We start from the raw sequence: 55,620 nt of genomic DNA, 5'->3' as shown, positions 1-55,620 counted from the left end.
TCGGCGACCCCGACGTGCTGGTCAACAACGCCGGCATCGTCCGCGGCAACCGCTACTTCTGGGAGAACCACGCGGGCGACGACGTGCGCCCCACCATGCTCGTCAATGCGCTCGCGCCCATGTACGTCGCGCGCGAGTTCCTCCCCGCGATGATCGCGTCGGGACGCCCGTCGCGCGTGGTGAACATCGGCAGCGCGGCGGGCACGCTCGCGAACCCGCGCATGGCGGTCTACGCGGCGTCCAAGGCAGCCCTCAACGGCTGGAGCGACTCGCTGCGACTCGAGCTCCAGCAGGCCGGGCACGCGCACGTGAAGGTCACGACCGTCACGCCGTCCTACATCTCGACCGGCATGTTCCACGGCGCCCGTGGTCCGTTGCTCGCGCCGATCCTCGAACCCGAGGTCGTCGTCGACCGCGTGTGGCGAGCGATGCTCGACGGCCGGCCGCTCGTCGAATTGCCCGCATCGGTGCGACTGTCGCGGGCGCTGCGCGCCCTGCTGCCGACGCGGGTGTTCGACCGGGTCGTCGGCGACGCCTTCGGCGTGTATCGCTCGATGGACGGGTTCCGCGGGCGCGACTGACGGGCGTCAGTCCTTCTCCTTGCCCTTGCCCTTGTCCTCGCCCTTGCCGGTGTTGGCGTTGTCGCCGCTGTTGCCGGGCCCTGACGAGTCGTCGTCGTCGTCGTCGTCGTCGTCTCCGTCGTCGGCCGTCTCGGTCGGCACGGGCTCGGGTGCCGTGGCCGCCGCGATCGCGGCATCGAGGTCGGCGCGCACGAGCGCGATGGCCTCGCGGATCCGCTGCTCACGGTCGCCGGTGAGCGTGCCGTCGGCCGCGGCTGCGTCGATCTCGGCCTGCAGCGCGTCGAGCGCGGCGATCGCGGCGGCGTAGTCTCCGGCCGCCGACGACTCGGCGATGGCGACGACCTGCGCGCGGTACGCCTGCGACTGCTCCGCGGCGAGGTCGGGCTCGGCCGCGCAGCCGGCGAGGCCGCCGACGAGGGCGAGGGTCACGGATGCCGCGGCGATCGCGCGGCGGAATCGGCTCGTCATTGCGTCACCGCCTCCTCCAGCTGCTCCAGGTGCACGCCGAGGTCGCCGGGAACGGCGGGCAGCGTCGGCGTCGGGGTGGGCGTCGGGTCCGGCGCCGCGGCGCCGCCGACCGCGCCCGCGAGGCTCGGGATCAGCACGGCCGCGGCGAGCAGCGTGACGACCGCGGCGATCGCGAGCACCGCCCACTGCGGGATCCGCCGACGCGCGCCGGTTCCGGATGGCGCGCCGACCGCGCCGCCTCGATCGTCGGGCACGACGACGCCGGTGAGCACGCGCGTGGCGGCCGTGGCGTCGTCGTCGTCCGTCGTCGTCCCCGTCGCCGTCGGTGACGGCGACGTGTGCGGGGCTGCGGCGATGATCCGCGTGTCGTCCTCCGCCTCGGCTGCAGGCGCGTGGGTGATCGGCGTGGTCGGGGCGACGGAGGCCGTCGGGGCCGGCGAGCCGGCCGCCGTGGTCGTCGCCGAGACGTCGAGCGACTGGGCGGCCAGCGCCACGTCGAGTGCGCTCGGCCGACGGGCCGGGTCGCGTGCGGTCATCGCGGTGAGCAGCTCGACCCAGTCGGACCCGAGCCCGGCCGGCACGACCGGGTCGCGGACCAGCCGTGCGCTCGCCGACTCGAGCGCCGGGCCGGGGAACGGCTGCTCGCCCGTCAATGCCTCGAGCATGAGCAGGCCGAGCGAGTACACGTCGGCCGAGCTGCCGACGGACTCGCCCCGCACCTGCTCGGGGCTGAGGTAGCCCGGCGTGCCGATGATGCGGCCCGTCGCGGTCAGGCGCGACTCGTCGAGCAGGCGCGCGATGCCGAAGTCGGCGAGCTTGGCGTTCCAGCGGCGGGTGGGCAGGTGGGCGGGCGCGAGCAGCACGTTCGCGGGCTTGACGTCGCGGTGGACGATGCCGCGCGAGTGGATCACGTGCAGGCCCTCCGCGAGGTCGGCCAGCAGGCGAGTCGCGTCGGGCCGGGACACGGGCCCGTCGGTGAGGATCTCGCGCAGGTCAGGGCCCTCGACGAGCTCCATCACGAGGAACTCGCGGTTGGTCTCCGGGTCCTTCGCGGCGTCGAACAACGTGACGAGGGCAGGGTGCGTGAGGCTTGCGAGCAGGGCGGTCTCCGACCGGCGGCGGTCGGCGTCGTCGATGCCCTCGGTCGACGGCGTGAAGATCTTCACGGCCACGCGCCGCCCGAGCGCGAGGTCGCCGGCACGGTACACCGCGGCCATGCCGCCGCGGCCGATGAGGCCGTCGATCCGGTACCGGCCGTCGAGCGTCGCACCGACCAGCGGGTCGATCGCGGTCGCCGGGACCTGTTCGGTGGGGGAGTCCATCAGAGGAAGGGTAGCCGCTCCGTCTGGACATGCACCCGGGGTTGCGTTCCGGCCGGATGGCGCGCAGGCGCGCCATCCGGGTCAGCCGAAGATCATCGGCAGGTCGTCGTCGTCGCGGCTCAGCTCGAGGTCGACGAGCACGGGGACGTGGTCGCTCGGGGCGTCGCCCTTGCGCTCGTTGCGGTGGATCGTGGCCGCGGTCACCGCCTCGGCGAACGGCGCCGAACCCAGGATGAAGTCGATGCGCAGGCCCTCGTTGCGCACGAACTTCAGCTGCTTGTAGTCCCAGTACGTGAACCCGGTGGGCACCAGCGGGCGGACGACGTCGGTGACGCCGGCGTCCTCCAGCGTGAAGAACGCCTGACGTTCGGCCGGCGACACGTGCGTGGTGAGCCCCTCGACCACGGCGGGGTCGCCGTTGTCCTCGTCGAGCGGGGCGATGTTGAAGTCGCCCATGAGGGCGAAGGGCACCTCGGGGTGCGCGGTGGTCTCGGCGCGCGTGTGGTCGGCCAGCGCCGCGAGCCAGTCGAGCTTGTAGGTGTAGTGGGGGTCGCCCAGTGAGCGCCCGTTCGGCACGTAGAGGCTCCAGACCCGCACGCCGTCGACGGTCGCCCCGATCGCGCGCGCCTCCTTCGGCAGGTCGGGACCCTCCTGCCCCTTGAGGAAGCCGGGCATGCCGGGGAACTCCGTGACGACGTCGGCGATCGGCGTGCGGCTCGCGATCGCGACGCCGTTCCACTGGTTCAGGCCGTGGATGGCGAGCTCGTACCCGGCCGCCTCGAACGCCTCGTGCGGGAACTGCTCGGCGGTGCACTTGATCTCCTGCATCGCGAGCACGTCGACGTCTTCGCGCACCAGGAAGTCGACGACGCGGCCGAAGCGGGTGCGGATCGAGTTGACGTTCCAAGTGGCGATGCGCATGGCGTCCAGCCTATTCGGGGCGGTGACGCCGGAACGCGAGCGGGCGCGCACCCGGGTGGGTGCGAGCCCGCGATCAGCGCGCGCCGCGCTCGCGAGGCTCGCGCTTCCCGATTCGGGGCACGACGATCCAGAACAGCAGCAGCAGCACGATCGCGATCGCGCCGGCCAGCCAGCCCGCCTCGCGGTTGACCGTGACGTCGAAGATGAGCATCGCGACGCCCGACGCGACGAGGGACACCACGACGAGCAGGGTCAGCAGCAGCCCGTTGGCGATCCGCACGACGCGTTCCTTCTGCTTCTGCCCGCTCAGCTGGCGGTGCAGGATGACCGGCGCGAGGCCGAGCATCGTCGAGGTGGTCGCGAGCACGACGAGCACGAGGTACAGGACCACCTCGTACTGCTCGAGCTCGGCGAACTTCGGCTGGAACGCCACCGCCAGCAGGAAGCCCGTGATGAGCTGCGTGCCCGTCATGACGACCCGCAGTTCCTGCAGGATGTCGTTCCACTTGCGATCGAGGCGCTCGCCGGGCGTCTCGTTGCGGACCTCCTCGGGGTTGCCCTCGTCGGACAGGGTCTCGGATGCGGGGTCGTACGCCATGCGTGGATGGTACTGCCGTGCCATCCGGTGTCGCAGGCCCTTGTGCCCGGACCCGGCGATGGTGCAGGCGGCCCGTTCAGGCGTTCGGCTGCACGCCGCTCGTCGCGATCGCCGCGCCGAGCACGAACGCCCCGACCATGAGCAGCATCCCGACGATCGGGATCCAGAACGCGATGCGCTTGAGCACGAGCACGACGATCGCCGCGATGAGCGCCAGCACGCCCACGCCGATCGGCAGGATCATCGCCACGAGCATGCCGGTCGCGATCAGGTCGGTGTCGCAGGTCGCCGACGCCCCGCACGAGTCGCTCGCGAACGCGAGGAAGAACGAGAAGAAGAACAGCACGAGGCCGAGCGCCGCCATCAGCAGGAGCAGCACGATGGTGACGACGAGGTCCCACACGATCACCGGGCGCTTCGCGGGCGCGACGGACGCGGTCATCTTCCCTCCCCCGGGCGGCGCGGATGCGCCTCACCGAAGTCTGTCAGCGCGCGGGTGGTGCTGCCAAGATGTCGGAAGGGGCCGGAGTGGAGGGGTGCAACGTGCGGTACAGCATCGAAGGCGTCGAGGGCCTGCCCGAGATCGTCGCGGGCGCCGACCTCGCGGCGATCATCGTGGCCGCCCTGCCCGAGCCGCTCGAGGACGGCGACATCCTCGTCGTCACCTCGAAGATCGTCTCGAAGGCCGAGGGCCGCCTCGTGCGCGCCGACGACCGCGAGCAGGCGATCACCGACGAGACCGTGCGCGTCGTCGCGACGCGCGACAATCCCGGCGGCGTGCCCACGCGCATCGTCGAGAACCGGCTGGGCATCATCGGCGCGGCGGCGGGCGTCGACGCCTCCAACGCGCCCGAGGGCACGGTGCTGCTGCTGCCGGTCGACCCCGACGCCTCCGCGCGGGCGGTCGCGACCGGCATCCGCTCGCTCACCGGGGCGCAGGTCGGCGTGCTCGTCTCCGACACGCTCGGCCGGCCGTGGCGCGAGGGCCAGACCGACATCGCGATCGGCGCGGCCGGAGTTCGCGTGTTCGACGACCTGCGGGGGCAGACGGATGCCTCGGGCAAGCCGCTCGCGGTGACCATGCCGTGCGTGGCCGACGAGCTCGCCGCCGCCGCCGAGCTCGTGAAGGGCAAGGCCGCGGGGGTGCCGGTCGCGCTCGTGCGGGGGCTCGGGCATCTCGTCGGCGACCTCGACCTGCCGGGCGCGCGTTCGATCGTGCGTCCCGCCGATCGCGACATGTTCCGCCAGGGCGCCGACGAGGCGTACGACGAGGGATACCGCGCGGGATTCGACGAGGCGCAGTCCGAGGGCGTGCTGCGCGACGCCTGACGCCGCGGATTCTCGAATTCTGGATCCAGAACGTGGGTTCGTCGTGATCTTTCCGATACATTCGGGATCCATGACCGTACCCGACACACGCGGATCCGTCGACGACGCCGGTCCGGGCCCCGCCGCCGATCCCGAGCAGGCGCTCGCACGGTTGGCCAGCCGTCACGCCGCCGGGTACCGCTCGGTTGGCACGATGGCGTACGACATCCTCCGTGACGCCATCCTCGACGGCAGCCTGCCGCCCGGGCACAAGCTGCGCCAGGAGACGCTGGCCGAGCTGATCGGCGTCTCGCGGCTTCCCGTCCGGTCGGCGCTCATCCAGCTCGAGGCCGACGGGCTCGTGGAGTTCCACGACCGTCGGGGTGCGGTCGTGAAGGCGCTGTCGGTCGAGCAGGCGCGGGAGGTCTACCAACTCCGGATCCTGCTCGAGACCGATGCGCTCCGCCTCTCGATGGCCGAGATGACCGACGCCCGCCTCGAGCGGCTGCGCGAACTCGGACGCACCGCCGACGAGGAGGAGGAGGGTGCGGACTTCGTGGATGCGCGGACCGCCTTCTACGCGGAGCTCTACGACGCCGCGCGGCACCCGATCCAGTGGGAGCTCATCGAGCAGCTCCGGCTCAAGGTCGGCCGGTACGTGCTCGGCTGGCGGCTCGTCGGCAACGACGGTCACCATCATTCGCACGGCGAGCTGACGGATGCGGTCGCGGCGGGCGACGTCGAGCCCGCGGTCGAGCTGCTCCGGCACCACCTCGAGGTGGTCCGCGACGGCGTGCTCGAGATGCTCGCGGCCGAGTCGCCCGCGGCCGCCGCGGCGACGAAGCGTCGTCGTCGATCCTGAGCGCGGTCGCCCTCGGGGCGGACCGCGGTCTCACGCTTGCATTTTGGATCCAGAATCCGAAATAATGATCCCGCGGGAGGTGGACCCGCCGTTCGGGCCGATCGGCTCCGAATGACACCATTGCGACGACGCGTCAGGATGGAGGGGTGTCAGTGCACATCGGCTACGCCGCGATGCTCGAGCAGTTCCCTCCATCCGACGCGGTCGCGTATGCGGAACTCGCCGAGCAGCACGGGTTCACCGGGGTCATGGCGACCGACCACTTCCAGCCGTGGCTGCCGCAGCAGGGCCAGTCCGGGCACGTCTGGAGCGTGCTCGGCGCGATCGGCGCCCGCACGCGCGGCGACTTCGGCCCCGGAGTGACGACGCCCACGTTCCGCACCCACCCCGCCGTCGTCGCCCAGGCGAGCGCGACGCTCGCCTCGATGTACCCGGGCCGGCACTGGCTCGGCATCGGCTCGGGCGAGGCGCTCAACGAGCACGTCGTCGGCGAGTACTGGCCCGAGGCCCACGAGCGCATCGCCCGCATGTTCGAGGCGGTCGAGGTCATCCGCAAGCTCTTCACCGCGTCGATCGCCGGCCGCGAGGTGCGCCACCACGGACCGCACTTCCGGCTCGAGACCACGCGGCTCTGGACCATGCCGAAGGTCGCGCCGAAGATCCTCGTCGCGACGGCGGGACCGGTCACGGCCCGCCGCGCCGGAAAGGTCGCCGACGGGCTCATCACGACCGGGGCGCCGTACGACCGCCTCGCCGCCCTCGTCGCCCGGTTCGCGGAGGGCGCCCGGGAGTCCGGCCGCGACGCCTCGACGATGCCCCGGGTCCTCCAGCTGCACCTCTCCTGGGCGGCGACCGACGAGGAGGCCATGCGCAACGCGCTCACCGAGTGGCCGATCGGCGGCATGCGGTTCTCGCGCAGCGACATCCGCTCGCCGTTCGAGTTCGAGCAGCTCGCCCGGACCGTCCGCCCGGCCGACTTCGAGGACCGCATGCTCGTCTCGGCCGACCCCGACCTCCATCGCGCCCACATCCAGCGGCACCTCGACCTCGGCTTCGACCGCATCTACCTGCACAACGTCGGTCGCAACCAGGCCGAGTTCCTCGAGGTCTTCGGTCGTGACGTGCTCCCGGGGCTTCGCGCATGAGCGCCCTGCAGCGCGGCGTCGGCGTCCGGGTGCTCGAGGGGATCGGCGAGATCCGCCCCGGCGACGACCTCGTCGACCTCATCGCGAGCGCGGCGTCGGGCACGCTCGTCGACGGCGACATCCTCGTCGTCACCTCGAAGATCGTCTCCAAGGCCGAGGGGCGGCTCGTGCGGGCGCGCCACCGCGAGCAGGCCATCACCGACGAGACGGTGCGGGTCGTGGCGACACGCTCGCACCCGGGCGGCATCACCCGGATCGTGGAGAACCGCCTCGGCATGGTCGCGGCCGCCGCGGGCGTCGACGCGAGCAACACGGAGGCGGGCACCGTGCTGCTCCTCCCGGTCGATCCCGACGCCTCCGCGCGCGACCTCGCCGCGGGACTCCGCGAGCGCGCCGGCCGCATGATCGGCGTCATCGTCAGCGACACGCTGGGGCGTCCCTGGCGCGAGGGTCAGACCGACGTGGCGATCGGCGCGGCCGGCGTGCACGTGATCGACGACCTGCGCGGCACGACGGATGCCGCGGGCGCGACCCTCTCGGTCACGATGCCGTGCGTGGCCGACGAACTCGCCGCGGCGGGCGACCTCGTCAAGGGCAAGACGAGCGGATGCCCCGTGGCCGTCGTCTCCGGGCTCGGGCGCCTCGTCGGCGCCCTCGACCTCCCCGGCGCCCGCTCCATCGTGCGCCCGTCCGACCGCGACCTCTTCCGGCTGGGCACCGACGAGGCGATCGAGCACGGGATGGCCGCCGGACGATCCGCCGGGTACGCCGCCGGACGCGCGATCGGCTACGCCGAGGGGTTCGCGGCCGCGCTGGCCGCCGTCGACCGCGAGCGGGTGGCGTCGTGAGCGGCTGGACCGTCGTCGTGCCCGTCAAGTCGCTGAGCGCGGCGAAGTCGCGGCTCGCGCCCGAGCACTCGCCCGCCGAGCGTGCCGCACTCGCGCGCGCGTTCGCGCTCGACACCGTCGACGCGGCGCGCACCGCTCGCGCGGTCGACCGCGTGGTCGTCGTCTCCGACGAGCCCGTGATCGAGCGCGCGCTGCGCGCCGCGGCCGGGGTCGAGGTCGTGCCCGAGGTCGGTCCGCGCGGCCTCGCCGCCGCGATCGCGCGCGGCATCGCGGTCGCGTCTGCCGACGTCGCACACGCCCCCCTCGAGATCGAGACGTCGCAGATGCACGGTGGAACCCGCGATCCGCGACGTCTCGATTCCCCCTCGTCGCCCGGTGATGACCCCGAGCAGTACGAGAAGTCGCAGCTGCACGGTGAGACTCGCCATCCGGGACATCTCGATTCCGGCGTGGCGGGCGCGGGTGCGGGTGCGGCGGATGTCGCGGTCGCGGTGCTGCTCGGCGACGTGCCGGCGCTGCGCGCCGGCGACCTCGACCGGGCGCTCGACGTGGCGGCGCGCCATCCGCTCGCCTTCGTGCCCGACGCCGAGGGCACCGGCACGACCCTCGCGACCGCGCGCGCCGGCGTGGCGTTGATCGCGCACTTCGGGGCGGACTCGGCGGCGCGTCACGCCGCCGCCGGGTTCGCCGACCTCGCCGCCGCGCATCCGGAGGCGATCGCGCCCGGGCTCCGGCGCGACGTCGACACCGCCGCCGAACTCCGCGACGCCGTCGCGCTCGGCGTCGGCGCCCGCACCTCCGCGGTGCTGCGCACGCTCCCCGACCTCGCCGAGGGGCCCGCCCCGCGGCATCCGCTCGACCGCTCGACGTCGACAACGACCGCGCCGGCCGGCGCAGACAGGAAGGCCGCATCATGACCCTCACCCTCGGATACAAGGCCAGCGCAGAGCAGTTCGACCCTCGCGAGCTCGTCGAGATCGCCGTCGCGGCCGAGGCGCACGGCATGGAGTCCGTCTGGACGAGCGACCACTTCCAGCCGTGGCGGCACACGGGCGGGCACGCGCCGTTCTCGCTCACGTGGATGGCCGCGGTCGGCGAGCGCACCTCGACCGTGAAGATCGGCACGAGCGTCATGACGCCGACGTTCCGCTACAACCCGGCCGTGCTCGCGCAGGCGTTCGCGTCGCTCGGCGTGATGTACCCCGACCGCGTCATCGCGGGCTTCGGCACGGGCGAGGCGCTCAACGAGATCGCGACCGGGTTCCAGGGCGCGGGCGAACAGGAGTGGCCCGAGTTCCGGGAGCGCTACGCGCGGCTCCGCGAGGCCGTGCGACTCATGCGCGCGCTGTGGAACGGCGAGCGGGTGAACTTCGAGGGCGAGTACTACTCGACGCACGACGCGTCGATCTACGACCGCCCCGAGGGCGGCGTGCCGATCTACATCGCCGCCGGCGGGCCGCAGGTCGCGAAGTACGCCGGTCGTGCGGGCGACGGGTTCATCTGCACGTCGGGCAAGGGTGCGGAGCTCTACGCCGACCAGCTCATGCCGGCCGTGCGCGAGGGGATCGAGGCCGGAGGCAAGTCCTTCGACACGTACGACCGCATGATCGAGATCAAGCTGTCGTACGAGGAGGACGAGGACGACGCGCTCGACAACTGCCGCTTCTGGTCGCCGCTGTCGCTGTCGAAGCAGCAGAAGCACGACATCACCGACCCCGTCGAGATGGAGCAGGCGGCCGACGCCCTGCCGATCGAGGAGATCGCCGGGCGCTGGATCGTGGGCACCGACCCCGATGCGGTCGTCGCCGAGATCGGGCAGTACGTGGAGTGGGGGTTCAACCACCTCGTGTTCCACGCGCCGGGGCACCACCAGCGCCGGTTCCTGGAGCTCTTCGAGCGCGACCTCGCGCCGCGCCTCCGCGCGTTGCCGACGGCGTGACGCCGGTGGTCGAGGAGGCGCCGTGCGCCGTCCTCGACCACCGGCCCGGGGTCACTCCGCCGGGTCGAGCACCAGTCCGGTGCCGCCGCCGCGCCGTACCGGCTCGGCCGCGGCGGTCATGAGCCCGTCGGCGTCGACCTCGATCGCGGCGACCGCCCCGATCTCGGCCGAGGTGCTGAACAGGTGGCCGTACGTCGCGAGCTCAGCCTCGTAGGCTGCGCGGAACGCCGGTTCGGCGAAGACGCTCGCCGTGTTGCGCTGCGACGCCCGCGGTGCGGCCACCGCCTCGGGCAGCGTCATGCCGAGGTCGATGCGGTTCAGCAGCACCTGCGTCACGGTCGTGATGATCATCGACCCGCCGGGCGAGCCGACCACGTACCGCACGTCGCCGTCGTCGAGCACGATCGTCGGCGACATCGACGAGCGCGGGCGCTTGCCCGGCTCGACGGTGTTCGGGTCGCCGGGGAACGTGGGCACGAAGTTGAAGTCGGTGAGCTCGTTGTTGAGCAGGAACCCGCGGTCCGGCACCGTCATGCCCGAGCCGCCGGTCTGCTCGATCGTGAGCGTGTACGCGACCGCGTTGCCCCACTGGTCGACGACCGACAGGTGCGTCGTCGAGACGCCCTGGTCGACGGATGCCGCGGCGGCCGCCGCCTCGCACCCGGTCGCGCCGAGGTCGCCCGGCGCGACCGGCTTCACCGACGCCTGGTCGGGGTCGATCTCGCACGCGCGTGAGTCCGCGAACTCCTGGCTGAGCAGCGTCTCGGTCGGCACGTCGACGAACGCGGGGTCACCGACGTACGCGTTGCGGTCGGCGAACGCGTGCGCGGTGGCCTCGAAGTAGAGGTGCAAGGCCTGCCCCGGGTCATCCGCCGACGGCTCGAAGTTCTCGAGGATGTTCAGCGACTCGCCCACGGTCGTGCCGCCCGACGACGACGGGGCCATGCCGTAGACGTCGAGGCCCCGGTACTCGATGTGCGTCGGGTCCTGGAAGATCACCTCGTAGTCGGCGATGTCGTCGGCGGTCATGAAGCCCGGGTAGGCGGGGAGCGCCGTGGCCGGGTCCGTCTGGGGATCCTGCACGATGGCCGCGATCTCGTCGGCGATGGGCCCGTCGTAGAACACGTCAGTGCCCTTCAGCGCGATCTCCCTGAGCGTCGTCGCGAGATCGGGGTTCCGGAACGTCGACCCGACCACCGGGAGCTCGCCGTTCGGCAGGAACAGCTCCGCCGTGGCGGGGAATGCCTCGAACCTCACCCGCGCGCCCGCGGTCTGCTGGACGAACGTCTCATCCACCGTGAACCCGCGCGTGGCGAGCAGGATCGAGGGCTTCAGCATCTCCTTCAGTGACTCGGTGCCGAACTCCTCGAGCGCCGCCTCCCACGTTGCGAGCGTGCCGGGAACGCCGACCGACAGGCCTGAGGGCACCGCATTCGCGAACGTGTACGGTTGGCCGGTCGCCGGGTCGATGAACGCGTCGCTCTCCATGCCGGCCGGCGCGGTCTCGCGCCCGTCGATCGTGGTGACCTCGCCGGTCGCGGCGTCGAAGTACACGAAGTACCCGCCGCCGCCGATGCCGGCGCTGTACGGCTCGGTGACCCCGAGCGCAGCGGCCGTGGCGACCGCCGCGTCGGCGGCGTTGCCGCCCTTGCGGAGCACCTCGAGGCCGATCGCGCTGGCCTCGGCGTCGACGGATGACACGGCGCCGCCGTAGCCCGTCGACGTCGACGGCGCGGGCGGTGCGGGTCGCGCCGTCGCGACGCCGGTCGCGGACGGTGCGGCGGTGGCGGGCGCCGCGAGGGCGACGCCCCCGAGCGTCATCACCGCGGTGAGGGCGAGCGCCGACCCGCGAAGCGCGGGCCGGCGGTGGACGACGTCAGTCATGAGTAGTACCCCCCGAACTGGTTACGTGATCAGGACGCACGATAGACCCGTACGCGGCGCGCGGCAACGGGTTGCGGCATCCTGTGGGTTCGCCTCGGAACAGCCCCTGGCCGCCCGCGCAGGCGTAGCCTGATCGCATGAGCCCACGCGCCGGCGGGGCGAACCGCTTCCGCCCGAGCCTCCTGATCCCGGCGGTCGGCGTGCCCGTCGCGGTCGCCGCGGCGGTGCTCGTGCCGATCCAGGCGACGGCCGCGGTCGACCTGCCCGACAAGACGGTCGAGGAGCTCATCGAGTTCGCCCGGTCGAGCGACGTCGACGCGCTCTCGGGCACGATCGAGCAGCGCTCCGAGCTCGGACTGCCCGATCTCGGTGCCCTCACGGGCGGCACGGGCGGCGGCATGGGGCCGGGCGCGGGCGCCGACGGCGACGCGGACTCGGATGCCGCGACCTCCGCCGATCTGGAGGACCTGATCGCACTCGCCACGGGCAGCTTCGACGCGAACGTCTACCTCGACCAGGACCACGCACGGCTGCAGGTGCTCGACCAGCTCGCCGAGCGGAACGTGTACCTCTCGCCCGATGAGGCGTGGTTCGTGGACTCAGAGACGAAGACCGCGACGCGGCTCACGCTGCCCGAGGGCACCGACCTCGAGCAATTGCAGGCCGACGTCGAGGCCGAGGCCGCTCGCCTCGCCGACGAGGCGAGGGCCCGCGCCGAGGCGGAGCTTCCCGACGGCGAGCAGCTGCCGTCCCCCCAGCAGCTGCTCGACCGCGCGCTCGATCGGCTCGACGAGACCACCGAGGTCGCCGTCGGGACCGACGGGCGCGTCGCCGGCCGCGAGGCGTACGAGCTCGTGCTCACGCCTCGGACCGGCGAGACGCTCGTGGGCGAGGTCCGGATCGCGATCGACGGAGCGAACGGCGCGGCGCTCGCCGCATCGATCACCGCGCGGGGAGCGTCCGATCCCGCGTTCTCCGTCGGCTTCACCGACATCGACTTCAGCGCGCCCGATCCGGCGGTGTTCGCGTTCGAACCGGCCGACGACCTGACCGTGACCGAGGAGGTCGTGCCGATCCCGACCGCCGAGGAGCAGGCCCAGTGGAAGGCCGAGGCCGAGGCCCGCGCCGAGGGCGACGATGGGGTCGCCCCCGACGTGGAGGCCGACGTGCCGGATCCGGTCGTGCACGGCGAGGGCTGGGCGACGGTCGTCGAGGTCGACGCGGCCGCGGTCATGGCCGCGATGGCCGAGCATCGGGGCGAGACCGGCGACGGGTCGGCAGCCGATGACGCGGGCGGAGCGCCCTCCGCGGAGCAGCTCGCCGAGGCATCCGACGCCCTCGAGGCCCTCACGACGCCGGTCGACGGCGGCCGGGCGCTGCAGACCTCGCTGCTGTCGGTGCTCCTCACCGACGACGGTCGCGTGCTCGCCGGGTCGGTGCCCGTCGACACGCTGGTCGAGTACGCCGCCGAGTCGGGTCGCTGACGGGCCGCCGGTGAGCGACCCGGGTGGCCTGGGCGACCTCGCGATCGAGACGCACGGACTCACGAAGCGCTTCGGCGCGCAGGCTGCGGTCGACGGCATCGCGCTCGCCGTGCCGCAGGGCGCCGTGTACGGCTTCCTCGGACCGAACGGCTCGGGCAAGACCACGACCATCCGGATGCTGCTGGGCCTCGTGGGGGCGACGGATGGCACGGCGAGCGTGCTCGGAGCGGAGATGCCGCGGCACCTCGACACGGTGCTGCCGCGCGTGGGCGCGCTCGTCGAGGGGCCCGCGTTCGCGCCGTTCCTGTCGGGCGCCGCGAACCTGCGCCGGTTCGATGCCGCGGACCGGCACGCGCCGACGGCCACCCGCGCCGCTCGCGTGGCGGCGGCCCTCGACCGGGTCGGGCTCTCGCACGCGGCCGGCAAGAAGGCCGGCGCCTACTCGCTCGGCATGAAGCAGCGGCTCGGGCTCGCGAACGCGCTGCTCATGCCGCGCGACCTGCTCGTGCTCGACGAGCCCACGAACGGCCTCGACCCGCAGGGCACGCGCGAGGTGCGCTCGCTGATCCGCTCGTTCGCGGCCGACGGCACGACCGTGTTCGTGTCGAGCCACCTGCTCGCCGAGGTCGAGCAGCTCTGCACGCACGTCGGCGTGATGAGCGCCGGGCGGCTCGTCGCGCAGGGCACGCTCGAGGAGTTCCGCCGATCGGGGGAGACGAGCGTCGAGGTGCTCACGCCCGACGCCGCGCGCGCGCAGGCGGTGCTGACGCGGTTGGGCCTGGTGCCGGATGCCGCGACGCCGGCGGCCGACGCGGGCGCCGACGCGCTCGTCACGGCCCGCATGGGCGAGCGCGCACCCGAGCCCGACGCGATCGTCGCGGCACTCGTCGGCGACGACGTGCGCGTGCGCGGATTCGCGGTGCGTCGCACGAGCCTCGAGCAGCGCTTCGTCGAGCTCACGGGGGAGGGCTTCGATGTCGTCGCCTGAGGCGCCCGGAGGCGTCGAGACGGTCGCTGCGCGACCTCCTCGGCCGGCACGGCGGCCGCGGGCCGCGGCGTGGTTCACCCTCCTCGGCTCCGAGACGCTCACCCTGTTCCGCCGCTGGCGCACGTGGGCGATGCTCGCCGCGCTCGCCCTCATCCCGATCCTCATCGCGATCGCGATCCGCATCGCGGGCGGCTCGTCGCCGGGGCGCGGGCCGGCCTTCCTCGACCAGATCGCGGGCAACGGGCTCTTCGTCGGCGTCACCGCGCTGGTCGTCGCGACGCCGCTGTTCCTGCCGCTCACCGTCGCGGTCGTCGCGGGCGACGCGATCGCCGGCGACGCGAGCCTCGGCACGCTGCGGTACCTGCTGATCGCCCCGGCCGGCCGCATGCGCCTGCTCGTCGTGAAGTACCTCGTCGCGGCCGCGTTCTGCGTGGCTGCGGCGCTCACGGTGGTGGTCGTGGGCACCCTGATCGGCTGGGCGCTCTTCCCGATCGGCCCGGTCACCCTGCTCTCGGGCGCCCAGGTCTCGGTCGGCGAGGGGCTGCTGCGGTTCCTCGCGATCGCCGCGTACGTCACGGTGTCGCTCCTCGGGCTCTCCGCCATCGGGCTCTTCGCGTCGACGCTCACGACCGTGCCCGTCGGCGCGATGGCGGCCACCGCGATCCTCGCCGTCGCCGCGCAGATCGCGGGCGCCATCCCGCAGCTCGAATGGCTGCACCCCTGGCTGTTCACCGATCGCTGGTTCGACCTGGCCGACCTGCTCCGCTCGCCGCCGTCGTGGGGCTCGTTCGTCGACAACGCGCTCGTTCAGGCGGGCTACGTCGCGGTGTTCGGCGGCCTGGCCGCGTGGCGCTTCGCGACCCGCGACATCCTGTCGTAGCGGATGGCGCGGCGCGGTCGCCCGGCACCGCCGGCGGCGATCAGGGTGCGTCGGGCGAGGCCTCGGTCCGCACGGCGAGGATGCCGGACCCGTGCTCGGCCTCGAGGCGCTCGCGCACCGCGAACCACGGCGTCGCTCCGATCGCGGCGGCGACCCCGTCGAGGTGCCCGGCGTCGGCGAGCGGCACCGGCCCGATGCCGTACGCGACGAGCAGTCTCGCGCCGGGGCGGAGCGCCTGGGCGAGCGCCCGGAGCTCCGGCACCGCCGCCGAGGTCCAGAACACGTTGACGTTGACGCTCACCGCCGCATCGAACGGGCCGATCGCGGAGTCGAGGGCGGCGAGGCCGGCCTGCACCACGTCGACCGTGCCGTCGGTGATCGCGTCGGCGAGGCGTTCGCGCATGTGCGCGACGGCTGTGCCGGACCGGTCGATCGCGACGACGCACGGCCGCGCCGCGGCATCCGCTTCGCCCAGCTCGGCGAGCAGCGCCTCCACCGACGCGCCCGTGCCCGACCCGATGTCGAGCACGCGCTCGCCCGGCCGCGGGTCGAGCACCCCGACCGCCCAGCGCACGCGCGCCGGCACCGCCGTCGGGTTCATGCTCCGAGCATGCCAGACCGCTGCTGCGGGCGGGTCGACCGCTCAGCGGTAGATGCGCTCGGCGTACGACGAACCGTAGTACTCGTCGAGCGCCGCGACATCCGCCCCCGGCTGCTCGACCGCCTGCGCGATGAGCGCGCGGCGCCGCACCGCGTCGGGTCGCCAGGTCTCGGGCTCCCACGTGCGTGACCGCAGGAACGCCTTCGAGCAGTGGAAGAAGACCTCGTCGATCTCGACCACGAGCGCGAGCGTCGGCCGGTGCCCGCGCACGATCATGTCGTCGAGGAATGGGGCGTCGCGCACGATGCTCGCGCGGCCGTTCACGCGCAGGGTGTCGCCACGGCCCGGGATCACGAAGACCAGCCCGACGTGCGGGTTGCGGAGGATGTTTCGGAAGCCGTCGGCGCGCCGATTGCCCGCCCGCTCGGGCAGCGCGATCGTGGTGTCGCCGAGCACGCGGGTGAACCCCGCGGGGTCGCCCTTGGGCGAGACGTCGAGCCGCCCGAGCTCGTCGCTGGTCGCGACGAAGACGAGGGATGCCGCGGCGAGCCACTCGCGATCGACCTCGTGCAGGCGGTCGCGGGCCTTCTCCGCGACGCGCGGGATCGGCGTCCCGATGATCGCCTCAAGCTCGTCGACCGTCGTGACGGGGATGCCGCGTTCGCTCATGCCCCCATCCTGCACCCGTGTCGCGCGGACGATTCGGCCGCTTCCCGCTTCCCGGGCGGATTACAGGAGATTCGGCGATGTGCAGGACGCGATCGCGGGCGGATTCGGGCCAGTGCATCGCCGGAACTCCTGTAATCGGGTTGGCAGGTGGCCGGGTCGAGGGCGGCTACAGCAGGTTGCGCGTCGCCGTGGGGAACGTCGTCTCCGCGCGGCGCTCGCCGATGCTGGGCGGGAGCTTGCAGAGGTCGTAGAAGTAGCGGGATGGCGCGGCCTCGTCGGTCACGTCGACGTCGACGTTCACGCCGGCGTGAGGGAGCTCGTCGCCGGCGAGCGTCCAGATCGTGAAGTGCCAGATGCCGCGCACCCGGTCGTTGAGCAGGCGCCGGCCGTCGACGACGAGCACGCTGTCTGCGCCATCCGCGTCGGGCAGGGTGCCGGCCCGGAACGGCTCGATGGTGTCGCCGCGCAGGGTCGCCTCGTCGACGTCGCCGACCGAGCGGCGGACGACATCCTGGTCGCGCTCGCGGAGGATGGCGGCGAGGTCGTCGGCGAATCGGCCCGCGTGGTCGCCGGATGCGCCCTCGACCGCGACGAGACGGCGCCCGCGCCATGAATTGTGCAGGAACTCCTCGGCCACCGACTCGACCAGTGCACGGCGGGTCTCGCTCAGCTCACCCATGTCGACCACGCTACGCCCACTACTCGACCAGCGGGGCGGGCGCCGTCAGGTGCGCGTCGGCGGGCGCGAACGCGATGAGCGGGCGGCCGGTCGCGGGGTGCTCGAGCACGGTCGCGTCGACGCCCCACACGGCGCGGATCAACTCGGCTGTGAGCACCTCGGCGGCCGGCCCGGCCGCGACCACGGCCCCCTCGGCGAGCACGACGACGTGGTCGGCGTACGACGCCGCGAGCGACAGGTCGTGGAGGGCCGCGAGCACGCTGAGGCCGTCGTCGGCGAGACGGCGCAGCAGGGCGAGCGTCGCCAGCTGGGCCCGGATGTCGAGGTGGTTCGTGGGCTCGTCGAGCAGCAGCAGCTCCGGCTCCTGTGCCAGCGCGCGGGCGAGGTTCACCCGCTGGCGCTCGCCGCCGGAGAGCTCGTCGTAGCGGCGTGCGGCGAACTCGGCGGCCCCGGCCGCGAGCAGCGAACGCGCCACGATCTCGCGATCGCGCGCCGAGTCGCCGCCCCAGGCCGACTGGTGCGGCACGCGTCCGAGGCCGACGACGTGGTCGACGCGGAGGCCGTCGGGGGACTGGGCGTCCTGCTCGACGAGCGCGATGCGACGCGCCCGTTCACGGCGGCGGAGCGACACGAGGTCGTCGCCGTCGAGCGTGAGCGCCGCGACATCCGGCTGCTCGACCCCGGCGACGAGGTGGAGCAGCGTGCTCTTGCCCGCGCCGTTGGGGCCGAGAAGCGCGCCCACCGCGCCCCGCGGGACCGTGACGTCGACGCCGTCGACGATGAGCCTCGAACCGCGGGCGAAGCGGACGCGCGATGCCTCGAGGCCGCCGCGCCCGTCTCCCGGAGCGTTGCTCGGCCCGACCGCCGCGTTCACGACGCCCTCCGCCCGCGCAGCATGAGCGCCGCGAACACCGGCCCGCCGACGAGCGCGGTCAGGATGCCGACCGGCAGCTCGCGCGGGTCGAACAGCGTGCGCGCGCCCGTGTCGACCCACACGAGGAAGATCGCGCCCGCGAGCGCCGACAGCGGCAGCAGCGCCCGGTGCCGCGGCCCGACGACGAGCCGCACGGCGTGCGGCAGGATGAGCCCGACGAACCCGATCGCGCCGCTCACCGCGACGAGCGCGCCTGTGAGCAGCGCGGTCGCGACGAGCAGCAGCGCGCGGGTGCGCGGCACGTGCACCCCGAGGGCGGATGCCGCGGTGTCGCCGAACGCGAACGCGTCGAGGGTGCGCCCCGTCGCGAGCAGCGGCACGCCGACGACGAGCAGTGCCGAGCCCGCGAGCGCGACCGCCGGCCAGTCCGCTCCGGAGAGCGACCCGAGCAGCCAGTTGAGGATCTCGCGGTAGCTGTCGTTCGTCGCGCTCCAGAAGATGACGAGGCTCGTGATCGCGCCGAACACGGCCGACACCGCGAGGCCGGCGAGCACGGTGGTGGTCGGGCTGAGCCCGCCCGCGGCGCGCGCGAGGCCCAGCGTCGCCGCGAGCGCCGCGAGCGCCCCCGCGAACGCCGCGACGGGCAGCGCGATCGCCATGCCGAGCACGAGCACGATCACGGCGCCGACCGACGCGCCCGAGGACAGCCCGAGCAGGTACGGGTCGGCGAGCGGGTTGCGCGTGAGCGCCTGCATGACGACGCCGCAGATCGCCAGGCCCGCGCCGACCGCCGCGGCGGTGAGCACGCGCGGCATGCGCAGCTCCCAGACGATGCCGTCGCGGAGCGGCGAGAGCGTCGGCTCGCCGACCCCGAGGTGCGCCGCGATCGAGGCGAGCACGTCGGCGGGGGCGAGCCCGGCCGGCCCGATGGTGACGGCGAGCACGACGGATGCCGCGAGCAGGGCGGTGAGGGCGACGCCGACGCCGAGCCCCACGAGTGCTGGTCGAGGAGGCCGCCCCGCGGCCGTCTCGAGACCTCGCCTGGGCGCCCGCGGCGGTCTCGAGACGCCGACTTCGTCGGCTCCTCGACCCGCAGACGCCTCGCGCACCGTCATCAGAGTGCCCCGAGCTGCTCCACGATCGAGGCCACCGCGTCGACGTTGCGCACGCCGGCCTCGGTCGCGGGGAAGTCGACGATCACGTACCGGCCCTGCTGCACCGCGGGCATCGCCGCGGTCGCGGGGTTCGCCTCGAGCTTGGCGATCTTCGACTCGGCGGTGTTCCAGGCGGCGTCGACGAGCACGAGCACGTCGGGGTTCGCGTCGACGACGGCCTCCCACGACAGCGAGGTCCACGAGTCCTGCACGTCGCCGACGACGTTCTCGAGCCCGGCGGCCTCCATGATCATCTGCGGCGCGCCCGTGCCGGCTCCGACGAACGGCTGGTCGTCGCCCGACGAGTACCAGAGCGCGGTGAGGCCGGTGTCGCTGGGCTCGATCGCGTCGAGGGCGGCGCGCTGGGTCGCGACGAGGTCGGCCGCGGCATCCTCGACCCCGAAGATCGCGCCGGCCTCCTCGAAGCCGGCGAACACGCCGTCGAAGGTGAGCGGGTCGGGCTGGTAGCCCTCGCCCTGGCATGCCGCCGGCGCGACGTAGGTGTGCACGCCGAGCTGTTCGAGCGCGGCGCGGTCGCCCGCGCCCTCGGCGGTGAGGTTCGACTCCCAGCCGGCGAACACGAGATCGGGCTCCACCGCGAGCGTCGCCTCCTGCGAGGGCACCTTGTCGGAGAGGATGTCGATGCCCTCGGCCGCGTCGGCGACCTCGTCGGGCACGGGCCCGTCCGTGAACGCCGCGCCGACGATGCGGTCCTCGAGGCCGAGTGCGAGCAGCAGCTCGAGCGTCGACGACTTGATCGTGACGACGCGTTCGGGCGCCTGCTCGAAGGTGACCTCGGTGCCGCAGTTGTCGATGGTGAGCGGGTAGCCGGATGCCGCGGCATCCGCTTCGGGGGTCGGGTCGCCGCCGGCACGGGCGCCGGGAGCGCAGGCCGCGAGCAGGGCGACGGAGGCCGTGGCGGCGACGATCGCGGCGACGCGACGGCCGCGGGCGAGGGCGTGCTGACGGGCGACGGTGGGCTGGGGCGTGGGCATGGGTCCTCCGGGACGGTGTGCGGGTGCGTGGTCCGACGTGCGTCGGCGACTCGCGGCCCAAATCCCGGGCCGGCCCGACCGATCAAGCCCGACCGGTCGTCTCCGTCATCCTCGCACGCTGGTAAATTCGAATCAATACTGGATTCTGGATCCAAAATAGGTCATGATCTGAACCACGGGCGACGGAATTCGCCCGAACCACGCGTCGCAGCGTTCAACGGAAGGACGTCGCATCCATGCAGACGACACCGGTCGAGTTCTACAGCGAGGGAGACCGCCTCGCGGGGCTCTGGCGCACCCCCGAGGGCCCCGGTCCGTTCCGCGCGATCGTGCAGGGCCCAGGATGGCTCGGGCTGAAGGACGCCAAGCTCTACGTGCGCTACCACGAGGCGCTCGTCGCCGCCGGGTTCGGCGTGCTGGTCTTCGACTACCGCGGCTTCGGCGACTCGGGCGGGGACCGCGGCATCCTCTCGCCGGCACGGCAGCTGCAGGACCTCGTGAACGCGGTCACCTACCTCACGACGCGCGACGACGTCGTCGCCGACGCGATCGGCGTGTTCGGCACGGGCGGCACCGGCGGCGGCAACGCGGTCCTGCTGGCCGACGCCGACCCGCGGGTCACGGCCGCCGTCAGCCAGGTGCCCGTCGCCGACGGCACCGACTGGCTGCATCGCATGCGCCAGGAGCACGAGTGGCTCGCGTTCCTCGCGGGCCTCGAGGAGGATCGTCGGCTCCGCGTCGCGACGGGCGAGGGTCGGCTCGTCCACCCACGCGAGGAGATCATGGTCCCGACGCCGGAGCGCCGCGCGACCACGATCAAGGCCGACGTCGACGACCGGATCCCCAGTGCCATCCCGCTCTCGTGCGCCGAGGAGATCCTCGCCTACAAGCCCATCGACGCGGCATCCCGCCTCACCACTCCGCTGCTCGTCATCGGGGTCGAGGGCGACGCGACCACCCCCACCGACCACGCCGAGCGGCTCTACACCGCCGCGCGCGGCCCGAAGCAGCTCGTCATGCAGCGGCACACCACCCACTACGCCGCGTACGACCGCTACTGGGAGCAGACCACCCCGCTGATCGTCGACTGGCTCGACCGCTACGTGCGCCCGAGCCACGTCGACGTCCGCACCACCCGCTCGCCCGGCCAGGGCGAGTCGATCGACCGCATGGAGGCACCGCAGTGACCATCGACCTGAGAATCGCGGGCGGCATCGTCGTGACGCCCGCCGGCCCGGCGGCCGCCGACCTGCTCGTCGACGACGGGCGCATCGCCGGCATCGTCGCCGCCGACGTGCCCGTCGCCGCCGAGCGCACGATCGACGCGACCGGGCGGCTCGTGCTGCCCGGCATGGTCGACGTCCACGTGCACACCCGCGAGCCCGGTTACGAGCACAAGGACGACATCCTGACGACCACGCGCCAGGCCGCAGCCGGCGGCGTCACGACCATCTTCGGGATGCCGAACCTGAACCCGCCGACCGTCGACGTCGAGACGCTCACCGACGTGTTCGAGCGGTACGCGTCGACCTCGATCGTGGACTGGAACCACAATCCCGCTCCGACGAAGTTCGACGACATCGTGCCCATGGCGAAGATGGGCATCAACGCCTACAAGATCTATATGGTCGTCGACACCGGCCGCACCTATCCGCACCCCGCGGGCACCGGCATCCACGACCACGGCCACCTGCTGCAGATCATGGACCGCATCGCCGGCACCGGCAAGCGGTTCATCGTGCACCCGCACGACCAGGCGCTCATGGACTACATCGAGGGCGAGGTGCTGGCGCGCGGCGAGAACACGCCGCAGGGCTACGCCTCGGCGTACGCCGCGCGCGAGGGCGTCATCTGGGACACCGCGATCGATGTCATCCTGCGGCTCGCCGAGGCATCCGGATGCCCCGTGCACATCGCGCACATCCAGACGCGCCGCTCGATCGAGGCGGTGCGCCGCGCGAAAGCCGCCGGCATCGACGTCACGTGCGAGGTCAACCACTGGGCGCCGTTCCTCTCGACCTGGAACGACGTCGAGACGCTCGGCCCGTACGCGCTGTCGTACTGGGTGCCCGACGACAACCGCGCTGCGATCTGGGAGGGCATGCGCGACGGCACGATCGACATCGCCAGCTCCGACCACGCCCCGCACACGCGCGAGGAGAAGGAGATCGGCTGGACCGAGATGTGGAGCGCCCACACCGGGACGCCCGGTATCCAGTACTACTACGAGCTGATGCTCGACGCCGTGAACCGCGGCGAGCTCACGCTCGAGCGAGCGGTCGACATGGTCGCCCGCATCCCGGCTGAGAAGTTCGGCCTGGCCGGCGTGAAGGGCACCCTCGAGGTCGGTGCGCACGCCGACGTCGTGATCGCCGACATGCAGCACGAGTGGACCATCACGAACGACGACGTGCTGTCCAAGATCGGCTGGACGCCGTACGACGGCCGCACCATCAGCACCCGGATCGAGCGCACCCTCGTGCGCGGCCGGGACGTCTACGCCGACGGCGCCGTCGTCGGCGAACCCGGATTCGGGAAGCTCGCGGCCGCTCCGGCCGAACTCGCGGCCGAGACGGCCGGAACGGAAGGGAACTGACCATGGCGATGAAGTTCGGACTGCTGCTGCCCCACTTCGGCGAGGAAGCCAGCCGCGAGAAGCTGCTCGAGGGCTCCAAGCTCGCCGAGCAGATGGGCTTCGACTCGGTGTGGGTGCGCGATCACCTCGTGTTCGAGCCGCACGGCGAGATGGAGAAGCCGAACCGCACGTTCTACGACGCGATGACGACGCTCACCGCGATCGGTGCGGTCACGGAGCGCATCGAGCTCGGCACCGGGTCGCTCATCCCGTTCCGGCACCCGCTCATCACCGCGCTCATGGCCGGCACCATGACCCAGCTGGTCGGCCCGCGACTCATCCTCGGCTTCGGCGCCGGCACCTTCGACCACGAGTTCGAGGCGGTCGGCTGGGGCGACCTCGATCGCGTCGAACTCGTCCGCTCGAACGCCGAGATCCTCAAGCGCGTCTTCACCGAGAACGACGTCACCTACGACGACGGCGTCTTCTCCTTCGAGGACGTCACGATCGAGCCGAAGCCGGTCGGCGGCCGCATCCCGTTCTGGTACTGCGGCGCGACGCCACGATCGGCGCGCCTCGCGGCCGAGTACGCCGACGGCTGGATGCCGGGACGCATCTCACTGCGGACCATGGAGAAGCGCATCGCGACGATGCGCCAGATGACGGATGCCTCCGGCCGCCCGATGCCGACCATCGCCGTCATCCCGCCCACCTCGATCGAGGAGACCCGCGAGGAGGCGCTGAAGCACGTGAACATCCCGGGCCTGCTCGCCTGGGCGAACAAGGCGAAGTTCGCGGTCATGCCGCCCTCGGGTAGGTTCGAGACCGTCGAGGACCTGGAGGGCCAGCTCATCGTCGGCGACCCCGACGAGGCCGTGCAGGAACTCAAGAAGTTCGAGGCCGTCGGCACCGAGCACCTGGTCTTCGACTTCCGGTTCAAGTTCGACCGCTTCTTCGAGCAGATCGAGCTGCTCGGCACCGAGGTGCTGCCCAAGATGCGGGAGCACGCCGCCGAACCGGCACTGACGTGAGCAACGGGGCTCCCGTGAGCGTGGAAGAGGGGACTGCGATGACGACGACCGAACCGGCCGAGGGTGCCGAAGGCGAGGCATCCGCTGCCCCGCTGATCTCGGTGCGCGACCTGACCGTGAGCTACGACGTGGCCCGCACGGGCACGAAGCTCGTGGCCATCGAGGGCGTCGACCTCGACGTGCGCGAGGGCGAGTTCGTGACCGTGCTCGGCCCGTCGGGCTGCGGCAAGACGACCTTCATGAACGTCATCGCGGGGCTCGTGAAGCCCACCTCGGGGCAGGTGCTCGTGGCCGGTCAGCCGGTCACGGGCCCCGGCCCCGATCGGGCGGTCGTGTTCCAGGACTACGCGCTGCTGCCGTGGCGCACGGTGTTCGACAACGTGAGGTTCGGCCTCGAGATGCAGAAGGCGTTGAAGGGCAGCGGATGGCGCGACCGCGTGCAGGAGGCGATCGAGCTCGTCGGGCTCGCCGGCTTCGAACACTCGTACCCCCGCGAACTCTCGGGCGGCATGCAGCAGCGCGTCGGCTTGGCGCGGGCGATCGTGGCGCAGCCCCGGATCCTGCTGATGGACGAGCCGCTCGGCGCGGTGGACGCGCTCACCCGCGAGGTCATGCGCGAGGAGATCGAGAAGCTCATCGCCGCGACCGGCAAGACGGTGCTCTTCATCACGCACTCGATCGAGGAGGCGATCCTGCTCGGCGACCGGATCGTGGTGTTCAAGAGTCATCCGGGCGCGATCAAGGAGGTCATCGTGACCGGCCTCGAGCGTCCGCGTTCCGAGCGCAGCGTCCAGAGCGACCCGCGCTTCCTCGAGCTGCGCGACCACCTGTGGGACGCGCTGCAGGGCGAGGCGACGGCAGCGGCGGTCTCGAAATGAGCACGTTCCTCGCGGCGGGGCCGAACCTCGGCCGGGGCGGCATCGGAGCGTGGCTCGCCGGGCTGAGCGCGCGCGGCAAGGCGCTGGTCCTCGCCGGCGAGGTCGTCGTGATGCTCGTCGTCTGGGAGCTCGTCGTCGGGGTGTTCGGGTGGATCAACCCGGTGTTCTTCCCTCCGCCGTCGGCGGTCTGGCAGGGGTTCCTCGAACTCCTGCAGAGCGGTGCGCTCGCCGCCAACCTGGCGGTGTCGATCCAGGCGTGGCTCACGGGCTTCGCGATCGCCGTCGTCATCGGGATCCCCGTCGGCCTGCTCATGGGGTCGGTGCTGCCGGTCGACCGGATCGTGGGCCCCATCGCGTGGACCATCTACGCGACGCCGACGATCGCCTACCAGCCGCTCGCGAAGGCGTGGTTCGGGTTCGGCATCGGCCCGGTGATCTTCCTGGTGACCATCAGCGCGCTGTTCCCGATCCTGCTGAACATCGCCGCGGGCATGCGCACCACGAATCCGTCGATCATCCGCGCCGGCCGGGTGTACGGGGCGAGTCGCCTCGAGCTGTACCGCTCGGTGTACCTGCCGTCGACGGTGCCGTTCCTGTTCGCCGGTCTGCGGCAGGCCGTCGTGCTCGCGACCATCGGCATGGTCGTGGCCGAGATGGCCGGCTCGTCGTCGGGCATGGGCGCACTCATCATCCGCTCGGCGAACACGTACCAGACCGACCAGGCGTTCGCGGCGATCGCCGTCGTCGTGGTGTGGAGCATCGGCATGACCCAGGTGGTGACCCTCGTCGAACGCTGGGTCGCCCCGTGGACGAGGAAGGGCCGCCGATGACCGTCACGTCAGCGACCGGCACCAACCGGATCGTGCGCCCGCGGCGCGTGGTGCGTGGCGGCGAGGCCAAGTGGGGGCTGCTGCTGTTCGCGGTGGTGGTCGGCATCCTGCTCGTCTGGGAGGCGGCGGTCAGCTGGCTGCAGCTCGTGCCGGCCGCGTTCCTGCCGCCGCCGTCGGAGATCATCGTCGCGTTCGTCCGCCTGCTCGGCGAACCGGAGTTCTGGGCGGCGTTCGCCTACAGCATGACCAACGTGCTCATCGGCCTCGCGATGGCGATCGTCGTCGGGGTGGTCGTCGGGCTCGCGGTCGGCTGGTCGCCCGTGCTCCGGTTCACGGTCGCGCCGTTCCTGTGGCTGCTGTACTCGACGCCCAAGGTCGCGCTCGCGCCGTTGTTCATCCTGGTCCTCGGGCTCGGCAACGAGTCGAAGATCGCGCTGGTGTTCCTGCTCGCGGTGTTCCCGATCATCCTGAACACGATGGAGGGCGCGGTCACGGTGAGTCCGTCGCTCGTGAACGCGGGGCGCGTGTTCGGCGTGAACGGCATCGCGCTCGGCTGGAAGGTCATCTTCCCGGCCACCCTGCCGTACAGCCTGTCGGGCATCCAGCGCGGTGCCGCACTGGCGTTCACGGGTGAGGTGCTGGGCGAGTTCCTCGGCGGCACCGGGGGGCTGGGGCACCTGCTCGAGTACGCGGCGTACCAGTTCATGATGGCGGAGGCCATCGCGATGGTGATCGTCATGGTGATCATCGCGAACCTCACCCTCTGGCTGATCTCGACGCTGCGTCGCCGACTCGCGCCCTGGTACGACGACCGCAAGATCGTCGGGGCGACGTAGGAGGGCGCGCGTGCACAAGCAGATCGTCGAGCCCGTCGGGGTCTACCCGCCGACGGCGGACTTCAGCCAGGCCATCCGCGTCTCGGGCGGCGACCTCGTCTTCGTGAGCGGCATCGTCGGCATGCGAGCGGATGGCACGATGCCCGACGGTGCGCGCGAGCAGGTCGAGCTCGCCTTCGCGAACCTCGCCGCGGTGCTGGATGCCGCGAGCGCGACGCCGGCCGACGTCGTCAAGGTCAACGTGTTCGTCCGCGACGACTTCCGGCTCGTGCGCGACGACGTGCGCGAGATCCGGGCTCGCTACTTCACGCACGACTTCCCGGTCTCGACGCTCGTGCAGGTCGCGGGCTTCGCCTCGCCCGAGTACCGCTTCGAGATCGAGGCGATCGCGGCGGTGCCCACTCGAGCGGATGCCGCGGCGTCGGCCGCCGCCCCCAGCGGCTGACGCCGCATCCGCTCGCCCGCCCCCAGACCGCCGGCCCCCGTCTCATGCGCGATGACGGGGGCCGGCTGCTCGTGCTCGCGCATGCGCCTCCACTCGCTGCCGACGGCGATCGGGAAGCCTCGCGCGGGTCGCTCATCGAGAAGTCGCGGATGGCACGTGCAGCCAGCCATCTTCGACTTCTCGACCCTCCTCTTCCTGCGCACGCGACGGGCCCCCGCCGTCATGCGCTGCGGCGAGGGCCCGTCGATCGTGCGGGGGGACCGGGTCAGGGGTAGGGGAGCGTCTCCGGTCCGGAGTTGTCGAGGCCGAGGAGCTCCTGCGCCTTCTCGAGGTAGACGAGCTGCGCGGTGTCGAACTCGATCGGGTCGAGTTCCTGCGTCTCGACCGTGGTGTCCCAGGCCTCGGTGTCGAAGTAGAGGTTCTGGCACGCGAGGTGTCCGTCGAGGACCCAGACGCTGTCGGAGCCGCGGAGGCCCGAGACGTCGAAGTCGTTCGCCTCGTAGATGTCGAGGACCTCGTCGACGTTCTCGGGGAACTCGCCCGGCGCCGGGGCGGTCATGAACCCGACCGCCTTGAGCGTCGCCCGCAGGAACCGCACGAGCGTGTTCGGGTTCTCCTCGACGTAGCCGGAGCCGGCGACCATGACGTCGTTCGCCCAGTTGCGCAGGGCCTCGACGGGGAACTCCGCCCCCGCCTCCTCGAGCGCCGGACGGTCGTCGCCGTAGAACGGCTGCAGGGTGATGCGGTCGTTCACGAAGAACTCGGTCCACGACTCCGACCCGGGGCCGGGGTAGACGACCTCGACGTTCACGCCCTCGAGGTCCCAGCCCTCCTCGGCGAGCACGCGGGCCCGCTGGAACTCGGCCGGGTCGCCGGGCGTGCCCGCGAGCACGATCGCGGTGCCCTCGAGGTCTTCGACGGACTCGATCTCGGGCTGCACGGCGAAGTCGAAGTTCTGCCGGCAGTAGTGGCCCGAGACCAGGTCGACCTCGACGCCGCCGCGGATCGCCTCGATGACCGTACCGGTCGACTCGACGCCGATGTCGGCGCTCCCGGATGCCACGGCAGCGGTGACGTTGTCGGCGGTGATGACCTCGACGGTGAGGCCCTCCTCCTCGTAGTAGCCGAGGTCGGTCGCCAGCACGTACATCGAGTACATCGTGATGTCGGGGAAGGGGATGGCCACCGTGATGTCGGTGTCCTCGGGCTCGCCGGGCTCGCCGTCGGCGAGCTCGACGGGTTCGCTGTCGCTGCCTCCGGCGGCGTCGCCCGCGGTGGCGCATCCGGTGAGCAGTGCGAACACTGCCAGTCCGGCGGCCGCTGCGAGGCCGGAGCGGGGGATGGATCTGCGCATGACTCTCCATTCTTGGCGGGTGGACTCGCGGTCGGCGTCCCGCGGAGAGCGGAGCCTCTCGCGAATTGGTGGATACGGTATCCAAAATGTGAGCGACTGTCCATGCTTTTCTGCGAACGGGGTTCGGGGGACGATGAATCTCGAGACCCGGGTCTGGACGTATGGGTGCATTTTTGGATACGGTATCCAAGAAGCGGCACGGATGCCGCGACCGAACGGAATCGAGGCGAACCGTGCGCGCAGCCCTCCTCCAGGCCCATGGCCTCGATGGATTGGACGTCGCACGTGTCGCCGTGCCCGCGCCCGGCGCCGGCGAGGTGCTGATCCGCGTCGAGACGGTCGGCGTCAACCAGCTCGACCTCAACGTCATTGCCGGCCGGGGCCCCGGCGCCGCGGCGAAACTTCCCCGTGTGCTCGGCATCGACCCGGCCGGGGAGATCGTCGACGTGGGCCCAGGGGTCGACCGGGCGCGCATCGGCGAGCGGGTCGTCGTCAAGCCGAACATCCCGTGCGGCCGTTGCGCCGCGTGCCGTGCCGGCCGCGAGTCGGAGTGCCCCGCCCAGTCGGTCGTCGGCGTGCATCGCGATGGCGGGGCTGCCGAGTACGCGGTCGTGCCCGCCGAGGTCGCCTTCGATCGCTCCGACCTGGATGCCGCAACCGCGACCGCGGCGGTGCACAGCCTGCCGATCGTGCTCAACGCGTTCGACGCCGCAGGCGTCCGCGCCGGGGAGCGGCTGCTCGTCACCGGCGCCGGCGGAACGCTCGGGCGTGCCGCCGTCGAGTACGGCGTGCACCTCGGCGCCGACGTGACCGCCGCGACGCGGAATCCGCTCGACGACGCACCCGACGGCGTGCACGTCGTCGCGACCGGTCCCGGCGCCGACCTGGCGGGCGCGCTCGAGCGCGCGGCCGCCGTGAACGGGCTCGACGCCGCACGCTTCGACGCGGTCGTCGACGTGAGCGGCAGCGCCGCACTGCTCGGCCAGGCGGTCGACGCACTCGGCTGGGGCGGCCGTGCGGCGTTCTGCGCGGCATCCGTCGACACGCGGCTCCTGATCGACGCCCGCGACTTCTACCTCTCGCGCAAGCGCCTCGCCGGCGTCGCGAGCGCCGACCTCGACCACGTGCGGCGGGCGCTCGACCTCGTGCGCGACGGTGCCGTGCGACCGCGCATCGGCGTGCGCTATCCGCTCGACGACGTGCGCCGCGCGTACCGCGAGTTCCCGACCACGACCCCAGGCAAGGTGATCATCGATGTCCGCTGAATCCCAGGAACGAGCACCGAGCGGGGCGGACCCGACGAGCTCACGCCCCGCGCCATCCGGTCGCTCAGCGACGCAGGGGGGCGGCGGCCCGCTCGCCGGCATCCGCGTCGTCGAGCTCGGCCAGTACATCTCCGGGCCGTACGCCGCGAAGCTGCTCGCCGACCTCGGCGCCGAGGTCGTCAAGGTCGAGGCTCCGGATGGCGACCCGATGCGGCGCTGGGAGGGCAGCGGCACCATGAGCCCGCAGTTCGCGGCCTACAACCGCGGCAAGCGCGCGGTGCGGCTCGACCTGAAGACCGTCGACGGGCTCGCGGCCCTGCTCGCCCTCGCGCGCGACGCCGACGTGCTCATCGAGAACTTCCGACCGGGCGTCGCCGCCCGGCTCGGCTTCGGGCCCGAGGTGCTGCACGACGTCAACCCGCGGCTCATCACCTGCTCGATCACCGGGTTCGGACCCGCGGGCCCGTACGCGGCGCGACCCGCCTACGACACCGTCATCTCCGCGGTCGGCGCGATGTACAGCCAGGTCGTGCCCGCCGACACGCTGCGCCCGCTCGGGCCGGCGTTCTCCGACCTGCTCTCCGGGATGTCGGCGGCGCAGGCCGTGCTGGCCGCGTTGCACGCGCGCGAGGCGCGCGGCGCGGGCGAGCACGTCGACGTCTCGATGGTCGGCTCGCTCATCGACTTCCTGACCGAGGCCGCCTCGACCTACCTCGAGACCGGGCAGGTCGCCGGGCCCGACTCCCGGCCCCGTCGCGCGCAGGCCTACGCGTGCGTCGGCTCCGACGGGAAGGCGTTCGTCATCCACATGTCGGTGCCCGAGAAGTTCTGGACCGGGCTGCTCGACGTGCTCGAGCGGCCCGACCTCGCCGCCGATGCCCGCTTCGCCACCCGCGAGGCGCGCGTGCGCAACTACGACGAGCTCGACGCCGAGCTCAAGGCGATCACCGCGCGGATGCCGCGGCAGCACTGGCTCGAGCGGCTCGCCGCGCACGACATCCCCCACGGTCCGCTCAACACCGTCGCCGACCTGTTCGACGACCCCCAGGTCGCGTCGATGGGACTCGTCGAGGAGATCCTCGGCCACGACGGAACGCCGCTCCGCGTGCCCGCGCCGAGCACCCGGTTCCACGGCAGCGGGCGACCGGTGCTGCGGGCGGCGCCGCGGCTGGGCGAGGGCGACGCCGACGTGCTCGCCCGCGCCGCGGCATCCGTCACCGCCGTCGCATCCGCCGCCGCCGTCGCATCCGCCACCGCCGAAGGGACCCCCGCATGACCCGCACCGACCTCGTCGCGATCGACGTGCACACGCACCCGCAGACCGAGGAGTTCCTCGCCGCGATGGGCAACCGGCACCAGCAGATGGCGAAGCACTTCGGGCGCGAGCGGCCGGTGGTCTCGTTCGCCGAGCAGGCCGACCAGTACCGCGAACGGCGCATGATGGCCGTGATCGTGAACTCCGACTCCGAGACGACGTCGGGCATCCCCGGCGCGCCGAACGACCTGCTCGGTCGGGCGCAGGCCGACCACCCCGACGTGTTCCTCGCGTTCGCCGGCATCGACCCGTGGAAGGGCGAGGCCGCCATCGCCGAGATCCGGCGCATGCACGCGGAGTACGGCATCCGCGGCGTCGGCGAGCTCAACGCGTCGCGGCAGAAGTTCCTGCCGAACGACCGGCGCTTCTTCCCCATCTGGGAGACGTGCGCCGAGTTGGGGCTCGTGGTCATGTTCCACTCGGGTTTCCCGGGCGCCGGCGCCGGGACGCCGGGCGGCGGCGGCTACCGGCTCGAGAACGCCAGACCGATCCCCTACCTCGACGATGTGGCCGCCGAGTTCCCCGAGCTGAAGATCATCAGTGCGCACCCGGCCTGGCCGTGGCACCTCGAGAACCTCGCGATGGTGTGGCACAAGTCGAACGTGTATCTCGACCTCTCGGGCTGGGCGCCGAAGTACCTGCCGCCCGAGGTCGTGCGCTACGCCGACTCGCTCATCACCGACCGCGTTCTGTTCGGTTCGGACTGGCCCGTGATGACCGCCGACCGCTGGATGGACGAGTTCGCCGAGCTGCCGTTCAAGGACGAGTCGCGGCGGAAGATCCTCCTCGACAACGCCCGCGGGCTGTTCGGGATCTGAGGCGGGGTCGATCATGGCGAAACTCGTGCTCGCGGCCGCGACGCCGCACAACCCGCTCCTCTGGCGTGCCATGCGCGACCCGATGCCCGACGACCTGGTCGCCGTCGCCGGGAACTTCGCGCGCATCCGCGACGCCATCCGCGACCTCGGCGTCGAGGTGCTCGTCGTCGTCGGCACCGACCACATCCGCCAGTTCTTCTTCGACCACGCGCCCGCGTTCGTCGTCGGCAAGGCCGCGCGGTACCACGGCACCTACGAGAACGAGGTGCGCACGTTCGGCATGGAGTACGTCGAACTCGAGGGCCACCCCGAGCTCGCCGAGCGCATCGCCGGGCGCGAACTGCTGCCCGAGGCGATCGACTTCGCGGTGAGTCACGAGTGGCGGCTCGACCACGGGTTCGTGATCCCGCTGCAGTACCTCCGCCCCGAGCTCGACCTGCCGATCGTGCCGATCCACACCAACGCGACCCTGCCGCCGCTGCCCTCGCCGCGCCGGTTCGCCGTGCTCGGCGAGCACCTGCGTGATGCCATCGCGGCCTGGGGCTCCGACGCGCGCGTCGCGCTCATCACCTCGGGCCACATGGCGACGGATGTCGGCGGGCCGAAGCAGTTCGCGGGCTCGCCCGACCCCGCCTTCGACGCCGAGGCTGTGGCCTGGATGCGCGACGGCGACCTCGAGGGCGCGATCGCCGGATGCCGCTTCGACCGCGTCATGGCCGCCGGCAACGTGACCTACCAGTACGTGAACGTCATCACCGCGCTCGCCGCCATGGGCGGCCGCCCCGCCGACCTTGCGGAGGCGACCGAGTCGCGCTTCGCGTCGAGCCCGTTCTTCATGTGGAGGGACCCGTCATGACGAAGTACATGATCGACAAGTTCATGCGCGCGGTCGAGATGAGCGACGCCGACGTCGCCCGGTACATCGCCGACCCGGCTGCGTTCGTCGACGCCTGGCTGGCGGGCGGCGGCGGCCCCGAACGGCCGACCGACGACCGGTCGCTGACCGAGGCCGAGCGGGACGCGTTCGCCACGATCGACCACGAGGCGCTCTACGCGCTGGGTGCGCACCCGTACCTGCTGTGGCACTTCATCGAGGCCGCGCACACGCACGAGTTCGGTGACGGCTTCGGGTGGCGCGACCTCGTCGAGCGCTACCGGGCGGATGTCGCGCCCCACGGGCACGTCGACTACATCCCGTGAGCCGGCGCGCGGCGGCCGGGGTCAGGTGACGGCGCCGCGGCGCGCGAAGCGCGGCTCGCGCCAGATCCCGGTCGAGAGGATGTCCTCGAGCGCGTCGACGGCGTCCCACACGTCGGCGTGCGAGACGTAGAGCGGCGCGAAGCCGAAACGCATGAGATCGGGCGCGCGGAAGTCGCCGATCACCCCGCGCTCGATGAGCGCCTGCATGACCGCGAACCCGTCCTCGACCCGCAGCGCCACCTGGCTTCCACGGCGGGCGGACTGACGCGGGCTGACCACCTCGACCTCCCACGGTTCGAGCCGGGCGTCGACGAGCGAGATGAAGAGCTCGGTGAGCCGCAGGCTCTTCTCCCGCAGCTGCGCGAGGTCGACTTCGCTCCAGATGTCGAGGCTCGCCTCGAGCGCCGACATCGACAGCAGCTGGGGGGTGCCGACGCGGAACCGGGTGATCCCGTCGGCCGGGGCGTAGCCCAGCTCGAAGTCGAACGGGCGCGCGTGGCCGTGCCATCCGGTGAGGGCGGGCCTTGCGGCCGCATGGTGGCGCTCGGCGACCCAGATGAACGACGGCGACCCGGGGCCGCCGTTGAGGTACTTGTACGTGCAGCCGATCGCGAAGTCCGCGCCCGCCGCGTTCAGGTCGACGGGGACGGCGCCCGCGCTGTGGCAGAGGTCCCACAGCATCAGGGCGCCGGCGTCCTGCACCTGCCTGGTGACCTCGGCGAGGTCGCGCATGCGGCCCGTGCGGTAGTCGACGTGGGTCAGGACGACGACGGCGACGTCCTCGTCGAGTACCTCGGCGAGCGTGGGGCCGTCGTCGTGGATGAGGCGACGCTCCAGCGGGTCCGTGCCGCCGAGGAGCTCCTGCACGGCCTCGAGCATGTAGAGGTCGGTCGGGAAGCTGCCCCGCTCCGAGACCACCACGCGACGACCGGGGCGCATCCTCACCGCCGCAACCGCCGCCTGGAAGAGGCTCGCCGACGTCGAGTCGCCGAGCACGACCTCGCCGGCCGCGGCGCCGATGATCGGCGCGATCCGGTCGCCGAGCGCGACGGGCTTCGCGAACCACCCGGCATCGTTCCAGCTTCGGATGAGCCCGGTGCCCCACTCGTCGGCGATCACGCGCTGCACGTGCCCGGCCGTGGCCTTCGGCAGCGCGCCGAGCGAGTTGCCGTCCAGGTAGATCACGCCCTCCGGGAGCGCGAAGCGGTCGCGGAACGATGCCAGCGGGTCGGCGGCGTCCAGTTCGGCGCACATCGCGCGGTCGATCGAGGGGGTGACGGCGGTCTCTGCGGTCATGGTGTGCTGCCTTCGGTGGGGGTCGGGTCTCAGATCGCCAGGAAGCGGCGGGCGTTGCCGTGTCGGATCAGGGCCTTCTCGTCGTCGGTGAGGAAGTCCGCCCGCTCGACGACCGCTCCGACCGGACGCTCGCCGAGCGGATACGGGTAGTCGCTGCCCACCATCACCTGGCCGGCGCCGAGGGAGTCGACGAGGACGCGGAGGGGTGCCGGGTCGAAGACGACCGAGTCGACGCTGAACCGGTCGAGGTATCCCGACGGCGGACGCTCGCTCACGCCGATCAGGTCGGGACGTCGGTGCCAGGCGTTCTCGAACCGGCCGAGCCAGAAGGCGAAGGAGCCTCCGCCGTGGGCGAAGGCGATCCGCAGCGTCGGCGGCACCCGGTCGAAGACGCCGCCGAGGATCATCGCGATGATCGACAGGTGCGTCTCGGCGGGCATGCCGGTGAGCCAGCGCGCCATCCAGCGATCCAGGCGCGGGGAGCCGGCCATGTCCCACGGGTGCACGAACACCGGGATGCCGCGATCGGCGCAGTGCTGCAGGAACGTGACGATGCCCTCGTGGTCGAGGTCGCGGTCGCCGACATGGTTGCCGATCTCGACCCCGACGTGGCCCGACGCGACGGCGCGATCGGCCTCGGCGCAGGCGGCGTCGGGGTCCTGCAGCGGCACCTGCGCGAACGGCAGCAGGCGATCGCGAGCCGGCTCGCAGATCTCCAGGGCGAGGTCGTTGAAGATCCGCGCGACCTTCGCGGCGTCGTCTCCCGACTTGTCGTACGCGAAGAACACCGGCGTGGGGGAGACGACCTGGATGTCGACGCCGTCGGCGTCCATGTCCGCCAGGCGGGCCCCGGCATCCCAGCAGTCGGGGCCGATGCGCCGGAACTCGGTCGCGCCGAGCATGATCATCGCGTCTCGTTCGGAGTCGACCCGCAACGACGGCCAGGTGCCCGGCCCGACGTGCGTGGGCAGGTCGGGCCAGGCGCTCGGCACGTAGTGCGTGTGGACGTCGATCGTGCCCACCCGGGTCAGCCCTTGCCGGGGTGGACCGTGCCGCAGTTCGGGCAGGTGCGACCCTCTTCGCTCTCGTAGAACTCGCGGAACACGGGCGGCAGGTCCTCGACGATGTCGCGGACCTGCAGCTCGACCTCGTGCACCTTGGTGTCGCAGTTCGGGCAGAACCATGCGAACTTCTCGAGCGTGCCCTCCTCGCGGATGCGCTCGATGACGATGCCGATCGAGCCGGCCTCCGGACGCTGGGGGGAGTGGTAGACGTTGCCGGGCAGCAGCCACATCTCGCCCTCGCGGATGTCGATCCGCTGGGGGCCGTCCTCCGTCATGACGTTGACGTGCATGTTGCCCCGGTACTGGTAGAACCACTCCTCGTAGGGGTCGAAGTGGTAGTCGGTGCGCTGGTTCGGGCCGCCGACGACCTGCACGATGAAGTCGCCGATCGGCTGCCAGGCCTGCTTGTTGTTGACCGGCGGCTTCAGCAGGTGCTCGTGCTCCTCGATCCACGCGGCGAAGTCGATGACGGGTGGCATGGTGCTCATTGGTCCTCCTCGGGAGTGGGGGTGATGGTCGGGTCGGCGGTCCGGCCCGGGCGCCTCGCGATCGCCTGGATCTCGATGCGCAGGTGCGGGTGGGGCAGGGCGTGCACCGCCACAGTCGTGCGGGCCGGCCCCTGCTCGTCGAAGTACTCGGCCCAGACCGCGTTGTACCCCGCGAAGTCGTTCATGTCGACGAGGTAGCTCGTCGCCTGCACCAGGTCGTCCAGCCCGCATCCGGCGGCGGCGAGCACCTCGCGGAGGTTCTCGATGACCGCGCGCGTCTGCGCGGCGATGTCGAGCCGCGTCGTGCCGGACTCGTCGACGGCGGCGCCCTCGATCGAGTCGTCGGGCCGGCGACTCGAGGTGCCGGACACGAAGACGAGGTCGCCGGAGGCCTTCGCGTGCGGGAAGCGCCCGCGCGGGGTCGCCGCGCCGGCGACGATGATGCCTCGGCGTTCGGTCATCGGGGGTCCTCCTCATGATCCTCGACGTGCAATGCGATGCTGCCGAGCCCGGAGATCGCCGCCTCGACGAGGCCGGGCCGGTCCAGCGGCACCGCGACCGTCGCCGCTCCCGCGAGCAGCACCATCCCGGCGCGAAGCGCGGAGCCGTGCGCGGTCGCGAGCCGCTGGGCCGCACCCAGAGCGCGCTGCGGGTCGCCCAGGATCGCGGCGGTGGACCCCGTCTGCGCGAGGCGGCCGTCGAGCTCGAGGCGCACGGCGCGGTTGTCGAGCGGCCCGACCTCGGCCGGGCGCCGCCACGGTCCGACCGCGAACGCGGCGGCCGAGGTGTTGTCGGCCACGACGTCGTCGAGGCTGAAGCGGAAGTCGCGGTACCGCGAGTCGATGACCTCGAGCGCCGGGGCCACGGCCGCGACCGCGGACGCGGGGTCGACGTCGCCGTCGAGGTCCGAGCCGAGCAGGAAGGCGACCTCGGGCTCGACCCGGGCGTGGATCGCCGAGCGGCGATCGAACCGCCCCCCGTCGTCGAGGCGCATCGCATCGGTGAGCGTGCCGATGATCACGTCGTCGACGCCCATCTGCTGCGCCTTCGCGCGGCTCGTGAAGCCGAGCTTGAGGCCGACCACGCGCTCGCCGCGTGCGAGCCGGCGCGCGATGAGCGCGTGCTGCGTCGCATAGGCCCGGTCGAGGCCGATCGGTGCCTCGGAGGCGAGCTGGGCGATGGGCGACGCCGTGCGCTGGGCCCGGTCGAGCGCGGCGGCGAACGCCGCGGCGGCGGTCACGCCGCCCCCTCGGCCTGCGCCGCGTCGCGCGCGCCGACGAGGTCGAGCGCCACGTCGACGATCAGGTCCTCCTGGCCGCCGACCATACCGCGGCGACCGAGTTCGACGAGGATGTCGCGGGGATCGAGCCCGTACCGGCCCGCCGCGCGCTCGGCATGGAGGAGGAAGCTCGAGTAGACCCCGGCGTAGCCGAGGGTGAGCGTCTCGCGATCGACCCGGACGGGCCGACGCTGCAGCGGGCGGACGAGCTCCTCCGCGCCATCCTGCAGCGCGAAGAGGTCGCACCCGTGCTGCCAGCCGGACAGGTCGGCGACCGCGACGAACGCCTCGATCGGGCAGTTCCCCGCTCCAGCGCCCTGTCCCGCGAGCGAGGCGTCGACCCGGGTCGCCCCGTGCTCGACCGCGGTGACGCTGTTCGCGACGCTCAGCGAGAGGTTCTCGTGCGCGTGGATGCCGATCTCCGTCGATGGGTCGAGCACCTCGCGGTACGCGTCGACGCGCTCGGCGACGTCGCGCATCGTGAGGCGGCCTCCCGAATCGGTGACGTAGACGCAGTGGGCGCCGTACGACTCCATGAGCCTCGCCTGCTCGGCGAGGCCGCGTGGATCGTTCATGTGGCTCATCATGAGGAACCCCGAGACATCCATGCCGTGCTCTCGCGCCCAGCCGACGTGCTGGGCGGCGACGTCGGCCTCGGTGCAGTGCGTCGCGACCCGCACGCTCCGCACGCCGAGCTCGTGCGCCCTGGCCAGGTCGTCGATGGTGCCGATGCCCGGAAGGATCAGCGTCGTCAGCTTCGCGCGCTCGAGCACCGAGGCGGCCGCCTCGATCCACTCCCAGTCGGTGTGCGCACCGTGGCCGTAGGCGACGCTCGAGCCGCCGAGGCCGTCGCCGTGCGCCACCTCGATGGCGTCGACGCCGGCGGCGTCGAGGGCCCGGGCGATCTCGCGCACGTCGTCGAGCGCGTACCGGTGGGCGACGGCGTGCATGCCGTCGCGCAGGGTGACGTCCTGCACGTACACGCGGGGGGTCGCGGCGGTCATGCGGGAACCTCCGTTCGGACGGAGACCAGCCGTTCGGCGGTGCGAAGGGCGGCCGAGGTCATGATGTCGAGGTTGCCGGCGTACTCCGGAAGGTAGTGCCCCGCGCCCGCGACCTCGAGGAGGATCGTGATCCGGGTGCCGCGGAAGGAGCGGCCCAGCGCGGGGACGAACGTCTCGTCGACCCCGTCGAACTGCATGTCCTGCGTGAGCCGGTAGCCGCCGACGTAGCCCTGCACCTCGGCGATCATCGCGGCGACCGAGTCGCGTACGGCGGTCTCGTCCACGTCGCCCTCCACGAGGCAGAACACGGTGTCGCGCATGATGAGCGGCGGGTCGGCCGGGTTCAGCACGATGATGGCCTTGCCGCGCTCCGCCCCGCCGATCGCCTCGATCGCCCGGGCAGTGGTCCGGGTGAACTCGTCGATGTTCGCCCGCGTGCCCGGCCCCGCCGACCTCGACGCGATCGACGCGACGATCTCGGCGTACGCGACCGGGGTGACGCGCGACACGGCCGCCACCATCGGCACGGTCGCCTGGCCGCCGCAGGTCACCATGTTGACGTTCGTCGCCCCGAGGTGGTCGTCGAGGTTCACGACGGGGACCACGTAGGGCCCGATCGCGGCGGGCGTGAGATCGACCATGAGCCGCCCCCGGTCGCGCACGACGGCGTCGTTGCGGGAGTGCGCGCCGGCGGAGGTCGCGTCGAAGACCAGCTCGACGTCGTCGAACTCGGGCATCGCGACCAGGCCGTCGACGCCCTCGTGCGTCGTCGCGACCCCCAGCCGTCGCGCACGGGCGAGCCCGTCGGAGTGCGGGTCGATCCCGGCCATCGCGGCGACGCGCAGCGTGTCGGAGCGACGTGCGACCTTGATCAGGAGGTCGGTGCCGATGTTGCCCGAGCCGATGATGGCGATGCCGACGGTCATGCCGCAGCTCCTTCCGAAGGGGCGTCGCCTCGGGACGAGGCGGACGCGACGAGATCGGCGCGCACCTCGCCGAGGCCGTCGAGGCGAGCGCGGTACACGCCCGCGCTCGCCGCGACCATCGGGCCGAGGGCGCCTGAGAGGACCACCTCGCCGGCGCGCAGCGGCCGCCCGTGGCGGGCGACCGCGCGGGCCAGCCAGGCGACCGCGACGACCGGGCTGCCGAGGCACGCGGCACCCGACCCGGTCGAGAGGGGGTCGCCGTCGCGCTCGAGGCTCATGCCGACCTCCGCGAGGTCGAGCCCGTCGAGCGTGCGAGGGGTGGTGCCGAGCACGACCGCCCCGCTCGAGGCGTTGTCGGCGATGGTGTCGGTGATGCGGATGTCCCAGTCGGCGATCCTCGAATCGACGATCTCGATCGCCGGCAGCACGAACTCGGTCGCACGCAGCACCTCCGCCACGTGCGTCGACGGGGACGCGAGGTCGCGCCCGAGCACGAAGGCGACCTCGGCCTCGATGCGGGGCTGGATGAACCGCTCGAGCGAGAGCGGCTCGCGGTCCGCGGCGACCATGTCGTCGAAGAGCACGCCGTAGTCGGGCGTGCGGACGCCGAACTGCGCCTGCACCGCGGGCGAGGTCAGGCCGATCTTGCGCCCGACGATGCGCCGGCCGTCGGCGAGGCGCCGGGCGACGCCGAGCGACTGCACGGCGTACGCGGCATCCTCGTCGAGGTCGCCGATGAGGTCGCGCACGGGTGCGCAGGCGGTGCGGGTCTCGGCGGCGAGCCGGAGGCGGGCGTCCGCGTCGCGCGCCGCGCGGTCGACGGGGGTCGTCGCGCTCACAGCTGCACGCACACGTTCGTCGGCTCGGTGTAGAAGGCGAGCGAGTGGTGCCCGCCCTCGCGGCCGATGCCCGAGAGCCCGACCCCGCCGAACGGGCTGCGGAGGTCGCGCAGGTACCAGGTGTTCACCCACGACATGCCGACGCGCATGCGCTGCGCGACGCGGTGGCCGCGGGCGAGGTCGGTGGTCCACGTGACGGCGGCGAGCCCGTAGTCGGTGTCGTTCGCGAGGGCGATCGCCTCCTCCTCGGTGTCGAACGGGATGAGCGCGGCGACCGGCCCGAAGATCTCCTCGCGGACGGTGCGATGCGAGTTGTCGAGGCCCGTCCACAGCGTCGGCTCGATCCACGACCCGCCGTCCAGGCCGTCGCCGAGGTCGGGGACGCTGCCGCCGGCGAGCACGGTGGCCCCCTCCTCGATCGCGAGGTCGAAGTACGAGCGGACCTTCTCGCGGTGCGCCTGGGAGATGAGCGGCCCGGTGGTCGTCGCGGGGTCCTGGGGTCGGCCGAGGCGGAGGCGGCCGGCCCGCTCGGCCAGGCCGGAGGCGACCTCGTCGAACACCCGCCGCTCGACGTAGATGCGCTCGGTGCACAGGCACACCTGACCGGTGTTCAGGTACGTCGAGCGGGCCAGGCCCGCGATCGCCGCGTCGAGGTCGGCGTCGGCGAAGACGACCGCGGCGTTCTTGCCGCCGAGCTCGAAGGAGACCGGCCGCACTCGCGGCGAGGCGGCTCGCATGATGGCCGAGCCGGTCGAGGACGCTCCGGTGAACGTGATCCCGTCGATGCCCGGATGGCTCGTGAGCAGCTCGCCGGCGGAACCGGCGCCGAAGCCGTGCACGACGTTCACCACGCCGGCGGGGACCCCGGCCTCGTCGAGGATCTCGGCGAGCAGCGTCGCCGAGGAGGGCGTCTCCTCCGACGGCTTGACGACCACCGTATTGCCGGCGGCGAGGGCGGGGGCGAGCTTCCACGTGAGCAGCAGCAACGGCAGGTTCCAGGGCACGACCACCGCGACGACCCCGAGGGGTGCGCGGACGGCGTAGTTGAGCGCTCGCCGGCCGTCGGGCAGTTCGGTCAGGTACGAGTCGAGACCGGCCGCCGACACGGTGTCGGCGAACGAACGGAAGTTCGCGGCCGCGCGGGCCACGTCGAGGTCCCGGGCGAGGGCCTCGGGCTTGCCGGTGTCGCCGACCTCGGCAGCCACGAGCTCCTCGGCGCGCCGGTCGATCGCGTCCGCGACGCGGCGCATCACCCGGGCTCGATCCGCGACGGACATCCGGCCCCAGGGGCCGTCGAGCGCGGCACGCGCGGCCGCGACGGCGCGGTCGACCTGCTCCGGCCCGGCCTCGTGCACCTCGGCGATGATCGTGCCGTCGACCGGGTCGACCTTCGCGAAGGCGCCGACACCGTCGACGGGTGCGCCGCCGATCATGTTCCTGATCGTGCGGGGCGCTCGGGTCGGCATCGGAGCCGGGGCCGGCGGCGTCATCGTCTCGGAGGGCATGGGCTCAGGCTAGGAACGCGGTGGGATGCCGACAAATGCCCTCTTGCTGCGCTGCCATGTCCGTACGGCTATAGTCCGGGCATGGCCACCGATCGCCTCCTCGACGGCCGGCTCAAGATCCGGCACCTCGTCCTCGTCACCGCCATCGCCGACGAGGGCACTCTCGTCCGAGCCGCGGAGTCGCTGCACATCACCCAGCCGGTCGTCACCCGCGGACTCCGCGAGGTCGAGGAGGTGCTGGGGGTGCCGCTGTTCGAGCGGATGCCCCGGGGCGTCACCCCGACCGCGTACGGGCGGTCGTTCATCGATCGTGCGCGCTCGGTCCTGGCCGAGCTGCGTGCCGCCGGCGAGGAGGTCCGGCTGATGCAGGCCGGACACCTCGGCACGGTCTCGGTGGGCACCCACCTCGCCGGCTCGAACCTGCTGCTGCCCCGGGCGATCGCCGGCCTCAAGGCCGAGCACCCCAAGCTCACCGTGATCGTGCGGGAGGGCACGCCCGACGCGCTCCAGCAGTGGCTCCTCGCGGGCGACCTCGACCTCACGGTCGGCCGGCTCTCGCCGACGGTGCCCGTCCGGCTCGAACAGGAACGACTGCACCAGGAGCCGATCCGGCTCGTCGCGCGCGCGGGGCACCCGGTGCTCGGCGGCTCGAAGGCGAACTCGCTCGCCGGGCTGATCGCCTACCCGTGGATCTTCCCCGTGGCGCAGACCGCACTGCGGGCCGAGCTCGAGGCGGTCTTCTTCCACGAGGGCGTGCCGCTCCCGGCCGACCGTGTCGAGTGCACGTCCATGCTGACGCTGCGCAACCTGCTCGTCTCGACCGACGTCATCGCGGCGCTGCCGATGTTCATCGCGGTCGACGACCGGGAGCTCCGGATCCTGCCGACACCTCTGAGCTCCATCCGCCGCTCGGTCGGCGTCACGCTGCCCAAGGATCGGGCGCCGTCGCCGGCGGCGGCCGCCCTGCTCGTGCACCTGCGCCGAGAGGGCGAGCGGCTCGCCGAACTCGAGCGCGAGTACGCGCGCACGGAATCGGGCACGTTCGGCTGATATGTCCGTTCGGTCATAGCTGCGACCCGTATTGATATTGGACAGCATCGCTCGGCCCGATGACGCTGAGAACGTCGACGCCCCCCCGTCGGCACGAACTCAGTCCCCGCTGCCGATGGAGGCGACATGGCCGGCTCTCCCTACGTTCCCGACGCGAAGAAGTATCGTCCCGAGGACTTCGAACGCGTCGCCGGCGAACCGATCGACCCCGATCCGTCGAGCTGGGGCATGCAGCCCGACGGCTCGTTCCTGCCGCCGGCCCACACGCCCTCGGTCCCCCGCGACGTCTTCATCGACTGGCCCGGCCAGCTGCCCTACCGCGACCCCGAGACCTACACGCTGAACACGACCGCCGAGGCGTTCTATCCGATCGTCGTCAACACCAGCCACTCGTGGCAGGCGATCTACGACTGGGACGACCGCCGGTACATGCTGCACTACGGCGGCGGGAACCGATGGAACGTCTACGACATCACCGACCCTCGCGCACTCGTCGTCGTCGACGAGGAGACGCTCCCGTGGAGCGGGCCGAGCTTCGGTGCGGTCACGATCCAGTGGAACGAGAAGCTCGGGAAGCACATCGCCATCCAGGCCAACGAGACCCCCCGGTACTTCCTCAACGGCCGCGTGGCGAACAAGTGGACCGACCCGACCGTCGAGGGACAGCTCCTCGAGTGGGAGGGCCTGCGCGGATTCCGCGTCTTCGAGGTGAACGGCCCCACGCCGCGCGACTGGAGGCTGCTGACCGAGGTCTCGACCGACCCGAACCACGGGCCCGACGAGATCCAGGAGGGCAACGGCGTGCTCGACCTGCCGCTCTACTACGGCGACCGGTACCTCTTCGTGGCGACCGCCCCGGACAACACGTTCGTCAACCAGCCCTACAAGACCACGCTCTGGGCGGCGGGGCACGCGGCGTACGACGTCTCCGACCCGGCGAACCCGGTGCACCTCTCGACCTGGTGGGTGCCGGGCACCCGTGTCGGCGAGGAGGCGGACTCGTCCTACCTCGCGGTGAACGACCGCTGGAACAACCGGACCTCGTGGTTCGGCTCGCGCATGGGTATCTTCATGCCGCGTTCCGTCGAGTCCGGCTGGAAGTACGGGTACGCCGCACAGGGCGGCCAGGGGTTCTTCGTCCTCGACGTCTCGGACCCCGAGAACATCCACCACGTCGGATGGTGCGACCTGCCGGTGAGCGTCGCCGGCACGGAGGGTGACAACGTCGACACCACCCAGGTCGAGGCGACCGGTTACGTCTACGTCTCCGGCTACCCGATGAACACCGACTGCTACGAGCCCGCCAAGGAGATCTACCAGGTCGACGTGAGCGACCCGGCGAACCCGCGGGTCGTGCGGACGATGCCCCGTCCGATGCCGCCCGCAGCGGCGCCGTTCACCGACTGGGCGCAGCGACGCGGTTCGTTCGGGCCGAAGCGGTCCGGCTACTTCATCAACACGGGTACGCCCCACGGGGGCGTCATCCCCTATGCGTTCTACGCGGCGGGGCTGCAGATCTTCGACGTGCGCGACCCGGAGGACCCGAAGGTCGGGGCGTACTTCGTGCCGCCGATGGGCCTGAAGGACGACGACGACCTCGCGGCGCCCGTGCACGGCATCTTCGTCGAATGGGACCGCAACCTCATCTGGGTGTTCGCCAACCACGGGATCTACGCCGTCTCCACGCCGCTCCTGGGCGAGCCCGTCGTCGGCGTGCCGACGCCATGAACACGCATGCGAGGCCCTGGCCCGCGCTCTGGGCGCTCGTCCTGGGCTTCTTCATGATCCTGGTCGACACGAACATCGTGACGATCGCCAATCCGGCGATCCTCCGCGACCTCGACACCGACCTCACCGCGGTGATCTGGGTGACGAGCGCGTACCTGCTCGCGTACGCCGTGCCGCTCCTGATCACCGGACGGCTCGGCGATCGCTTCGGTCCGAAGCGCGTCTACCTCGCCGGCCTGGTGATCTTCACGCTCGCCTCGCTCTGGTGCGGGCTCTCGTCCGATATCGGCATGCTCATCTCCGCCCGTGCGGCGCAGGGTCTCGGCGCCGCCCTCATGACGCCGCAGACGATGGCGGTCATCACGCGCATCTTCCCGCCCGGCCGGCGCGGTGCGGCCATGGGCCTGTGGGGGGCCGTCGCGGGCGTCGCCATGCTCGTCGGTCCCATCCTCGGCGGCGTGCTGGTCGACGCGTTCGGCTGGGAGTGGATCTTCCTGGTGAACCTGCCGGTCGGCGTCGCGGCGTTCGCCCTCGCCTGGCGGTTCGTGCCGCACCTCGAGACGCACGTCCGCCGCTTCGACTGGCTCGGCGTCGTGCTCAGCGCGGTCGGCATGTTCCTCGTCGCGTTCGGCATCCAGGAGGGTGCAACGTTCGGCTGGGGCACCATCGTCGGCCCGATCACCGTCTGGGGGGTGATCCTCACCGGGATCGTCGTGCTCGCGATGTTCGTCGCATGGCAGGCGTTCAACCGGGCTGAACCCCTGCTGCCGCTCGAGCTGTTCCGGGATCGCAACTTCGCGCTTTCCAACCTCGCGATCGCCATCGTCGGCCTCGGCATCGTCGCGATGCCGCTTCCGCTCGCGTTCTACTACCAGGTCGCGCGCGACCTCACGCCGACCGGGGGTGCGCTCATGCTCGTCCCGATGGCGGTCGTCTCGGGCGTCATGGCCCCGCTCGTCGGGCGCCTCAGCGACCGGGTCGATCCGAAGTGGATCGCGTTCACCGGGCTCTCGATCGTCGCACTCGCACTCGGCTGGTACATGGTGCTGATCACCCCGGATGTCGCGCTCGGGCTCCTCCTGCTGCCATCGGCGCTGCTCGGCCTCGGCATGTCGGGCGTCTTCGCTCCGCTCGCCTCGACCGCGACGCGGAACCTGCCGCCTGCGCGTGCCGGCGCCGGCTCCGGCGTGTACACGATGACCCGTCAGGTCGGATCCGTGCTCGGCTCGGCGGCGATCGCCGCGCTGATGAACGCGAGGCTCGCGGCCGAGCTGCCCGGCTTCGACGCGGCGGCGTCCGACGCCCTCGTCGGCGATCCGGCCGGTGCGCCGTCGATCGCGGTCGATGCGGGGTTCTCGGCGGCGATGTCGCAATCGCTCTGGCTCTCCGTCGCGGCCTTCGGGCTGTGCGCGGTCGTCGTCCTGCTCTTCGCGAAGCCGAGGGTGACGGTGGCCTGGGGCGAGGAGACGCACGCGGACGCCGCCGCATCCGACCTGTCCGTCACGGCCTCCGACCGGTAGCCACCCATCGGATCGACCGTCCGTCTGCATCGCATTGGAGCGAGTTAATGGATCCAGAATACAAACTTCGCCAAGGGGTCGGCGGCGGACGCCTCGTCGTCGACGGCCTGGAGAAGCACTACGACCTCGACGGCACGCAGGTCCAGGTCGTCAAGGGCGTCACCTTCACGATCGAACCCGGGATGTTCACCTCGCTGCTGGGCCCGTCCGGCTGCGGGAAGACGACCACGCTCCGCTGCGTCGCCGGCCTCGAGGACAGCAACGGTGGACGGATCACCCTCGACGGGAGGGTGCTCTCCACCGGAAGCGAGCACGTCTCGCCCGACAAGCGCGACGTCGGCATGGTGTTCCAGAACTACGCGATCTGGCCGCACATGACGGTGTTCGCCAACGCCGTCTTCCCCCTGCAGGTGTCCTCGGGCAAGGTCTCGAAGCGCGAGGCCCGCACGCGCGCGATGGAGGCGCTGGAGCTCGTCCAGCTCGACGGCTTCGCGGACCGGCCGGCGACGGCGCTCTCGGGCGGACAGCAGCAGCGCCTCGCCCTCGCTCGTGCGCTGGCGCACCGCCCCCGGCTGCTGCTCCTGGACGAACCGCTCAGCAACCTGGACGCCAAGCTGCGCGACACCATGCGCAACGAGCTGCGCAGTCTGCAGCAACGCCTCGGCATCACCGCGCTGTACGTGACGCACGACCAGTCCGAGGCGCTGTCGATGTCGGACCGCGTCGCAGTGATGAACCAGGGCCGCATCGTGCAGGAGGCCACGCCGCGTGAGCTGTACTTCCAGCCCGCGGAGCGATTCGTCGCGGACTTCGTGGGTCGGGTCAACCTGATCGCCGCCGTCGTCCGCGACCGCGACGAGCACGGAGACGCACTCGTCGAGGCGTTCGGGACCCGGCTGACCACGCCCTGCCCCGCCGGCGTCGGACGCGGCGAGCAGGTCACCATGACCTTCCGACCCGAGAGCGTGCGCTGGCACGAGGTCGCGCCCGATCGTCCGAACGTGCTGCCCGCCCGCGTGGTCCGCGTGGAGTTCCTCGGCGAGATCGTCGAGTACGAGGTCGAGGTCCTCAGCGGTGACACGGTCGCCGGCCGCCTCGTCGCGCGCGGCGCCCCCCTGAACGCGCCGTCCACGGGCAGCACGCTCCACGTCGAGCTCGCGCCGAGCGCGTGTCGCGTGCTGACGGCCTGAGCCGCACCATCCCCCCGAGAAGAGACAGATCCACGTCAGAGAGGACATCCGGATCATGCAATCACGAACCGCACGCGGAGTACCCATCGCCCTCGCGGCGGCAGGAATGCTCCTGCTGAGCTCATGCAGTTCCACCGGATCGGCGGCGCCGGTGCCGATCGAGCCCGACGGCGGCGGCGCACAGGCGGCCGCCTGCGACGCCGTCGAGGTCGGCGCCATCACCCGCTGCGAGAACTTCTACGAGGACTTCTGGCCCGAGATCGACCGCCAGATGGACGCCCTCTACGAGACGGCCAAGGAGACCGACGGCGGACGGATCGTGGTCTGGGACTGGTACGAGCTCGCGCCCGAGGTGATCGCCGAGTTCACCGAGCGCTACCCCGACCTGACGATCGAGACCCGGGGCCTCACCTACAACCTCTCCTCCGCGGTCATCTCGGCCGAGGCGACGGGAGCGCGCAACACCGACGTCCTGTCGGGCTCGCTCGTCTCCGCGGCCGCCATGACCGACGAGGGCTACTGGGCGGACGTCGACTGGAAGGCGTTCGGCGTGCCCGAGGAGTTCCTCACGATCGGCGCTCCCGAGATGCTGCCCGACAGCATCAACGGCTCGCTCATGCAGCACAACGTCGACGAGATCGAGGTGCCCGCCACGCTCGACGGCCTCCTGGACCCGGCGTACCAGGGCAAGGTCTCGATCGCGAACTACAACCCGATCGTCTTCTCGGGCTACGGCATGGCCGAAGGCGAGGCGGCCATGGTCGACCTCATCGGCGAGCTGACGTCGTCGGGCAACCTCGTGGTGCTCGAGGACCAGAACGCGCCGCTGTCGAGCGGAGACGTCCCCGTGGCGCTGAACCAGACGCTGTTCAACCCGAACCCCAGCCTCGCCGTCTCGCCGTTCGAGCACTCCGGCGTGTTCGCTCAGTTCTCCGGGGTGAACGTCGACGCGGAGAACCCGTCCGGTGCGATGCTGTGGTCGCTCTGGAACGCCTTCGACCCCGAGTGGCTCGAGCTGCGGATGACCGATGAGCGGTTCTCGACGACCCAGGTGCCCTACGCGGGCCTGCCGTCCGCGCTCTTCGAGCAGGCGACCGGCCTGATGAAGACCAACGCCGACGCACTGCTGCAAGGTCTCGAGAACGGGTCGGGCACCGAGACGGTCGAGACCCGCGACGAGTGGATCGCCATGATCACCGCCGCCGACGAAGCCCTGAACGGCTAGCCGATGTTCCAGGCAGGACGGACCACGAAGGCCGAGCGCACACGCCCGACCGCGATGAAGGTCGCGACGATCATCGCCGGCGCGGTGATCTTCCTCCTCCTCGCGATCCCCCTGGTCGTGCAGGTCGTCACGGCGTTCCGTGGTCCGTTCCTGCCGTTCGGCGTCTCGTCGGCGCGATGGTCGGTGGACAACTTCGTCACGCTGTGGGAACTGCGCGAGGACTTCTGGGCGGTGCTCGGATCGACGGCGGCGTTCGTCGGCGGATCGACGCTGCTCTCGCTCCTGATCGCGTTCGGGCTCGCCTGGGCGACGGTCCGAACGGATGTCCGGTTCCGGCGCGTGATCTCCGTGCTCGTCATCGTGCCGTTCATCATCCCGCCGATCGTCAAGGCACAGGCCTACCTCCTGATGCTCTCGCCGCAGTCGGGGGTGCTCAACCAGCTCCTCCACGCCGTTCCGGGGATGGAGGCGGTCACGATCGACCCGTATGCGTTCTCGACGATGATCGTGATCCAGTCACTGACCAACGTGACGTTCCCCTACCTGATGATCGTCCCCATCCTCACGAACATGGACGGATCGCTCGAGGAATCCGCCCGGGTGTCCGGAGCGTCCTGGGCGCAGACCCTCAGGCGCGTCACGCTTCCGATGCTGTGGCCCGGCCTGCTCGGCGTGACCGTGCTGACCTTCATCCTCGGGCTCGGCAGCCTGGAGATCCCGCTGCTGTTCGGGCAGGACTCGGGTCAGTCGATCTTCGCGCTGAAGCTCTGGACGTTGATCAGCGCCGACGCGGGCGAGCTGCCGCAGTACGGGCTGGCAGCCGCATGGGGGTGCGTGTTCCTCGTCATCACCACGATCGCCTTCGTGATCTACCTCCGGGCGACCCGGAACGCCGAGCGACGCGCCTCGGTCTCGGGCAAGGGGTTCCGCCCCACGACCATGCGGCTGGGGCCCTGGCGCATCCCGGTGCTCGCCGCGATCGCCGTCTTCGTGCTCCTGACGGCCATCCTCCCGCTGTTCGCCCTGTTCTGGGCCGCCATCACGCCGTACCCGATCGCGTTCTCGTTCCCGGCCCTCGCCGAGCAGACGCACTTCAGTGCCTTCGGAGCGGTGCTGGGCGACGGGGAGTTCTGGGCCTCGCTCGGGCGCACGTTGGTCATCGCGGGCGGGAGCGCGACCATCGCCTGCGTCGCCGCGACGGTGCTCGCCTACGGGATCGCTCGGAGCCGGTCGACCGCGCGGACGAAGGCCGTCGACCTCTTCGCATCGTCGTCGGTGGCGATCCCGACCGTCATCGCCGGATTCGCGATGTTCCTCACCTTCATGGTGATCAACCCGGTGATCCCCCTGGCCGGCACGATCGCCGCACTCGTCATCGCGTACTCGTACCGGGTGTCGATCGCCTACCGGGCCGGGTACAGCGCGACGCTGCAGATCCGGAAGGAACTCGAGGAGGCGGCGCTCGTCAGCGGGGCGAGCCAGATGGAGGGATTCCAGCGCGTCGTCGTGCCCCTGCTGATGCCGACCGTGTTCGCCGTCTGGATCCAGATGTTCATCCTCGGCACGAACGAGTTCACGATTCCGGCCTTCCTGGCGACGCCGGAATCCCGACCCCTGTCGGTCTACATGTACGCGATGATCAACCCGCGGTCGGCCCAGCTCTACGCGCCCGACCAGGGGGCGGCGATGGCGCTGATCTTCACTCTGCTGGTGTTCGTGATCGGGTACGGCCTGCAATGGGCGGTGTCGCTGCGCGCGATCGGTCGGCGTGCTGGTCAGCCTTCGGCCCGCAGGCGCACCGCGAGGTCGAGCGCGTCGCCGGCGAGCGCGGCCGCGTGGTCGAGGTCGTTCATCCAGAGCGGGACGGATGCCGCGGCGATCCCGGCCGCGTCCAGTCCGGGCACCGCGGCCGCGTCCGCCTCGTCGACGAGCCAGCCGTCGAGCAGGCCTCCGGTCGCGGCGGGGTCGGCGTCGGAGCGGCGGCGCGCGCCGTAGTGCAGCGCGACGGCCGCGGCATCCGTCGCCACGCCGATCGCCGACAGGCAGGCGTCGGCCATGCCGCGCACCACGCGGCCGCCGATGATCGGTGAGACGCCGACGACGGGCGCCGGCGTCGCCGCGAGCGCCTCGCGCATGCCCGGGACGGCGAGGATCGTGCCGATCGACACGACCGGGTTCGACGGGGCGAGCAGGACCACGTCGGCGTCCGCGATCGCGGCCTCGACGCCGGGCGCCGGGCGGGCGGCGGCGAGGTTCCGCTGCGCGAACCCGAGCGCGGGGATGGACGCGCGGTGCCGCGTCCACCACTCCTGGAAGTGCAGCTCGTCGCGCCCCTCCGCCTCGGGCAGTGCCGGGTCGATCCGCACGTACGTGTCGACCTCGGTGTCGGTCGCCGGGGTCAGCCGTACGCCGAGCGGCCAGCGCCGCTGCAGTCGCTCGCCGACCCGCGTGGGCGTGAGGCCCTCGCGCAGCCACGAGGTGCGCGCGAGGTGGGTGCCGAGGTCGAGGTCGCCGAGCGTAAACCACGGCCATCCCACGCCCCACTCGCGGAGCTCGGCCGCGACGCGCTCGGTCTCGCCGGCGCGTCCCCAGCCGCGCTCGGTGTCGTTCACGCCCGCGAGCGCGTACAGCAGCGAGTCGAAGTCGGGCATGAGCCGAACCCCGGCGAGCCAGAGGTCGTCGCCCGTGTTCACGACGACCGTGACGTCGGCGGAGGTCGCGGTGCCGGCGTCCGGCGTCGTGGCCTCGGCGCCATCCGACCCGGTCGCCGGCCATCGACGTGCGCACGCCGCCCGCAGCCCGCGCACGAACCGTGCGCCTCCGACCCCTCCGGCGAGCACGACGATCTTCACCCCTCCACGCTATCCCGTGGCCCCGCCGCGCAACGCGTGCGTCAGACGTCGCGCACCAGCACGAGCGACCCCGACGCGCCGCCGCGCAGCAGCGCGTCGACCGCCTCGGGTGCCCGCTCGAACGGGTAGGTCGTCGTGGACGGACGAAGGCCCAGCCGGTGCGCGAGCCGCAGGAACTCGTCGCCGTCGGCGCGGGTGTTCGCCGTCACCGTGCGGAGGTCACGCTCGAGGAACAGGTGGTCGCCGTACGTCATGGCGGGCACATCGGTCATGTGGATGCCGGCGAGCACGACCGTGCCGCCGCGCGCGGTCGCCTCGAGCGCGACCGGCACGAGCTCGCCCGCGGGGGCGAAGACGATCGCCGCGTCGAGCGGCTCGGGCGGCGTCGCGCGTTCGTCGCCGACGAACGCGGCCCCGAGCTCGCGCGCGAGCGCCCGGTTGGCCTCGCCGCGCGTCATCGCCGAGACGGTCGCGCCCGACGCCATCGCGAGCCGCGCGGTGAGGTGGGCGCTCGAGCCGAACCCGTAGATGCCGAGATGGCCGCCGGGCGGCAGGTTCGCGCGGCGAAGCGCGCGATACCCGATGATGCCCGCGCAGAGCAGGGGCGCGACCGCGACCGGGTCGACGTCGGCCGGGAGCGCGTACGCGAACGACTCCGGCACGGTCGCGACCGAGGCGTATCCGCCGTCGGCGTCCCAGCCGGTGAACGTCGCGTCGGGGCAGAGGTTCTCGCGGCCCGACCGGCACCACGGGCAGGTGCCGCACGTCGAGCGCAGCCATGCGATGCCGACCAGGTCGCCGACGCGGGTCCGTCGCACGCCGGGCCCGATCGCGGCGACGCGGCCGACCACCTGGTGCCCCGGCACGACCGGCGAGCGATGCGGCGCGAGCTCGCCGTCGATGACGTGCAGGTCGGTTCGGCACACCCCGCACGCGAGCACGTCGACCACGAGCTCGTCGCCGACCGGTTCGGGCACGGGCAGCCGCGCCGACTCGAGCATGCCGTCACCCCGCGTGATCCATGCATCGACCTCGCGCATGCGCCCCCTCCGTCGATCGCGCCGTCCTCCTGCCAGCAGCGTGCAGCGGATGGCACCGTGACCTCCGGGCCCAAGGTCACCCGGGCCGCGACGGCGGCGCGTCTCGGGCACCTGCGGACCAGCGCCGACGGGGCCCAGCGCCGACGGGGCTGGCTCGTCAGGGGACCTATGACTCTCGCGTCGCGGCCCCTCCGGGCGAACGCTGGAATCGTGTTCCGGGATCGAGCCGATGCGGCGGTCCAGCTCCTGAGCCGCCTCGATCACCTCCGCGGCGAGGACGCCGTGGTGCTGGGCCTTCCACGCGGCGGCGTGCCCGTCGCGGCGATCGTCGCCGAGGGCCTGGGGGTGCCGCTCGACGTGATCGTGGTGCGCAAGCTGGGCCTGCCGTTCCAGCCCGAGGTCGCGATGGGCGCGATCGGCGAGGGCGGCGTCCGCGTCGTCAACTCCGACCTCGTCGGGCGCGCGGGCGTGTCGATCGCGGAGCTCTCGAAGGTCGAGCGGCACGAGCGGGCGACGCTCGATCGTCGCGTCGCCCTCCTGCGCCGTGGGTCGCGGCCGCGGTCGCTCGCGGGGCGCACCGCGATCGTCGTCGACGACGGGCTGGCGACGGGCTCGACGGCCGAGGTCGCGTGCCGCGTCGCCCGGTCGCTGGGCGCGCATCGCGTGGTGCTCGCGATCCCGGTGGGGCCGACGGATGCCGCATCCCGCGTGCCGTCGGCGAACGAGGTCGTGTGCGCGACCTCGCCCGAGTGGTTCCACGCGGTCGGGCAGGCGTACGACGACTTCTCGCCGACGAGCGACGAGGAGGTCATCCTCCTGCTGGATGCCGCGGAGCGGCGACTCGCGGGCGAACCGTGGCGGCCCGCTCGGACGGTCAGGTGGGCCGAGGTCGAGATTCCGCACGAGGGCCTCCGTCTCGCCGCGGACCTGCACGTGCCCGAGGCGCCGACGGGCTTCGTGGTGTTCGCGCACGGCAGCGGCAGCAGCCGGCACAGCCCGCGCAACCGGCTCGTCGCCGAGGCGCTGCAGCGCGCGGGGCTCGGCACGCTCCTGCTCGACCTGCTGCTGCCTCGCGAGGAGCACGACCGCGCCAACGTGTTCGACATCCCGCTGCTGGCGGCGCGACTCGTGTCGGCCGTGGAGTGGCTGAGCGAGCGACCGGGCGCGGCCGGCCTCCCGGTCGGGTACTTCGGCGCGAGCACCGGCGGCGGCGCCGCACTCTGGGCGGCCGCAGAGCCGGGCGCCGACATCGCCGCGGTCGTGTCCCGCGGCGGGCGCCCCGACCTGGCGGGCGAGCGACTGGGGGCGGTGCGCGCACCGACCCTGCTCATCGTGGGCGGTGCCGACCACCAGGTGATCGAGCTGAACCGGTGGGCGCAGGCTCGCCTCGTCGCGCCGTGCGAGGTCGCGATCGTCCCCGGGGCGACCCACCTCTTCGAGGAGGAGGGCACGCTCGCGGAGGTCGCGATCCTCGCGCGGGACTGGTTCCTGCGGCACTTCGCGCCCACGGTCCCGACCGGCGCGGCCGAGCCCGCGGCGCCGGCCAGCGGCGGGGGCACGCCCTGAGACCCGGGATGCCCCGCGACGCGCGCGGCGCGTAGCGTTGGCGCATGCCCGACTACGGCCGCCCCCTCGAGTTCGGCACCTTCATCACGCCGTCGGCGCTCGATCCGGAGCGCACGGTCTCGCTCGTCCTCGCGACCGAGGCGGCGGGCCTCGAGTTCGCCACGTTCCAGGACCACCCGTACCAGCCGCGCTTCCTCGACACGTGGACGCTCATGTCGTGGGTCGGCGCGCGCACGAGCCGCATCCGGATCTCGGCGAACGTGCACAACCTGCTGCTGCGCCCGCCGGCCGTGCTCGCCCGCGCTGCGGCATCCCTCGACCTGCTCACCGGCGGGCGGGTGGTGCTCGCGCTCGGTGCGGGCGGCTTCGCGCAGGCGGCCGTCGCGATGGGCGCCCCCGACCGGACGCCCGCCGAGTCGGGCGACGCGCTCGCCGAGGCGATCACGGTGATCCGCGAACTGCTCGACACGGATGCCGCGGGCGGGGTGTTCCTCGACCATCGGCAATTCCCGATCCGCGGGGCCAAGCGCGGGCCCGCGCCGGTGCAGCGACCGATCCCGATCTGGCTCGGCGTGCTGAAGCCGAAGGGGCTCCGGCTGGTCGGGCGTGCGGCCGACGGATGGGTGCCCTCGCTCGGCCGGCTCGAGGGCGGTGCGGAGGCGCTGGACGCGGGCCACGCCGTGATCGACGCGGCGGCACGGGTCGCCGGGCGCGAGCCACGCGCCATCCGCCGCCTGCTGAACGTCGGGCCGCGGGAGGCCCGGCCCGACGTGCTCGCCGACCTCGCGACCCGGCACGGCATCGACACGTTCGTCGTCACCGGCGACGACGAGGCGTTCATCGCCGACCTGGCGGCACGCGTGGTGCCCGAGACCCGGGCGCTGGTCGCCGAGCGGCGCGCGTCGGTCGGGTAGTCGCCGACGGCGTCGTGCCGGGACCCGTGCGCGGCGCGGTTCGCGGATCCGCGTGTCGTTGGGACCTCCGCCCTCTGGCGTTCCGGGCGCGACGGGGTCAGGATGGATGGACTGACGGAGATCCGCAACGTCGCGGGAGGCCCAATGAACTCGGCACCGAACGCCACCCACCGGACCATCGCCCTGGTGGGCGCGGCGGGTTCCGGCAAGACCACCCTCGCTGAGGCGCTGCTGCATCGGGCCGGTGCCATCCCGAGGGTCGGCACCGTGGAGCAGGGCAACACCGTCTGCGACCATGAGCCCGAGGAGATCGCGCGAGGCACGACCCTCGGGCTCTCGCTCGCGTACCTCGACTGGACAGGGCCCGACGGCGTCGCCTACGGCGTCACGCTGGCCGATGCGCCGGGGCATCCCGACTTCGTGGGCGGCGTCGATGCGGCGCTGTCGGTGGCGGATGTCGCGCTGGTCGTGGTGAGCGCGGTCGACGGCGTGACCGCGGGGACCCGGTTCGTCTGGGCGGCCGCCGAGGCGGCGGGTGTGCCGCGCGTGGTCGTCGTGACGCAGGAGGACAAGGCGCGCGCCGACTTCCGTCGCGTGCTCGCGGAGCTCCGCGCCGCGTTCGGCGAGCACCTCTGGCCGCTCGAGCTGCCGCTCGGCGAGGAGCAGGCGTTCCACGCGATCGCCGACGTGCTGAGCGAGCAGGCGCTCGTCTACGACGACTCCGGACGCCACCACGACGAACCGCTGCCGGCCGAGGCGCAGGCCGAGGAGCACCAGATGCACGTCGACGTGACGGAGGACATCGTCTCGCACGACGATGCGCAGCTCGAGGCGTACCTCGAGGGCAACGAGCCGCCGGTGCGCGAGCTCGAGCGCACGCTCGCGGCCGAGATCGCGGGCGGCGAGGCCGTGCCGGTGCTCGTGTGCTCGGGCGTGACGGGCACTGGCGTGGATCGCGTCGCCGACCTCGTGTGCGAGCTGTCGCCGTCGGCGCTGGACCACGACGGGCGGATCATCGTCGGCGGGTCGGTCGAGGAGGGCGGCGGCAGCGAGCTGCGAGTCGCGCCGAACCCCGACGGGGAGGTCCTCGTGCACGTGTTCCGCACGGTGGCCGACCCGTTCGTCGGGCAGGTGTCGATGCTGAAGGTGCTGTCGGGCACGCTCCGCACGGGCGACAAGCTCCGCAACGCGACGACGGGGGTCGACGAGCGCATCCACGGGCTGTTCCGCCTCCGCGGTGCGGAGCACCTCACGGCGGGCACACTCGCGGCGGGCGACGTCGGCGCCGTCGCGAAGCTCGCGGGCTCGCCATCCGGTTCGCTGTTGTGGTCGCGCCCGAACGGGACCGCGCGGCCGGCGACGCTGCCGTCGCGTGCGCCCGTGTTCG

General features: G+C 72.3%; 54 protein-coding genes and 1 pseudogene (2 of these 55 only partly in view). 31 read left to right on the top strand and 24 right to left on the bottom strand.

Going from position 1 to position 55,620, the window contains the following annotated elements; all coding sequences use genetic code 11:
* On the top strand, positions 1-581 hold the 3' portion of the coding sequence (locus AC3RKB_RS04380; RefSeq protein WP_491434758.1) for an SDR family NAD(P)-dependent oxidoreductase. The gene continues 256 nt to the left of window position 1, outside the view; the window shows 581 of its 837 coding nt (coding positions 257-837); its start codon lies beyond the left edge, outside the window; it ends in the stop codon at positions 579-581.
* 6 nt (positions 582-587) lie between these two features.
* Here the strand turns inward: AC3RKB_RS04380 and AC3RKB_RS04375 are convergent, their stop codons facing one another.
* The 5 genes from AC3RKB_RS04375 to AC3RKB_RS04355 form a co-directional block, all read right to left on the bottom strand.
* A complete protein-coding gene (locus AC3RKB_RS04375) occupies positions 588-1,049 on the bottom strand; it encodes a hypothetical protein (RefSeq protein ID WP_491434757.1) in 462 nt (153 codons plus the stop codon).
* Positions 1,046-2,371, bottom strand: a complete 1,326-nt coding sequence (locus AC3RKB_RS04370; protein WP_491434756.1) for a serine/threonine-protein kinase — start codon at positions 2,369-2,371, stop codon at positions 1,046-1,048. The genes AC3RKB_RS04375 and AC3RKB_RS04370 overlap by 4 nt, the downstream gene beginning before the upstream one ends.
* Before the next feature lie 81 nt (positions 2,372-2,452).
* Positions 2,453-3,292 (bottom strand): exodeoxyribonuclease III, encoded by an 840-nt coding sequence (locus AC3RKB_RS04365; RefSeq protein WP_491434755.1) that lies wholly within the window; start codon positions 3,290-3,292, stop codon positions 2,453-2,455.
* A gap of 73 nt (positions 3,293-3,365) precedes the next feature.
* Entirely contained in the window at positions 3,366-3,890 is a 525-nt protein-coding gene (locus tag AC3RKB_RS04360; RefSeq protein WP_491434754.1) for a DUF6328 family protein, read from the bottom strand.
* 76 nt (positions 3,891-3,966) lie between these two features.
* Positions 3,967-4,332, bottom strand: coding sequence for a hypothetical protein (locus AC3RKB_RS04355; protein WP_491434753.1), 366 nt, complete (start codon positions 4,330-4,332; stop codon positions 3,967-3,969).
* Positions 4,333-4,433: 101 nt separating this feature from the next.
* On the opposite strand from AC3RKB_RS04355, the gene cofE reads away from it, so the two are divergent.
* The 6 genes from cofE to fgd all read left to right on the top strand — a co-directional run bounded on the left by cofE (position 4,434) and on the right by fgd (position 9,992).
* The gene (cofE, locus tag AC3RKB_RS04350) at positions 4,434-5,219 is read left to right on the top strand and encodes a coenzyme F420-0:L-glutamate ligase (RefSeq protein WP_491434752.1); all 786 of its coding nucleotides are present in this window, start codon (positions 4,434-4,436) and stop codon (positions 5,217-5,219) included.
* A gap of 70 nt (positions 5,220-5,289) precedes the next feature.
* Complete coding sequence (locus AC3RKB_RS04345; RefSeq protein WP_491434751.1) at positions 5,290-6,060, top strand: GntR family transcriptional regulator; 771 nt, start codon at positions 5,290-5,292, stop codon at positions 6,058-6,060.
* A 173-nt stretch (positions 6,061-6,233) separates the two neighbouring features.
* Positions 6,234-7,205, top strand: a complete 972-nt coding sequence (locus tag AC3RKB_RS04340; protein WP_491436748.1) for a TIGR03557 family F420-dependent LLM class oxidoreductase — start codon at positions 6,234-6,236, stop codon at positions 7,203-7,205.
* Positions 7,202-8,053 (top strand): coenzyme F420-0:L-glutamate ligase, encoded by an 852-nt coding sequence (locus AC3RKB_RS04335; protein ID WP_491434750.1) that lies wholly within the window; start codon positions 7,202-7,204, stop codon positions 8,051-8,053. Before AC3RKB_RS04340 ends, AC3RKB_RS04335 begins: the two co-directional genes overlap by 4 nt.
* Entirely contained in the window at positions 8,050-8,970 is a 921-nt protein-coding gene (locus AC3RKB_RS04330; RefSeq protein WP_491434749.1) for a hypothetical protein, read from the top strand. The genes AC3RKB_RS04335 and AC3RKB_RS04330 overlap by 4 nt, the downstream gene beginning before the upstream one ends.
* The gene (gene fgd / locus AC3RKB_RS04325; RefSeq protein WP_491434748.1) at positions 8,967-9,992 is read left to right on the top strand and encodes a glucose-6-phosphate dehydrogenase (coenzyme-F420); all 1,026 of its coding nucleotides are present in this window, start codon (positions 8,967-8,969) and stop codon (positions 9,990-9,992) included. The genes AC3RKB_RS04330 and fgd overlap by 4 nt, the downstream gene beginning before the upstream one ends.
* 51 nt (positions 9,993-10,043) lie before the next feature.
* Here fgd and ggt read toward each other — a convergent pair whose 3' ends face one another.
* Entirely contained in the window at positions 10,044-11,876 is a 1,833-nt protein-coding gene (ggt, locus tag AC3RKB_RS04320; RefSeq protein WP_491434747.1) for a gamma-glutamyltransferase, read from the bottom strand.
* 137 nt (positions 11,877-12,013) lie between these two features.
* Between ggt and AC3RKB_RS04315 the strand changes: the two genes are divergently transcribed.
* Genes AC3RKB_RS04315 through AC3RKB_RS04305 form a run of 3 tightly spaced genes read left to right on the top strand, consistent with a single transcriptional unit; the run spans position 12,014 to position 15,228 of the window.
* Entirely contained in the window at positions 12,014-13,360 is a 1,347-nt protein-coding gene (locus tag AC3RKB_RS04315) for a LolA family protein (RefSeq protein ID WP_491434746.1), read from the top strand.
* A gap of 10 nt (positions 13,361-13,370) precedes the next feature.
* Positions 13,371-14,348, top strand: coding sequence for an ABC transporter ATP-binding protein (locus AC3RKB_RS04310; protein ID WP_491434745.1), 978 nt, complete (start codon positions 13,371-13,373; stop codon positions 14,346-14,348).
* Positions 14,335-15,228 carry an ABC transporter permease gene (locus tag AC3RKB_RS04305; RefSeq protein ID WP_491434744.1) on the top strand — a complete coding sequence of 298 codons (894 nt, stop codon included), beginning with the start codon at positions 14,335-14,337 and terminating at the stop codon, positions 15,226-15,228. The genes AC3RKB_RS04310 and AC3RKB_RS04305 overlap by 14 nt, the downstream gene beginning before the upstream one ends.
* Before the next feature lie 40 nt (positions 15,229-15,268).
* On the opposite strand, the gene AC3RKB_RS04300 is transcribed toward AC3RKB_RS04305, so the two are convergent.
* From AC3RKB_RS04300 to AC3RKB_RS04275, 6 genes are all read right to left on the bottom strand, one after another.
* Positions 15,269-15,829 carry an SAM-dependent methyltransferase gene (locus tag AC3RKB_RS04300; RefSeq protein WP_491434743.1) on the bottom strand — a complete coding sequence of 187 codons (561 nt, stop codon included), beginning with the start codon at positions 15,827-15,829 and terminating at the stop codon, positions 15,269-15,271.
* Positions 15,830-15,871: 42 nt separating this feature from the next.
* Positions 15,872-16,498, bottom strand: coding sequence for an MSMEG_1061 family FMN-dependent PPOX-type flavoprotein (locus tag AC3RKB_RS04295; protein ID WP_491434742.1), 627 nt, complete (start codon positions 16,496-16,498; stop codon positions 15,872-15,874).
* 166 nt (positions 16,499-16,664) lie between these two features.
* Positions 16,665-17,177, bottom strand: a complete 513-nt coding sequence (locus AC3RKB_RS04290) for a nucleoside/nucleotide kinase family protein (protein WP_491434741.1) — start codon at positions 17,175-17,177, stop codon at positions 16,665-16,667.
* Between the two features lie 19 nt (positions 17,178-17,196).
* Complete coding sequence (locus AC3RKB_RS04285; protein WP_491434740.1) at positions 17,197-18,051, bottom strand: ATP-binding cassette domain-containing protein; 855 nt, start codon at positions 18,049-18,051, stop codon at positions 17,197-17,199.
* On the bottom strand, positions 18,048-19,166 hold the full coding sequence (locus AC3RKB_RS04280) for a putative F420-0 ABC transporter permease subunit (RefSeq protein ID WP_491434739.1): 1,119 nt from the start codon (positions 19,164-19,166) through the stop codon (positions 18,048-18,050). The genes AC3RKB_RS04285 and AC3RKB_RS04280 overlap by 4 nt, the downstream gene beginning before the upstream one ends.
* Positions 19,166-20,200, bottom strand: coding sequence for a putative F420-0 ABC transporter substrate-binding protein (locus AC3RKB_RS04275; RefSeq protein WP_491434738.1), 1,035 nt, complete (start codon positions 20,198-20,200; stop codon positions 19,166-19,168). Before AC3RKB_RS04275 ends, AC3RKB_RS04280 begins: the two co-directional genes overlap by 1 nt.
* A 236-nt stretch (positions 20,201-20,436) precedes the next feature.
* Between AC3RKB_RS04275 and AC3RKB_RS04270 the strand changes: the two genes are divergently transcribed.
* The 7 genes from AC3RKB_RS04270 to AC3RKB_RS04240 are packed head-to-tail and all read left to right on the top strand — an operon-like array spanning position 20,437 to position 26,795.
* Complete coding sequence (locus AC3RKB_RS04270; protein ID WP_491434737.1) at positions 20,437-21,387, top strand: alpha/beta hydrolase; 951 nt, start codon at positions 20,437-20,439, stop codon at positions 21,385-21,387.
* Positions 21,384-22,796, top strand: coding sequence for a dihydroorotase (locus AC3RKB_RS04265; protein WP_491434736.1), 1,413 nt, complete (start codon positions 21,384-21,386; stop codon positions 22,794-22,796). Before AC3RKB_RS04270 ends, AC3RKB_RS04265 begins: the two co-directional genes overlap by 4 nt.
* Positions 22,797-22,798: 2 nt before the next feature.
* On the top strand, positions 22,799-23,806 hold the full coding sequence (locus tag AC3RKB_RS04260) for an LLM class flavin-dependent oxidoreductase (RefSeq protein ID WP_491434735.1): 1,008 nt from the start codon (positions 22,799-22,801) through the stop codon (positions 23,804-23,806).
* A 38-nt stretch (positions 23,807-23,844) separates the two neighbouring features.
* On the top strand, positions 23,845-24,684 hold the full coding sequence (locus AC3RKB_RS04255) for an ABC transporter ATP-binding protein (RefSeq protein ID WP_491434734.1): 840 nt from the start codon (positions 23,845-23,847) through the stop codon (positions 24,682-24,684).
* Positions 24,681-25,514 (top strand): ABC transporter permease, encoded by an 834-nt coding sequence (locus AC3RKB_RS04250; protein WP_491434733.1) that lies wholly within the window; start codon positions 24,681-24,683, stop codon positions 25,512-25,514. Before AC3RKB_RS04255 ends, AC3RKB_RS04250 begins: the two co-directional genes overlap by 4 nt.
* Positions 25,511-26,350 carry an ABC transporter permease gene (locus AC3RKB_RS04245; protein WP_491434732.1) on the top strand — a complete coding sequence of 280 codons (840 nt, stop codon included), beginning with the start codon at positions 25,511-25,513 and terminating at the stop codon, positions 26,348-26,350. Before AC3RKB_RS04250 ends, AC3RKB_RS04245 begins: the two co-directional genes overlap by 4 nt.
* A gap of 10 nt (positions 26,351-26,360) precedes the next feature.
* Positions 26,361-26,795, top strand: a complete 435-nt coding sequence (locus AC3RKB_RS04240; protein ID WP_491434731.1) for a RidA family protein — start codon at positions 26,361-26,363, stop codon at positions 26,793-26,795.
* Positions 26,796-27,060: 265 nt separating this feature from the next.
* Here the strand turns inward: AC3RKB_RS04240 and AC3RKB_RS04235 are convergent, their stop codons facing one another.
* Positions 27,061-28,149 carry an ABC transporter substrate-binding protein gene (locus AC3RKB_RS04235; RefSeq protein WP_491434730.1) on the bottom strand — a complete coding sequence of 363 codons (1,089 nt, stop codon included), beginning with the start codon at positions 28,147-28,149 and terminating at the stop codon, positions 27,061-27,063.
* Between the two features lie 272 nt (positions 28,150-28,421).
* Here AC3RKB_RS04235 and AC3RKB_RS04230 point away from each other — a divergent pair, with 272 nt between their 5' ends.
* The 5 genes from AC3RKB_RS04230 to AC3RKB_RS04210 are packed head-to-tail and all read left to right on the top strand — an operon-like array spanning position 28,422 to position 32,747.
* Positions 28,422-29,414 carry an alcohol dehydrogenase catalytic domain-containing protein gene (locus tag AC3RKB_RS04230; RefSeq protein ID WP_491434729.1) on the top strand — a complete coding sequence of 331 codons (993 nt, stop codon included), beginning with the start codon at positions 28,422-28,424 and terminating at the stop codon, positions 29,412-29,414.
* A complete protein-coding gene (locus tag AC3RKB_RS04225; RefSeq protein WP_491434728.1) occupies positions 29,404-30,690 on the top strand; it encodes a CaiB/BaiF CoA transferase family protein in 1,287 nt (428 codons plus the stop codon). The genes AC3RKB_RS04230 and AC3RKB_RS04225 overlap by 11 nt, the downstream gene beginning before the upstream one ends.
* Positions 30,687-31,547 carry an amidohydrolase family protein gene (locus tag AC3RKB_RS04220; RefSeq protein WP_491434727.1) on the top strand — a complete coding sequence of 287 codons (861 nt, stop codon included), beginning with the start codon at positions 30,687-30,689 and terminating at the stop codon, positions 31,545-31,547. Before AC3RKB_RS04225 ends, AC3RKB_RS04220 begins: the two co-directional genes overlap by 4 nt.
* Before the next feature lie 13 nt (positions 31,548-31,560).
* Positions 31,561-32,403 (top strand): DODA-type extradiol aromatic ring-opening family dioxygenase, encoded by an 843-nt coding sequence (locus AC3RKB_RS04215; protein ID WP_491434726.1) that lies wholly within the window; start codon positions 31,561-31,563, stop codon positions 32,401-32,403.
* On the top strand, positions 32,400-32,747 hold the full coding sequence (locus AC3RKB_RS04210) for a hypothetical protein (RefSeq protein ID WP_491434725.1): 348 nt from the start codon (positions 32,400-32,402) through the stop codon (positions 32,745-32,747). Before AC3RKB_RS04215 ends, AC3RKB_RS04210 begins: the two co-directional genes overlap by 4 nt.
* Positions 32,748-32,768: 21 nt before the next feature.
* Here the strand turns inward: AC3RKB_RS04210 and kynU are convergent, their stop codons facing one another.
* Genes kynU through AC3RKB_RS04165 form a run of 9 tightly spaced genes read right to left on the bottom strand, consistent with a single transcriptional unit; the run spans position 32,769 to position 41,148 of the window.
* Positions 32,769-34,043: a kynureninase gene (gene kynU / locus AC3RKB_RS04205; protein WP_491434724.1), complete on the bottom strand. Its 1,275-nt coding sequence runs from the start codon at positions 34,041-34,043 to the stop codon at positions 32,769-32,771.
* A 29-nt stretch (positions 34,044-34,072) separates the two neighbouring features.
* Positions 34,073-35,065: an amidohydrolase family protein gene (locus AC3RKB_RS04200; protein WP_491434723.1), complete on the bottom strand. Its 993-nt coding sequence runs from the start codon at positions 35,063-35,065 to the stop codon at positions 34,073-34,075.
* Between the two features lie 5 nt (positions 35,066-35,070).
* The gene (locus tag AC3RKB_RS04195; protein ID WP_491434722.1) at positions 35,071-35,595 is read right to left on the bottom strand and encodes a 3-hydroxyanthranilate 3,4-dioxygenase; all 525 of its coding nucleotides are present in this window, start codon (positions 35,593-35,595) and stop codon (positions 35,071-35,073) included.
* Complete coding sequence (locus AC3RKB_RS04190) at positions 35,592-36,056, bottom strand: RidA family protein (RefSeq protein ID WP_491434721.1); 465 nt, start codon at positions 36,054-36,056, stop codon at positions 35,592-35,594. Before AC3RKB_RS04190 ends, AC3RKB_RS04195 begins: the two co-directional genes overlap by 4 nt.
* Positions 36,053-36,835, bottom strand: a complete 783-nt coding sequence (locus AC3RKB_RS04185) for a 2-keto-4-pentenoate hydratase (RefSeq protein ID WP_491434720.1) — start codon at positions 36,833-36,835, stop codon at positions 36,053-36,055. Before AC3RKB_RS04185 ends, AC3RKB_RS04190 begins: the two co-directional genes overlap by 4 nt.
* Positions 36,832-37,878 (bottom strand): 4-hydroxy-2-oxovalerate aldolase, encoded by a 1,047-nt coding sequence (dmpG, locus tag AC3RKB_RS04180; RefSeq protein ID WP_491434719.1) that lies wholly within the window; start codon positions 37,876-37,878, stop codon positions 36,832-36,834. Before dmpG ends, AC3RKB_RS04185 begins: the two co-directional genes overlap by 4 nt.
* On the bottom strand, positions 37,875-38,804 hold the full coding sequence (locus tag AC3RKB_RS04175) for an acetaldehyde dehydrogenase (acetylating) (RefSeq protein WP_491434718.1): 930 nt from the start codon (positions 38,802-38,804) through the stop codon (positions 37,875-37,877). The genes dmpG and AC3RKB_RS04175 overlap by 4 nt, the downstream gene beginning before the upstream one ends.
* Positions 38,801-39,643: a 2-keto-4-pentenoate hydratase gene (locus AC3RKB_RS04170; protein ID WP_491434717.1), complete on the bottom strand. Its 843-nt coding sequence runs from the start codon at positions 39,641-39,643 to the stop codon at positions 38,801-38,803. Before AC3RKB_RS04170 ends, AC3RKB_RS04175 begins: the two co-directional genes overlap by 4 nt.
* Entirely contained in the window at positions 39,640-41,148 is a 1,509-nt protein-coding gene (locus tag AC3RKB_RS04165) for a 2-hydroxymuconic semialdehyde dehydrogenase (protein ID WP_491434716.1), read from the bottom strand. Before AC3RKB_RS04165 ends, AC3RKB_RS04170 begins: the two co-directional genes overlap by 4 nt.
* Positions 41,149-41,229: 81 nt before the next feature.
* On the opposite strand from AC3RKB_RS04165, the gene AC3RKB_RS04160 reads away from it, so the two are divergent.
* The 6 genes and pseudogenes from AC3RKB_RS04160 to AC3RKB_RS04135 form a co-directional block, all read left to right on the top strand.
* Positions 41,230-42,198, top strand: a complete 969-nt coding sequence (locus tag AC3RKB_RS04160) for a LysR substrate-binding domain-containing protein (protein WP_491434715.1) — start codon at positions 41,230-41,232, stop codon at positions 42,196-42,198.
* Positions 42,199-42,324: 126 nt separating this feature from the next.
* Positions 42,325-43,926 carry an LVIVD repeat-containing protein gene (locus tag AC3RKB_RS04155; protein WP_491434714.1) on the top strand — a complete coding sequence of 534 codons (1,602 nt, stop codon included), beginning with the start codon at positions 42,325-42,327 and terminating at the stop codon, positions 43,924-43,926.
* Positions 43,923-45,446: a DHA2 family efflux MFS transporter permease subunit gene (locus AC3RKB_RS04150; protein WP_491434713.1), complete on the top strand. Its 1,524-nt coding sequence runs from the start codon at positions 43,923-43,925 to the stop codon at positions 45,444-45,446. The genes AC3RKB_RS04155 and AC3RKB_RS04150 overlap by 4 nt, the downstream gene beginning before the upstream one ends.
* 47 nt (positions 45,447-45,493) lie before the next feature.
* The gene (locus AC3RKB_RS04145; RefSeq protein WP_491434712.1) at positions 45,494-46,636 is read left to right on the top strand and encodes an ABC transporter ATP-binding protein; all 1,143 of its coding nucleotides are present in this window, start codon (positions 45,494-45,496) and stop codon (positions 46,634-46,636) included.
* A gap of 55 nt (positions 46,637-46,691) precedes the next feature.
* A complete protein-coding gene (locus AC3RKB_RS04140; RefSeq protein ID WP_491434711.1) occupies positions 46,692-47,861 on the top strand; it encodes a hypothetical protein in 1,170 nt (389 codons plus the stop codon).
* A 3-nt stretch (positions 47,862-47,864) separates the two neighbouring features.
* Positions 47,865-49,586 (top strand): annotated as a pseudogene (locus AC3RKB_RS04135) (ABC transporter permease); the annotation flags it as partial.
* Between the two features lie 50 nt (positions 49,587-49,636).
* On the opposite strand, the gene cofD reads toward AC3RKB_RS04135, so the two are convergent.
* Together cofD and AC3RKB_RS04125 are read right to left on the bottom strand one after the other, a co-directional pair.
* On the bottom strand, positions 49,637-50,713 hold the full coding sequence (gene cofD / locus AC3RKB_RS04130) for a 2-phospho-L-lactate transferase (protein WP_491434710.1): 1,077 nt from the start codon (positions 50,711-50,713) through the stop codon (positions 49,637-49,639).
* 41 nt (positions 50,714-50,754) lie between these two features.
* Positions 50,755-51,753 (bottom strand): zinc-dependent alcohol dehydrogenase family protein, encoded by a 999-nt coding sequence (locus AC3RKB_RS04125; protein WP_491434709.1) that lies wholly within the window; start codon positions 51,751-51,753, stop codon positions 50,755-50,757.
* A 210-nt stretch (positions 51,754-51,963) separates the two neighbouring features.
* Between AC3RKB_RS04125 and AC3RKB_RS04120 the strand changes: the two genes are divergently transcribed.
* From AC3RKB_RS04120 to AC3RKB_RS04110, 3 genes are all read left to right on the top strand, one after another.
* Complete coding sequence (locus tag AC3RKB_RS04120; protein ID WP_491434708.1) at positions 51,964-53,319, top strand: phosphoribosyltransferase family protein; 1,356 nt, start codon at positions 51,964-51,966, stop codon at positions 53,317-53,319.
* A 44-nt stretch (positions 53,320-53,363) separates the two neighbouring features.
* Positions 53,364-54,233, top strand: coding sequence for an LLM class flavin-dependent oxidoreductase (locus AC3RKB_RS04115; protein ID WP_491434707.1), 870 nt, complete (start codon positions 53,364-53,366; stop codon positions 54,231-54,233).
* A gap of 144 nt (positions 54,234-54,377) precedes the next feature.
* Positions 54,378-55,620, top strand: the 5' portion of a protein-coding gene (locus AC3RKB_RS04110; RefSeq protein ID WP_491434706.1) for an elongation factor G. Its footprint extends 827 nt past the window's final position; 1,243 of the gene's 2,070 nt are visible here — the first part of the coding sequence; its start codon is at positions 54,378-54,380; the stop codon falls past the right edge of the window.

The organism is Agromyces capsici, assembly GCF_058349965.1.
Note: the sequence above shows the minus strand (reverse complement) of the source record. Positions and strands in the feature narration are given on the sequence as shown.

Excerpts from the sequence above, each read along its gene's own strand:
- AC3RKB_RS04160 (WP_491434715.1), top strand. The coding sequence starts at position 41,230 with ATGGCCACCGATCGCCTCCTCGACGGCCGGCTCAAGATCCGGCACCTC.
- AC3RKB_RS04225 (WP_491434728.1), top strand. The coding sequence starts at position 29,404 with ATGTCCGCTGAATCCCAGGAACGAGCACCGAGCGGGGCGGACCCGACG.
- AC3RKB_RS04250 (WP_491434733.1), top strand. The coding sequence starts at position 24,681 with ATGAGCACGTTCCTCGCGGCGGGGCCGAACCTCGGCCGGGGCGGCATC.
- AC3RKB_RS04355 (WP_491434753.1), bottom strand. The coding sequence starts at position 4,332 with ATGACCGCGTCCGTCGCGCCCGCGAAGCGCCCGGTGATCGTGTGGGAC.
- AC3RKB_RS04365 (WP_491434755.1), bottom strand. The coding sequence starts at position 3,292 with ATGCGCATCGCCACTTGGAACGTCAACTCGATCCGCACCCGCTTCGGC.
- AC3RKB_RS04140 (WP_491434711.1), top strand. The coding sequence starts at position 46,692 with ATGCAATCACGAACCGCACGCGGAGTACCCATCGCCCTCGCGGCGGCA.
- AC3RKB_RS04155 (WP_491434714.1), top strand. The coding sequence starts at position 42,325 with ATGGCCGGCTCTCCCTACGTTCCCGACGCGAAGAAGTATCGTCCCGAG.
- AC3RKB_RS04115 (WP_491434707.1), top strand. The coding sequence starts at position 53,364 with ATGCCCGACTACGGCCGCCCCCTCGAGTTCGGCACCTTCATCACGCCG.
- AC3RKB_RS04150 (WP_491434713.1), top strand. The coding sequence starts at position 43,923 with ATGAACACGCATGCGAGGCCCTGGCCCGCGCTCTGGGCGCTCGTCCTG.
- AC3RKB_RS04165 (WP_491434716.1), bottom strand. The coding sequence starts at position 41,148 with ATGCCCTCCGAGACGATGACGCCGCCGGCCCCGGCTCCGATGCCGACC.
- AC3RKB_RS04220 (WP_491434727.1), top strand. The coding sequence starts at position 30,687 with ATGACCCGCACCGACCTCGTCGCGATCGACGTGCACACGCACCCGCAG.
- AC3RKB_RS04195 (WP_491434722.1), bottom strand. The coding sequence starts at position 35,595 with ATGAGCACCATGCCACCCGTCATCGACTTCGCCGCGTGGATCGAGGAG.
- AC3RKB_RS04295 (WP_491434742.1), bottom strand. The coding sequence starts at position 16,498 with ATGAGCGAACGCGGCATCCCCGTCACGACGGTCGACGAGCTTGAGGCG.
- AC3RKB_RS04190 (WP_491434721.1), bottom strand. The coding sequence starts at position 36,056 with ATGACCGAACGCCGAGGCATCATCGTCGCCGGCGCGGCGACCCCGCGC.
- AC3RKB_RS04370 (WP_491434756.1), bottom strand. The coding sequence starts at position 2,371 with ATGGACTCCCCCACCGAACAGGTCCCGGCGACCGCGATCGACCCGCTG.
- AC3RKB_RS04270 (WP_491434737.1), top strand. The coding sequence starts at position 20,437 with ATGCAGACGACACCGGTCGAGTTCTACAGCGAGGGAGACCGCCTCGCG.
- AC3RKB_RS04345 (WP_491434751.1), top strand. The coding sequence starts at position 5,290 with ATGACCGTACCCGACACACGCGGATCCGTCGACGACGCCGGTCCGGGC.
- AC3RKB_RS04145 (WP_491434712.1), top strand. The coding sequence starts at position 45,494 with ATGGATCCAGAATACAAACTTCGCCAAGGGGTCGGCGGCGGACGCCTC.
- AC3RKB_RS04125 (WP_491434709.1), bottom strand. The coding sequence starts at position 51,753 with ATGCGCGAGGTCGATGCATGGATCACGCGGGGTGACGGCATGCTCGAG.
- kynU (WP_491434724.1), bottom strand. The coding sequence starts at position 34,043 with ATGACCGCAGAGACCGCCGTCACCCCCTCGATCGACCGCGCGATGTGC.
- AC3RKB_RS04335 (WP_491434750.1), top strand. The coding sequence starts at position 7,202 with ATGAGCGCCCTGCAGCGCGGCGTCGGCGTCCGGGTGCTCGAGGGGATC.
- fgd (WP_491434748.1), top strand. The coding sequence starts at position 8,967 with ATGACCCTCACCCTCGGATACAAGGCCAGCGCAGAGCAGTTCGACCCT.
- AC3RKB_RS04280 (WP_491434739.1), bottom strand. The coding sequence starts at position 19,166 with ATGACGGTGCGCGAGGCGTCTGCGGGTCGAGGAGCCGACGAAGTCGGC.
- ggt (WP_491434747.1), bottom strand. The coding sequence starts at position 11,876 with ATGACTGACGTCGTCCACCGCCGGCCCGCGCTTCGCGGGTCGGCGCTC.
- AC3RKB_RS04255 (WP_491434734.1), top strand. The coding sequence starts at position 23,845 with ATGACGACGACCGAACCGGCCGAGGGTGCCGAAGGCGAGGCATCCGCT.
- AC3RKB_RS04360 (WP_491434754.1), bottom strand. The coding sequence starts at position 3,890 with ATGGCGTACGACCCCGCATCCGAGACCCTGTCCGACGAGGGCAACCCC.
- AC3RKB_RS04290 (WP_491434741.1), bottom strand. The coding sequence starts at position 17,177 with ATGGGTGAGCTGAGCGAGACCCGCCGTGCACTGGTCGAGTCGGTGGCC.
- AC3RKB_RS04210 (WP_491434725.1), top strand. The coding sequence starts at position 32,400 with ATGACGAAGTACATGATCGACAAGTTCATGCGCGCGGTCGAGATGAGC.
- AC3RKB_RS04245 (WP_491434732.1), top strand. The coding sequence starts at position 25,511 with ATGACCGTCACGTCAGCGACCGGCACCAACCGGATCGTGCGCCCGCGG.
- AC3RKB_RS04215 (WP_491434726.1), top strand. The coding sequence starts at position 31,561 with ATGGCGAAACTCGTGCTCGCGGCCGCGACGCCGCACAACCCGCTCCTC.
- AC3RKB_RS04175 (WP_491434718.1), bottom strand. The coding sequence starts at position 38,804 with ATGACCGTCGGCATCGCCATCATCGGCTCGGGCAACATCGGCACCGAC.
- AC3RKB_RS04275 (WP_491434738.1), bottom strand. The coding sequence starts at position 20,200 with ATGCCCACGCCCCAGCCCACCGTCGCCCGTCAGCACGCCCTCGCCCGC.
- AC3RKB_RS04260 (WP_491434735.1), top strand. The coding sequence starts at position 22,799 with ATGGCGATGAAGTTCGGACTGCTGCTGCCCCACTTCGGCGAGGAAGCC.
- AC3RKB_RS04305 (WP_491434744.1), top strand. The coding sequence starts at position 14,335 with ATGTCGTCGCCTGAGGCGCCCGGAGGCGTCGAGACGGTCGCTGCGCGA.
- AC3RKB_RS04235 (WP_491434730.1), bottom strand. The coding sequence starts at position 28,149 with ATGCGCAGATCCATCCCCCGCTCCGGCCTCGCAGCGGCCGCCGGACTG.
- dmpG (WP_491434719.1), bottom strand. The coding sequence starts at position 37,878 with ATGACCGCCGCGACCCCCCGCGTGTACGTGCAGGACGTCACCCTGCGC.
- AC3RKB_RS04315 (WP_491434746.1), top strand. The coding sequence starts at position 12,014 with ATGAGCCCACGCGCCGGCGGGGCGAACCGCTTCCGCCCGAGCCTCCTG.
- AC3RKB_RS04300 (WP_491434743.1), bottom strand. The coding sequence starts at position 15,829 with ATGAACCCGACGGCGGTGCCGGCGCGCGTGCGCTGGGCGGTCGGGGTG.
- AC3RKB_RS04375 (WP_491434757.1), bottom strand. The coding sequence starts at position 1,049 with ATGACGAGCCGATTCCGCCGCGCGATCGCCGCGGCATCCGTGACCCTC.
- AC3RKB_RS04340 (WP_491436748.1), top strand. The coding sequence starts at position 6,234 with ATGCTCGAGCAGTTCCCTCCATCCGACGCGGTCGCGTATGCGGAACTC.